Here is a 57525-nt window from a genome sequence, read left to right as displayed (position 1 = left end):
GACCTGGCCTTTTGACTCGACCGGGTCGTTGACACCGGCAAGTGGTGGAATGCTGATAACCCGGTCCACCATCGACGGCCGACCGGCGAGGAATTCCTTTACCCAGGGTTTGGCGAGCAGGATGAGTTCTGCAGGGGGATATGTCCGTTTAATCGCCTCCAGGGCGGGCAGGATGACGATAAAGTCACCCAGCGCCTTGGCGTGGAGAACCGCGATTTTGCGGGGTGAGAACGGGAGAGCCGGAGGAAAATTACCTGCTGCCAACGTCAGTCAGAATCATTTCTTGTTCTTTTTTTCCTGGCATTGTCCTCGCTGCCTCCACACGTTTCACCCTTCGGATGTCTTCCGTTTATCTGTTCTCCTGCCGGCAGGCTTTATCCTGCCCCATTCTGCCCCATCCCTGTCCCATGCCGATGCCAGGAATTATTTGATATGCCCGATCGCCTTGCTCACATCCGCCGGCGTCTCATAGTCCTCGTCCGGCAACTGTTCGAGCGTCTGCATTATATTCTCGTCAGCGCCCTTGGATTTGGCATGATCCACGAGCTCCTCCTTGTTCGCAGGGTAATCCATGCCGGACAGAAATTTCTGTACCTGAATCGGGTTTGCTTTTGCCATGATTCCTCCTTATCGCGATCGTTATCTCGGTTGCCTCACATTCAGAACTCAGTGTAGTTTATTTCCTGGCTGATTTCCGTGTAACTTTGATTGCCCCTTCATGAAGTGAATGACGAAGAAGCGAAGCATGGTGCAAGGCAATCCTCAGGCCAGGTAAAACTGCAAATCCCGATATGTGTGATGGCGAACTGAAATAAAACCCGATCAGAGGAAGAATAAAGTCACAAGCAACTACATGAATGATGGGCGAATGATGGACGAAACACTCCCAATCATTTGAATATGAACCAGTTTAAGGAGGCAGGCATGAACAACATAATCTGGTGGGTGGGGTTTATTGTTATCCTTCTCGCTGTCTTGAGCTTCCTCGGATTGCGTTAAGAAGTAGGGGCGCCAGCGGTTACTCCTGGTAACGTGAGTAGCAGGCTGTTTTTCGTCAACGACATTGCGTAAACAGCAGTTTTCCAACGGGAGTAACCCTGGCTTACTATGCTTTCTTAACCCTGCGTGCTTGACATTCCATTAGGATTTGGGATACGTTCCTTCTGACCAGGTCAGAGTTTTGGTGAAATTTCCTTCCTGAATCAACCACTCGCGTGATGGGTAATCGATGATGACGACTGCTGATCAGATTATTAACACCGCAGTTGAGCTCGGCGAACAGAAATCGTGGGAGGTCGTACGCCTGCATGACGTAGCGGCTGCGCTGGGCATAACTCTGAACGACGTGCATGCGCATTTTCGTGAGAAAGAGGATATCGTTGAAGCCTGGTTCGAGCGGGCGGACAGTGCGATGCTCAGGATGGCGCAGGTGCCGGACTTTTCCTTCCTGACGCCGCATCAACGTCTGCATTGGCTGATCATGACCTGGCTGGAGTCTCTTTACCCTTACCGCAAGGCTACAAGGCAAATGATCTATGGCAAACTGGAGCCGGGTCATCTGCACGTTCAGATTCCCGGATTGATGCGCGTCAGCCGTACCGTGCAATGGATGCGGGAGGCTGCGGGGCGGGATGCTACGTACCTCCGGCGTGCGTTGGAAGAAAGTGCGCTCACTTCCATTTATCTGGCGACATTTGTCCATTGGATGAACGACAGTTCGCCCGGTTCTTCCAGGACGAGCCGGTTTCTGGACGGATGCCTTTCCGTAGGTGAAAACCTGGATCGGATGATATTTTCCCGTCGGCACGGCGGAGAAAGAACGGATAGCGGAGAAGCGCCTCAGGGTACATAAGGGTAGATAAGGGTACCAGAGTACTGAGAATCACTCCGGCAATGCGTCCCGCTGCTTTCCCCGTCCGCTGAGCGTCCAGCTGACTGTCCCGTTGAACTGCTTCATTGAACTGCTTCGTTGATCTGCCTCTTTGAGCTGTCTTTTTGGCTTCCATTATCAGCCTTCATTAAATTCCTTCATACCGCATGGATACCCTGACCCATGCTTTAAGCGGTGCATTGCTTGCGCGGGCAACCGTTCCACCTTTACATCATGCGCCTGACACCGAGCAGCTGACATTGCGCGCTCGCATGACTGCAGGCTTCATTGCAGCCGCGTTTCCCGATGCCGATTTCGTGTTGCGCGCGATCGATACGCTCACGTATGTCACATTTCATCGCGGCATTACCCATTCAATCATACTGTTGCCTTTCTGGGCCTGGCTCGTTGCGTGGATACTCTCGAGTTTGTCTCGCCTTTCACGCCGGCCGTATCCCTGGCAGGCATTCTATGGCATCGCTGCGCTCGGTATCGGTATTCATATCGCCGGTGATGTGATCACCTCTTACGGCACGATGCTGCTGGCTCCCTTTTCCAGGCATGCTTTCAGCATTCCCTTCACATTCATCATCGACCCCTATTTCACGGGAATAATCGTGCTAGGCCTTGTGGCCAGCATATTCAAGCCAAAAGGCCGATATCCGGCGGTTGCTGCCTTGCTGATCCTGGGGTGTTACGTTGGCTTCCAGGGGATTCTGCATTCACGCGCTGTCGAGATTGGCGAGGCATACGTCGAAAACCATCGATTAAAGGAGGCTCAGGTCCACGCCTTCCCTCAACCCCTCTCGCCCTTCAACTGGAAGATTATCGTCAGCCATGACGATGACTATGAAGTAGCTTCGGTCAATCTGTGGCGTACGCAAGAACTTGAGGCCTCCGCTGCCAAGAGCGGTTTGCTGGGCAGGTGGGAAGCGATTGCTGCGGGTTATCAGCCTGTTTCAACAGTAAAATGGACACGGCATAGTCGATTTGGTGAAACAGAGCGTCAGAGTGCTCTTGCCCGCGAAGCGTGGCGGCAGGAGATTTTCGCCGGGTTTCGCCATTTTGCGGCGTTTTCTGCCCTCGATCGGATCGAGTATTACCCGGGCGAAGTCTGCGTGTCTTTTCTTGATTTGCGTTTCATCGTTCCTTCCCTTCAGCCATCCCTGGTATTCGGCCTCTGCCGCGAAGGTCCGCACGGATCCTGGCAACTCGCGCGCGACCGCGGTCTCTTCGGAAGAGACTGACGCGGACACCCACGATTTCCCCGGAAATCGTTCTTAATAAACGATGGGTTACAGCTTGCGCCTCCACCCATCCTGCCGCCGAATCTGCCGCCAGATTCTGGATTATTCCAGGCTCGGATAAGGCACGAACCGGCGATATCTCCCGCGCTGGAATACCGCAAGAGTCTGTTTGTCCCCCTCTATCCCCTCTATCGCCCTTTATCCCCTCAGCTCACTCCCTTCTACCCAACCTCGATAAAAGTTGATATCGGTCAAGGTTTCATCTCGTACTGAGGCATACGATTCGATACCGGATAAGAGAATCCGATTATCTTTAATAACCCTACTCGTAGACCAAATATTCGGGAATCAATGAGGAAAACATGAAGATCAACGTACCCTCAGCCTTTGCAGGAGTCATGACGTACGTGATGCATCCCGGACTGGCGATGGCGGCAGCCGACCCCTACCAGTTAAATCTGCCCGAGCCGCAGACAGTCATTGCCCAGCAGATCTACGACCAGCACACGATGGTTCTGTGGATTTGCCTGGCGATATTCATCGGCGTGTTCGGCACGATGTTCTATTCCGTAGTCAAGCATCGCAAATCGAAGGACTATGAGGCCGCCAACTTCCATCACAGCACCACGGTCGAGATCATCTGGACGGCGATCCCGTTCCTGATCCTGATCGGCATGGCCTTTCCCGCAACCAAGACCGTGATTGCCATGAAGGATACGTCCAATCCGGACATCACGGTCAAGGCGACCGGCTATCAGTGGAAATGGGGCTACGACTACCTGACGGGTGAAGGCGAAGGCATCGGTTTCCTGAGTGCCCTCTCCACGCCCAAGCCACAGATCGACAACGCGGCACCCAAGGGCGAGAACTATCTCCTGGAAGTGGACAATCCGCTGGTCGTTCCCACAGGCAAGAAAGTGCGCGTGCTGATCACCGCCAATGACGTGCTGCATGCCTGGTGGGTGCCGGCGCTGGGCGTCAAGCAGGATGCCATCCCCGGCTTCATCCGTGATGTGTGGTTCAACATCGAGAAGCCCGGCACCTATCGCGGCCAGTGCGCCGAGTTGTGCGGCAAGGAGCATGGTTTCATGCCGATCGTGGTAGAGGCGGTGGAGCCTGAGAAATACGCCGCGTGGGTGGCGGAGCAGAAAACCAAGCTGGCGGCAGTAGCCGTGGACGTCAACAAGGAGTTCACGCCGGACGAGCTCAAGGCCAAGGGCGAAGCCGTGTATAACGCCAACTGTGCCGCCTGTCATCAGGCCAACGGGCAGGGTGTGCCAGGGACTTTCCCTGCAATCGCTGGATCGAAGGTTGCCACCGGACCCAAGGAAGGCCACATCAACATCGTCATGAATGGCAAGAGCGGCACGGCAATGGCGCCATTCAAGCACCTGTCGGACGTGGATATTGCCTCGGTGATCACCTACCAGCGCAATTCCTTCGGCAATTCGACAGGCGATGCTGTCCAGCCATCCGAAATCAACCAGCTCAGAAGATAGTCAAGGAGAAATCATGACCCTGCGTATTCGATGTTGCCCAACATGACATTGCAGCCGGATGGCAAGGCGACCGCTATCCTCCTTTGATGAGTTGGGATAACAGTCGGCAGAGATATCAAAAATATTCAAGAAACAGCACCCAGGAGAAACTCATGGCAGCAATACCCGATCACGATGTCGTGCATGGTGCCGATCACGCGCACGACCACCACCCCACCGGCCTGATGCGGTGGCTGACCACCACGAATCACAAGGATATCGGCACACTGTACCTCTGGTTCAGCTTCATCATGTTCCTGACAGGGGGTGTGATGGCGCTGACCATTCGGGCCGAACTTTTTCAGCCGGGCTTGCAGATCGTCAATCCCGAATTTTTCAACCAGCTCACAACCATGCACGGATTGGTGATGGTATTCGGCGCCATCATGCCGGCCTTCGTCGGTTTTGCCAACTGGCAGATACCGATGATGATCGGCGCTCCCGACATGGCCTTTGCGCGAATGAATAACTGGAGCTTCTGGCTGCTTCCTCCCGCGGCATTGTTGCTCATCACTTCTTTCTTCGCGCCCGGCGGCGCTGCTGCCGGGGGCTGGACTTTTTATCCTCCGCTGTCGGTGCAAATGGGCATGGGAATGGACATGATGATTTTTGCTATCCATATACTCGGTGCTTCCTCCATCCTGGGCTCGATCAACATCATCACCACTATTCTCAACATGCGCGCGCCGGGCATGACTCTGATGAAGATGCCCATGTTCGTGTGGACCTGGCTGATTACCGCTTATCTGCTGGTGCTGGTCATGCCGGTGCTGGCGGGTGTGGTAACCATGCTGTTGACTGACCGCAACTTCGGCACCAATTTCTTCAATGCGGCGGGTGGGGGTGATCCAGTGCTGTTCCAGCATGTTTTCTGGTTTTTCGGGCACCCGGAAGTCTACATCATGATCCTGCCGTCATTCGGCATTATCTCCGAGGTGATTCCCACTTTTTCCCGCAAGCCGCTGTTCGGGTATCCCTCGATGGTGTATGCAACTGCTTCCATCGCCATTCTTTCCTGCATCGTCTGGGCGCATCATATGTTCACCGCGGGCATGCCAGTGGTAGGACAGCTGTTTTTCATGTATGGCACCATGCTGATCGCGGTCCCGACCGGTGTGAAGGTGTTCAACTGGACGGCCACAATGTGGCGTGGCTCCATGACTTTCGAGACGCCCATGCTGTTTTCCATCGGCTTCATTTTCCTGTTCGTCATCGGGGGTTTCAGCGGCGTGGTCTGCGCCATTGTCCCGATCGATGTCCAGGTGCAGGATACCTACTATGTGATCGCGCACTTCCACTACGTGCTGGTATCCGGCTCGCTCTTCGCCATCTTCGCCGGTGCGTACTACTGGCTGCCGAAGTGGACGGGCCACATGTATGACGAGACACTGGGCAAATGGCACTTCTGGCTGTCCATGTTCTTCTTCAATCTCACTTTCTTTGTCCAGCACTTCCTGGGGCTTGCCGGCATGCCCCGCCGTATTCCCGACTATGCACTGCAATTTGCGGACTTCAACATGATTTCCAGTATTGGAGCATTCGGATTCGGTATGACCCAGTTGTTGTTCCTCTATGTGGTGCTGAAGTGCATTCGCGGGGGAGCAAAGGCGCCGCAAAGACCATGGGAGGGTGCAAAAACACTGGAGTGGACCTTACCCTCGCCGGCGCCCTATCACACCTTTGAAACGCCGCCAATCGTGAAGTAATCCGTGAAGTAATCCGCTAATCGATAAACAGGAGATCGTCATGTCGAAAAATATGGATATGTCGCAACCCGTGAATCTGTCGGAAGACGAGGAGATCGAGAGGAAGCTTGCAGCAATCAGAACGGCTCTTTATGCCCTGGCTTTCTCTCTGGTGGTGCCCCTTATGCAATATTTTTGGCAATAGCTGCTGTCGAAACCAGCCGGCATCCTATCGATCAACCATAAAGAGAGAAAAAAGTGAGTCAAGAAGCGAGTCAGGAAGCGAGTCATTACTACGTTCCGGCGCCATCCCCCTGGCCCATTACGGGGTCGCTAGCGCTGTTATTCATGGGATTCGGTGCGGCCTTGTCGGTCAACCGGCTTCCCCTGGGTTACGGATTACTGGCGACGGGCTTTGCCATACTCGTCTACATGATGTTTGGATGGTTTGGCACCGTGGCCGGTGAAAGCGAGAGCGGCAAATTCAACAAGCAGGTCGATAAATCTTTCCGCTGGGGGATGAGCTGGTTCATCTTCTCGGAAGTCATGTTTTTCGGGGCTTTTTTTGGTGCGCTGTACTACATGCGCATGCATTCGGTGCCCGATCTGGCGGATCTGGAGCAGAAGGCACTGTGGCCGGATTTTACGGGCGAGTGGCCCACAGCCGGCCCCGGTATTAAGGAAAAATTCATGCCTATGGGTCCGTGGGGTCTCCCGGCACTCAATACCCTGATCCTGCTGACCTCGGGCGTGACCGTCACCTGGGCGCACTGGGCACTGAAGCTGAACAAGCGCGGGCAGCTTAAACTGGGATTGTTCCTCACGTTCGCCCTGGGGTTTCTGTTCGTGGGCCTGCAGGCTTACGAATACGGCCACGCCTATTCGGAAATGAACCTCAAGCTCTCCACCGGAGCCTATGGCGCCTCGTTTTTCATGCTGACCGGTTTCCACGGTTTTCATGTAACGCTGGGTTCCATCATGCTGTTCGTCATCTGGTGCCGTGTGCTGAAGGGCCATTTTTCACCCGAGAATCACTTCGGCTTCGAAGGGGTCGCCTGGTACTGGCACTTCGTGGACGTGGTCTGGCTGGGCCTGTTCATCTTCGTATACTGGCTGATATAGGAATTATCCTTAAAAAAGAGAGTTCTAAATATTCACCTTATTTTCTCCGGTTCCCGATGATTCTTTCGCGTACGACCCAATATGCCATTCAGGCGCTTATCTACATGGCAACCCAGCCTCCCGGGGTGGCTGTGCTGAATCGCACGATAGCGGAATGCCTGAGGTTGCCGCCTACTTATCTCGCAAAGATTCTGCAGGAGTTATGCAAGGGCAATCTTTTGTATTCTTTTCGCGGAAAGCAGGGAGGGTTCTGCTTGCGGGAAAGCAGTGACAAGATTAACCTGATGCAGATCGTCAGGATCACCGAGGGACCGGGGTTTACCGAGGATTGTGTTCTGGGGCTGAAAGTTTGCAGCGACACCACTGCCTGCCCCATGCACGCGAAATGGTGGCCGATCAAGCAGGAGATCGTGAAACTTCTGCAAGGCCAGACCCTGGATACGCTGGCTGCGATGGTGGTAAGCGGCAAGTATCAGTTAACGGATTTTCCCGGAGCGGTTCTTGGTAACATCGAGCTGCCGGCATAACCATCCAATTTATTGCCTACAGGTTCTCACATGTCAAAACACGCACTCAAGCTGATACCTTCCTCCACGGAGCACGCGGATGTGCCCAATGATTGCAAGAATTGCGGGGCATATCACCTTTGTATGTCCCTCTGGCTCAAAACCGGCTATTCATCCCTGCTCGAGCGCGTGGTAAAAAAGAAGCAGGTATTCAAGCGTGGAGAAGTGCTTTACCGTATGGGCCAGCCGCTGGAGTATATCTATATCATCCGCGGCGGATCCGTCAAAACCTGCGTGAGCACCGAGGATGGACAGGTTCAGGTGATGGGCTTTCATACAGCCGGGGAACTGCTGGGACTGAATGCCATCAGTAATCGGGAGCATAAATGCGAAGCGAGGGCAATGGGGGTGACCTCCGTATGTGAAGTTTCTGTCGAGCGTTTCGAAGAACTGGCCAAGAAGGACCCGGCCATCCAGTATGAAATTCTCAAGATCATGAGTGCCGAAATCCATCACGGTCAGGAATTGCTGCTCCTGCTCGGTAAACACAATGCCGAGGAGCGGATTGCCATTTTCCTGCTCAACTTGTCCAGGCAATTTGAAAAGCGGCATTGTTCGGCCACCGAATTCACCTTGTGCATGTCCCGCAGCGATATCGGTAATTATCTCGGCATTGCGGAGGAGACGGTCTGCCGAATATTTGCCCGGTTTCAGGACGACGGCCTCATCAGCAGTGAATACCGTAACGTCAAGCTCAAGGATATCAAGCGGCTTGAGCAGATTGCCAACCAGAAATCCTTGAGGCAAACCAACGTCGCCTCTTTTTACTCCTGAAGTTTTACCCCTGGAATGAAGTCACCCCAGGCAGGGTCGCTCGGGTTTCGCAGAGCTGACCCTGCCAGTCCCCCTCTTCGCGGAGATCATCTTCTTTCCGCTTTTTCCTGATTCGCCGACAATACTGCCGAGCAATTCCACCGTCTGTTTAAGCTGATTCCGGGTTGATTGCCTGGGTGAGGCTGTTTCCGGGGTCATCCCGTCTCCGGCCCGAAAGCTCTTGCGCTTCTCCTGCCTCCGTTTCTGATTCCCGTTTTTGATTTCCATTTGCGAGCCTCATTTCGAGGCAGGGCATTTTTCTGCCTGATTCAGTCCGCTTCGGTTCCGGATATCTTTTTGTCATGATGGTGGCGGCATGATTGGGTTTTGCGACGGCAGAGCTTCAAGAGTGCCTGATCCGGTCACCCAAAGGTGGCGGGAAAGAAAGCTGATGACATGGAGATTCCGGGAAAAGCAACCAGAACATGACATTTGTCAGATTTTTTTTGGAGGGCAGGACATATCATGCTTTCGCGATATGGTTTCCGGCAAGCGGACCAGCAAAATTCAACAGCAACCACGGAGGAAATCAGATGAAACATTTTTCTGGCAAGAGGCGAACGGCTGCCGCTGTTTCTGCTGCTTCTCTTGCTATTGTCATATCTACGGCTGCGCCTCCGGCTTCTGCCCAGGATGCGAGAACGCAAGCATTGGAGCAGCAACTCAGGCAGCTGGAGACAAGCCTGCAAGCTGTCCGGAATGAGCTGGAGCAGGTGAAAACGGAATCTGCGCGGGATGCGCAGAGGCTGATGCAGATCGAGCAGAAATCGACGTCGATAGAAAAACGCCAAGTGGTGGAAGCGCAGAAGGTTGCGAAAATCGAAGAGACTGCGGTATCGGCGAGAAGAATTCTTGACAGCAGTCCGCACATGCTGTTTTTCCGGGGTGGGTATGCGCGCAGCAATGATCTTCGGAACGGCGTATCCATATAGAGCGGCGGGATTGGTGGCGCCGGAGGACAGGCGGACCGTGATGCGTGGTATATCGGTGCCGGTTTTGATTTCAATCTGACAAATGATGTATGGGGCTTGATACCCAGTACGAGCTTAGTGTCGGAACTGATGTTCGAATACAAGGAATTCGGCACCAAGGTAGCCGGTAATGCGCTTCCTCCCCCGGTTTGTTTATTTCCTGCCTGCTTTTCATACCTGGACGCAAGGTATAAAAATTTTCCAGGAATAGCGACGTCCTGGAACTTCATGGGCACTCCAGTGTCAGCATGCATGTCACTCATCGACCTGTTATAATTCCGCCCTTTTTGCCATTGTAGGCCTACGATCCTTTATGTCTCGCTCCCTGCGCAATATCGCCATAATTGCCCACGTCGATCATGGAAAGACGACACTAGTGGATAAACTGCTGCATCAGGCCGGTTCCTTCGCCGCGCATCAGCACATCGCCGAACGTGTGATGGACTCCAATGATATCGAGCGCGAGCGCGGCATCACCATCCTTGCAAAGAACTGCGCAGCCGATTATGAAGGCGTGCATATCAATATCGTGGATACGCCGGGTCATGCCGATTTCGGGGGTGAAGTGGAGCGTGTCTTATCCATGGTGAATGGAGTGCTGTTGCTGGTGGATGCGGTGGAAGGTCCGATGCCGCAGACACGCTTTGTCACCAGAAAAGCGCTTTCGCTGGGACTGCGTCCAATCGTCGTGATCAACAAGGTCGACCGACCGGGCGCGCGTCCGGATTGGGTGGTAAACCAGACTTTCGATCTGTTCGACAAGCTGGGCGCCAGCGAAGAGCAACTGGATTTTCCGGTTGTTTATGCCTCGGCGCTCAATGGTTACGCCACGCTCGACCTGAAACAGCCGGGCATCAACATGCGCCCGCTTTTCGACACGATCCTCAGGCATGTGAAAGCACCGGTGGGAGATGTCGATGGCCCATTGCAACTGCAGATCAGCGCCCTGGACTATTCCAGTTTCGTGGGACGCATTGGTATTGGACGCATCAATCGTGGAAGACTTAAACCCGGCCAGGATGTCATGGTACTGGCGGGGAGCAATACGCCCAGGAAAGCCAGAGTCAACCAGGTTCTGGGCTTCCGGGGCATCGAACGGGTCCAGCTTGCCGAGGCGTTGGCGGGCGACATCGTTCTCATCAATGGCGTCGAAGAGCTGAGTATCGGCGCGACGCTTGCCGATATCGACGAGCCTGAGGCGTTGCCTATGCTTGCCGTGGACGAGCCTACGCTTACGATGAATTTTCAGGTGAATACTTCACCTTTTGCCGGAAAGGAAGGGAAATTTGTCACCAGCCGGCAACTGCGCGAACGCCTGGAAAAGGAGTTGCTGACCAATGTTGCCATGAGGTTGGAGGAAACCAAGGATACTGACTCTTTCCTGGTTTCGGGCCGGGGTGAGTTGCATCTCACCATTCTGCTGGAGAATATGCGGCGCGAAGGCTACGAACTGGCGGTGTCGCGGCCACATGTCGTGATTCGCGAGATCGATGGCGTCAAATGCGAGCCCTTTGAGATGCTTACGGTTGATGTTGAGGAGGCCCATCAGGGCGCGGTGATGGAGGCGCTGGGCGCGCGGCGCGGCGATCTGCAGGATATGGTTTCCGATGAGCGGGGGAGGGTGCGGCTCGACTATCGCATTCCTGCCCGGGGCCTGATCGGCTTTCAATCCGAATTCATGACCATGACGCGGGGCACGGGCCTCATGAGTCATGTATTCGATGAATACGCGCCCATGCGGCCCGAAATAACCGCGCGCCGCAACGGGGTTCTGATATCCGCCGAGCAGGGTGAAGCGGTGGCATACGCGCTGTGGAAATTGCAGGAACGTGGACGCATGTTCGTCAGCCCGGGCGAGCGTCTGTATGAAGGGATGGTGATCGGGATTCACAGCCGTGACAACGATCTGGTGGTCAACCCCATCAAGGGCAAGCAGCTCACCAATATACGGGCTTCGGGGACCGATGAAGCCGTCGTTCTGACGCCGCCCATCCAGCTCACCCTGGAATCGGCTATCGAATTCATCGCGGATGACGAACTCGTGGAGATTACGCCTAAAACCATTCGTATCCGCAAACGCCTGTTGCAGGAGCACGAACGCAGGAAAGCGGCTCGCGCGGCGTAAGCCGGCTTCTTTCCCCGGTTCCTTTCTGGCAAAGGGAAAGGGGCAAAGGGCGTTCAGCCGGAAAAATACCGTGGCGGTTCAGAGCGCGATTAGAATATTTCTTCCCTGAACTCGATCAGTCGAAGCGATCTCGCCTGTTACTCTCATGAACGAAAAGATCCTCTGGTATGTTGCCGACCCGATGTGTTCCTGGTGCTGGGGATTTTCGCCAGTGATCGAGAGAATCCGGCAGGAGTATGGCGATCGCCTGAGGATGGAGTTATTGCTGGGCGGACTGCGTGCCGGGACCAAAACTCCCCTGCCTCTTCAACAGCGTGAGGAAATTCTTCACCACTGGCACGCTGTGCAGCGTGTGACAGGACAGCCGTTCAGTTTCGAAGGCGCGATGCCGGAGGGCTTTATCTACGATACGGAGCCTGCAAGCCGTGCAGTTGTCGCCGCTTCCCGCATCAGCCCTGATGCCGTATTCCCATTTCTCAAGACCATTCAGTCTGCGTTTTATGTCGATCAACAGGATGTGACTCTGCAAGAGGTATTGGAGCGATTGGCTGTTGTTATGGGCTTGGATGCGCAGCTTTTCTCTCAAGTATTCGAATCCGAGGCCGTAAAGGAACTGACGCTTGCCCATTTTCAAAAGGTCCGCCAATGGGGCGTGCATGGGTTTCCCGCTGTGATAGGGCAGAAAGGAGCAGATTACGTTGTGCTGACAAGGGGCTATTGTTCATTCGAGGATTTCGGCTCTAGGCTCGACAGTTGGCTCGAAAATTGATCTTGTAAGCTTGTCATCCCTCAAAACTTATAATTTTCTCCGATAATTATGCAAAGGGTATTCCTGGCATTCCTGGCTCCGGCTTTTGCGCTCTCGATGCTTTTGATCTCCCCGCCTGTATCGGCTGATAAATGGAGAGATGACGGTCATCCTGGTCGGCACGGTCACGAAGGAAAAAAGTGGAACAAAGGCAAGGATGGGAAAAACCATAGAGGTGGCACCAGCCGCGGTCATTACTACTTTGATGACCGCCAGCGCGCCATTGCTCACAGCTATTATGCGCCACATTTTCAACGCGGCCACTGTCCCCCCGGCTTGGCAAAAAAATATAACGGCTGTATGCCTCCGGGACAAGCGAAGAAGTGGAGAATGGGTTATCCGTTACCCCGGGACGTGATTTTTTACGACTTGCCTCACGTTTTGCTACAGCAATTAGGGAATCCAGGACCGGGTTATCGTTACGTTCGAGTTGCGGCCGATATACTACTGATTGCGATGGGAACCGGAATGGTTATCGACGCAATTCAGGATTTGAATGGGATGCGGTAACGGGTAGACTTGCCATTTGAAGGAGTCGCGCTTGCAGGGTTCATCCGGTGATGGGACGTCGGCAGGCATGTTCTACATTCCTGTTCCGGTGGACCAGCCAAAGCGCTCCAGTAGTGCTCTAAACGCCTCGCTGGCAATGATGAATGCAATAAGATATGACGTCAAGCTTAGCAGGACGATTGTCCAGATTGCTCGCCAGGGACTCAGGGTCGAGTATTGCTTCCATTGCGAGAGAAAAGCGGCATCATCTTCCTTGCTTGCGCGCTTCAAGCTCAATTCGAAGAGAATGCTCTCCCGCGCTCGCCGCAGTGCATTCTCGACCCCTGCTCGATAAGTGGTATCGATAAGATCCAGCCGCTTTGCTTGCGCTTGCGAAGTTTCCGGGACTGCTTCCCCAGCCACCTGTGCATAAAACTCGCGCATGCGCGAGAGGTATCGTTCATCGGCCAGTAGGTCATTGATTGTCTCCTCCACAGACTTCGCTTCCCCAACCGCGCCCATGGAGTTCCCACCGGTCTTCTGTTTCGCAATCCTTATTTCCTGTATGAACTCCTGCTCCTTTCGCCCGATCAGCCTGAGCCAGATCGCCTCCGCAGCTTGAGGAGATGGGCCGCGCGAAGCCGCACCGGAGGAAGGTGTTGTTTCGAATAAGCTATCCAGTTCCGCTTTCGCTGCTCTTTCGCAATCCGCATCGATTGCTTTGAGCCTGCTGTTGAGATCGTCATTCATGATGTTCTGGAGAGTGGAGGGTTGAACTGCTGCCCCAAGTGCGGACAGGTAACGCAAGACCATATAACCTTAAACTACATTCGCACGATCTTTTCAAGAAACGATGCAGAAGCGCTTCTCTGGATGAACGGGGCGCGGTGCTAGGCTACGAAAAACGCAAAGGCCGCGATTGGCTAGAGAACTCAGGCGGATATAATTTCCGCCAGCCTCAAGCCAATGCGACCCTTGAGAAAGCCATTGTATATGACACCCATCCTATCCGCAATCCGCCGGAAATCCTGTTTTCCGGGAAAGAACCCGCTAAGCAGGATACTATAGAAGTCGATGGTACCGATAACGACACGGAACGGTATGTATTCAATTATGTCGACGTGCCTGAAGGCGTGGAAACTCTGAAGCGCACCAATTCGCCGTTTATCAGTTACACGTACAAGGCGCTGCCCATGCTGTTGCATACGACGACGATGCGCCCCGGCCGTTAAATTTTGAGTTCGCTATGCGAACCAAAGCGCACGAGTTCGAGAACATCATTACCTTGCTTGCGATAAATCAACACTACATCGGGTTTGATGTGGCAGTCGCGGTACCCTTTCAATTTTCCCTTCAAGGCATGGTCAACGTAGCTTGCTGGCAAGGGCATATCGTTTACCAATAAATCCATTGCAGCTTTCAGCAGAGAGTCAATATCCCGATGTAGTGACTGAGACTTCACGTGCCGGAAATCGCGTTTGAAGGCATGCGAAAACTTAATCCGGCGCATTTAACCGTTCCATTAATTCCTCAACCGTTTCACACGTCGTTACATTTTCCCCACGCTCCAACTCTTCTATGGCAGCAATGGTTTCCGTATTGGGTTCGAAGAAATCCATTGGGTGAAAAGGCAATTCCTTTTTGTTGGCGACGCTTGTTAAAAACATCCTTATCGCATCGGAAGGTGTGAGGCCCATTTTTTCTAATACGATGGTTGCCTCTTCTTTTACATGAACGTCGATCCGTGCGCGCACCACATCAGTTTTGGCCATGGCTATTTCCAGTGTGAAAAATAATGATTGTAGCTCAAATAGGCTACAGCTGAAAGGGGCGGGTGTCAGATTAGAGTATATCCAATCATGACGTGGCCACTTGACAAAAATACTGTCCGGTTAAAACTGAAAAATGTATTGATTGACATGCCTTCCAGATTGTCTAGGATTTTATCCTGACAGAATGGAAGGAAAAATGGAGGAATACGATCAGCTATTGAAGGAATGTCGGGTGCGCGCCGATGAAATTGCGGCCTCTAGGGGGAAAAGGACTCACATTGCGACAAATAGGCGACCACTACGGAATATCTAGTGAGCGCGTGCTGCCCGATATACCTGCCAGTCTTCAGGCATATTATATTCTAAGCTTGCTTGAAGGCCAGAAGTCTGCTTTTGCCTGATCTGAAATACAAATGGATTGGCCGCAAGCAGTTCCTGAAAAGCCTTCCTACAAAAGGAGGGCTTTTTTATTCCGGACAGCAGGGGATTATAGCGGGATTGCCGCAAAAGCATCGAGGTCGTTCACGGCGGTGGCAACGCGATGAATCAGTTCGCGATTGGTTTCCGGTTTTATCATTCCGCCGACAGCAAGCGACACAATCATTGCTTCGAACGGATAAACGAGATGAGCGCGGTATCTCTGCTTCAATGTCTCGCTGTCAATGTTTTCGATACCGTAGTTCGTGAGCTCCTCGGCATAGATAGCCAGCAGATTTGCTTCATGATTCTGCCGTATCTCGGGTGTAAGGGCGGTAGCCAGAAAATAAGCGACGTCACCGATGCCTTCGCCAAAACGCACGAGTTGCCAGTCGAGAAGACCCGGTTGAGATTGGCTCCAGAACAGGTTGCCGGGGTGACAATCATGATGAACGAGTGTTTGCGGCCGCCCCGCAAGAAAGCGCATGGCGCGCCGGCGCTGTCGGGCATAATTTATGGCGAGTGCATGAAGCGGCGAAGGTATGAGTTTTTCCGCCTGCCGGAGCCCCCGCTTCATGAGCGGAACGGCAAGCGCGGTACCCAGGTGATCCTCGAGTTGGCGTATGGGACCCGCCAGCCAGGCATATTTCTGCATGAGATCGAATTTGTTCCAGAAGCGGGCATGCAGTCGGGCCAGCTGCTTGATGACAAGTGCGGCGCGGTCAGCCGTCAGCGCATCGTCGGGGTTGCCGGCAGTAGCACCAGATTCTGTCACATCGTTCAAAACCAGCGTCGCACCCTTGCCAGGTTTGCTCTGACCCGCGAGAAAACCGGGTACGGCAATGGGCACTGCTTGCGCCGTTTCATTGTAGAAGCGGGTTTCAGTATGAAGCAACCCTGGCAACGCAGTAATCAGCCTTGCCCGCCAGGCCAGCGAGGGTAATTTTACAAACCACTTGCGCGAGAGCGTTGCCGGACCATCGTGTTCAACCGCAATACGAACCCGTGTCGTCGTTCCTATATCAACGGAAATCAGATCTACCCTGGATACCGTTACATGGGAACAATGGCAGTTCACTACCCGCTGCGCCCAGCCTGCATTCAAATCGCTGGGTCGGCGGGCGAGAATATCATGCTTCATTTGCCAGGCCAGAGCGGGGACTGAACCCGACGGAGTTGAGCTGGGTGAATATACCCGGATTTTCTTTTGGGAAGCTGCTGAGGCGCATCAGGAACGCTGCGTTGATCAGGAATTGCGGTATGTACATTCATTATTCCGAAATATATTGATTTCCATAGAAAAGGGAGCCGAAGCTCCCTTTTCTATGGAATGCCACTGCAGCAGGAACTATTGATAACGTTGATCCGCAGGCTGTTGCTGCTGCTCATAAGATCTGTCGGCTGGCTGGCGATAGGATTTCTCCTTGGGCTCATCCGTGCTCAATTTCCAGTCAGGATGATAGTGTGTCTCCCTATCCCAGTCTTTCCAGATATAGTCGGGATAGATAAGGGGCTTGGTCGGAATGACAAATGTGACCAGGTCTACCGCACCTGTCAATGTGCGGCCAATACCGTGCACGATACCTGTAAGCAATCCAGCGGTAAGTCCGTAGCCAAGTCCCTTCTCGTTGGTTCCTATCATGATGTTCTTCGGCACTTCGCCTATACCTGTGACCGTGTTGGCAAGGCCATGCGCAAGCTTGTCGCCCACACCCTCAGCATAGCTGTGCGCAAATGCTGCTTGTGGCGAAACGAATAATAATGCAGACAGTATCATTAGCGTTTTCAACATATTCTTCATCGATACCTCCCTTAAATAGATTAAATAAAAATTTAATTCCAACTTAATACTAGCATACCGCTAAGAAATATGGAAAAGGCATGCCAAAATTCGTGAACTCGGCGCCGTATCTGCCGCGGAGTCAAATTGGGGTGAAAGCGGGAATTTTTGTGGATATCAGGGCCCTACAGCGAATGTATCGGCGAATGTACCGGCTTCACACGGCGCAACAGCACGCTTCAAAGTGCGGCGGAATCAGCAAATGTGATTCTTATCGGTATTTGTGCTTCCCGGTCATCTTAATCATTCAGCATTCAGGCGTTCTTGCGCGAATTGTGCTACGCTTCCGCATGTTTCACAATTGTGAAACCATCATCTGACGGATTGCAAGCAGGAACTGTGGCACGCCCCCGTACAAGAAAAGCAGCTAAGTGAGTTCTTTACCTAAATCGCCGGAAGCATCCAGCTTCCTGTCTTTGCGTTCGTTTTCCTCGACATCACCCCATCCTTCAAGCTCCCGCCTGGCCGGTTCTATCCAGTTTTCAGTGATCGTTCCCACGCTCAACGAGGCCGGCAATATCGATCCGTTACTGACCAGACTATCCGCGCTTGGTTTGACGGAGGGAAGTTTCGAAGTCATCTTTGTAGATGACAGTTCACGCGATGGAACGCCGGAAAAAGTCCGTGAATGGGAAAATTGCGGCAACGTAAGACTGATCGAACGCCGGGAAAAACCGGATCTCACGTGTTCAATTCTGGCGGGCGCGGTATCGGCGCGAGGGGATGTTATTGTCGTGATGGATGCGGACTTGAGGCATCCGCCTGAGCGATTGGCCGCCCTGGTCGCGCCGATATTGGATGGAAGCCATGACGTCGCAGTCGGGAGTCGTTATGTGCCGGGTGGCAGTACAGAGGGCTCGCCGCTGCACCGACGGTGGCTGTCCTGGCTCGGCGGCTGGTTAGCCCGTCCCCTTTGTGACATCAACGATGCAACCTCCGGCTTTTTCGCATTCCGCCGTGAATTGTCGGGAACCATTGCGGAACGTGAGGGCGGATACAAGATATTGCTCGAACTGCTCATGGCAGGGCAGGGCAAGCTTCGAGTAGTGGAAGTGCCGATCTGCTTTCGCGATCGGGCCCAAGGTGCGTCGAAGCTGTCGTTTTCACAGCAATGGACATATTTGCAGCGCCTGATGACCCTGGGCGGCGGCACGGTTTCGACGGGCACAGCCAGCCGCTTTGCAGCAGCAGGATTATTTGGCGTTTTTGTCGATGCGCTGCTTTTCCAATGGGTGTTGAGCAGCGGGACAGGACTTGCGCTGGCGCATATCCTCAGCTTTTTCGTCGCCGCTTCGGTAAGTTTTTCGCTCAATTCCAAATGGTCTTTTCGTCCAGACCACGAAGGATATTTGCGGTGGCGGCAATTCGGGCGTTTTCTGACGGTCGGGCTGTTCGCATTGCTGACCCGTGGAGGTGTGCTGGCTTTCCTGGTCCATGGATGGCATATGCCGCCACTGCTGGCGATATTTCCTGCTATTGCGGCCACGGCTGCCATTATTTATATCGGTTCGGCATTCTACGCATTTCCGGTAAAACAGAATCCGCCCTCCCTGGATGTCCGGTGGCGCGTCTCCTCGTTCGGAATCGTCGCGTTTGCGGTACTGCTGCGCCTGATCTATATCGGTATAGCGCAGCTGATTCCGGATGAAGCGTACTACTGGAATTACGCGCAGCACATGGACCTGAGCTTTTTCGATCATCCGCCCATGGTGGCCTGGCTGATCTGGTTCGGGACCTCGATCTTCGGTGACAACGAATTTGGAGTACGAATAGGCGCCTTTATCTGCGGCCTGGTTACAATGGGGTATCTGTACGCCCTCTCGCGCAATCTCTACGACAAATCGACCGGTATCCGGGCTGTCCTCTTGCTGGCCGTGCTGCCCCTCGGTTTTGTTACCGCAACGCTCATGACGCCGGATGCTCCGTTAATGGCTGCGTGGGCCGCCACCTTATACTACATGGAACGGGCATTGATAGCGGACCAGCGGTGGGCCTGGCTGGGCATGGGCATTGCCTTCGGACTGGGTATTCTGTCCAAATACACGCTGGGGCTGCTGGGTCTTGCAGCACTGCTGTTTGTGGTGATCGACCCGGGTTTGCGCCGCTGGTTGCGCCGGCCGGAACCCTATCTTGCGGCAGCGCTTGCGCTATTGCTGTTTTCACCCGTTATTGTCTGGAATATGGAGAACGACTGGGCATCCATTATGTACCAGTCCCAGCGCGCAACGGGAATAGGCAACAAGTTTTCGTTGCACCTGCTTTTCTTTCATATGCTGCTTGTCCTGACGCCGATTGGCTTCGTTGCAGCATTCATGGCGCTGGCTGCGCGCCATGACCGAACCGTCAACCCCCTGATACGCAGACGCCGCCTGTTCATGCAGGTATTCACGATTGCGCCGCTCGCGGTGTTTTTCTGGCTCAGCCTGTTCGGCTGGCCGAAATTCCACTGGACTGCGCCCATCTGGCTGGCTATTCTGCCGGCAATGGGGTGGATGTTGGGCCAGACAGATAACTGGAGCAAGGCAGCAAGCCGTTTGCGGGCAGCGTGGAAACCAACCATAGCAGTCTGTATGTTTCTCTATGCATTGGCACTCCATTACGTCGTGCTGGGCATTCCCGGCATTCCTTACGTGGGTTTCAGCGAACACTACTTCTGGCGCGAAACCACGCGTGAAGTCGAACGACTTGCGGCAGAAGTGGAGCAGCAGACGGGAAAAAAACCGCTTATAGTGGGGATGAGCAAATGGTCAGTCGCGAGTTCCCTGTCGTTTTATAACGATAAAAGCGAACCGCTGGATATTCGCGGACGCAACATGTTCCTGCAGAGCGCGGCCATGTATGATTTCTGGTACCCCTCGGTACCCCCGACGGATCGTCCCATTATTCTGTTCGGAATGAAAACGCATCAGCTCGAGCATGACATCGATGGCAACGATAACATTACTCCGCTGCTGGTGCAGCTTGGCCCGATCAGGGAACTGAAGATCGAGCGGGAAGGGAAGCCGCTGCGCAGGATATATTACCGGGTTGCACAGGGTTATCGCGGTCTCCCGGCAGCCGATTCCCAGTTCGTTAGCCTCTCGCCTTCCATTTCCCCTGGCGTTGCGCCTTAACAGGCCCTGGCCAACAGGCTATGCAGGAGTGCCTCCGTTCTCCATTTTCTATCATGACAACTTATGCGAAAACCATAATGCGGAAAATATTGATGGATCATATGATGTCGCTTGCATGCGGGTTGATCTTCATCCTGCTTTCCACGTCCAGCATCGCGGGATTGTCTGCCGGGAAAGATGAAAGAATTGCTGATACTTCGCAGCAGAAAGAGGTTGCCATCACGATTTATGGCAATAACCTGGGTTTGATAAAAGATACGCGTCGCGTTGGTCTTGCGCGCGATTTCAATCAACTCATCTGGCTCGATGTTGCAAAGCAGATACGTCCGGAAACGGCACGATTGCGTAATCCGGCTCATTTCCATGGATTTCGCGTACAGGAACTGAGTTTCGATCTCGATCTGTTAACCCCCGGAAAACTGCTGGAGCGATACATCGGCAGGGAAGTAACGGTCATTCGCGCGAATCCCGTGACAGGGGAGGAAAGGCGGGAAACCGCAGTGGTGCTTTCCGCACATAACGGCGGAGTGTTCAAGTATGCGGATCGCGTTGAAATCGGCAACCCTCATCTGGGCCGACTGGCTTTCCCCGCTGTTCCTGAGAGATTACATGACAAGCCCAGTCTGGCTATTTCCTTCGTCAACCCGGTTGCCGGCGAGCAGGACCTGGAACTTTCCTATTTGACAACGGGGTTATCCTGGCGAGCGGATTATGCAGTGGAATTGAATGAGCGCGAGGACCATGCGGATATTCATGGCTGGGCGACCGTGACCAATCAAAGTGGAACAGGCTACCCCAACGCTGCCTTGCAACTGGTTGCAGGGGATGTCAACCAGGTGCGTCAAAGCGCGGCTGTGCCGCGTCATGCCATGGCCATGGCAAAAATGGCGGAGGCGACCGACCTGAAACAGGAGTCGCTGCTTGAATATCACCTCTATACCCTGGATCGCCCCATAACGCTGGCGGAGAACCAGATCAGGCAGGTGGGGCTGATGTCTGCAACCCGCATACCGGTGAAAAAGGAACTGGTCCTGACGGGTTCCGATTATTATTACTCGGGGAAATTTGCCGACATAGGGCAGAAGCTGAAGCCGGCGGTATTGCTCGAATTCAGGAACAAGGGAGAAGGACTGGGAATTCCCCTGCCTGCCGGAATAGCACGAATGTATAAAAAAGATTCACGCGGCCATATCCAGTTTGTGGGCGAGGATCAGGTGGATCATTCGGCTGCAGGGGAAATTGTCCGGCTGAAACCGGGAAATGCATTCGATGTAACAGTGGAAAGAAAACAGACGGACTTTCGGAGGCTGGCGGGAGAAGGACTGAAGGACTCGCGGGAGGGGAGCACGTTCGAAAGCGCATTTGAGATTCTTTTGCGCAATGCCCGTAAAGAAGCTGTCACAGTGACGGTGCGGGAACCGATACCAGGAGATTGGCAGATGGCAGCGGAATCGCAAGCACATAGCAGGGTTTCTTCGAATATGGCGGAATGGAAAGTGATTGTTCCTGCCGGCGGCCATAATGTCCTGAACTACCGGGTTCGTGTAAAAAACTTCTGAAAAAGCCTCCGTACTCTTTATCCTCTGCTCTTATCCCTTTCCCCTTTCCTTTTGGCAACCGGAAACAGGCTGAGGTTGAGAGGAGTGAGGGGATGGGGGCGAAGTGGAAAGAACGCCGATCCCAAAAAAGGAAACCCGGTGAAACCTTGCTTCCACCGGGCTCTGTCAGCGGGTTTAGTACTCTTATTGAACGGTCACGTTGATCTTTTTCGGCTGGACCGGTTCGCGTTTGGGGATGACGATTTCCAGAACTCCCAGGTTGGATTTGGCTGATATCGCATCCGCGTTGGCAGTGTCCGGCAGGCTGAAACGGCGATGGAAAGAGCCGTAAGTGCGCTCGACACGCTTGTAGCCTTCCTTCTCGGTAGTTGCCTCGGTTTTCTTTTCGCCCTTGATCGTGAGCACGCTTTCTTCCATGCTGATATTGATATCTTCGGGTTTTACCCCGGGAAGATCAGCCTGAAGAACGAACTTGTCCGCTTCTTCCTTGATATCCACTGCCGGCGTCCATTCGGCGGTCGCGGCGGAACCGTCGCCGGCAACGTTTTCCCGCGCACGATCCAGTTCCCGATGTAATTGGTGCAGCAAGCTCCACGGTTCATACCGACTAATAGCCATAATATCTCCTTTGAAATAAATGTCTGACATCAAGCTGATGCTGTGAATCAGCACTTATTAATCAATATAGGTTCGTTTGGCTATTTTTCAACCGATCCCCTCGATTTTTTTGTCACACCCACCGCGGAACTCGGGCGCGTATAGTGAAAAGTGGGCAGGGAGCGATGCAGCTGCTGCTGAGGATGAGAGTGGCAAAACAGAGGAAACCCGTCGCGGGCAGAATGAGCGGGGATTGAAAGGCGAGTTCGGTTTTGCTATACCAGCGGCAACTCGCCGTTGCGAACGCCAATACTGGCAATTTTTTCCACAGCGCTGACGAAGTTCGGGTTTTCGTGCAGTTTCACCAGCGAATCCGGGTTTGGCCGCCCGCGCATGCGGGCGAGACGAATCACCCCGAGGGCGGGCAGGTCCCAATGTAGCTCCGCGAGCAGCATTTCGGCCGCTTCCGGATTATTGCACAGCAGCACCATGTCGCATCCCGCATGCAATGCTTTCTGGGCCCGTTCCAGCGGACTGCCTGCAAAAGCCGCTCCCGCCATATTCAGATCATCGCTGAAGATACACCCTTCGAAACCGAGCTCACCCCGCAAAACTTTTTTGAGCCATACTTCGGAAAAGCCAGCCGGCAATGCATCCACCTTCGGATAAATGACGTGGGCAGGCATTATGCCGGTAAGGCCGAAACCGATCATTTTACGAAATGGAATGAGGTCATCCATTTCGATCTGCGCGTAAGTTCGTTCATCCACTGGGATTTCGAAATGGGAATCGGCTTCGATATACCCATGACCGGGGAAATGTTTGCCCACCGCTGCCATCCCGGCAGATTTCAACCCGGCCATCAGGCTATGGGCCAGATCGGCAATGGCTTGCGGGTCACGGTGAAAAGCACGGTCGCGGATGACGCTGCTTTGGCCATAATCCATATCCAGAACGGGTGTAAAACTGAAATCCACGCCCGCAGCCCGTAGTTCCGCCGCCAGCACATACCCCGCCTGATGCGCCAGATGCCGCGCCTGGGCAGGATACTCATCCCAGATCCTGCCCAGTTCGCGCATGGGAGGCAGGCGTGTAAAATCCTCCCGGAAACGTTGAACCCTGCCTCCTTCGTGATCGACTGCGACCAGGAGCGGCGGCGTTCGCAGCGCATGGATTTCAGCGGTCAGATGCATGAGTTGCGCAAGCGAGGAATAATTGCGCGTGAACAGGATCACCCCCCCGACCAGCGGATGCCGGAGTTTGTTTTTATCATTGGCGGTGAGTTGCGTGCCTTCGATATCGAGCATGACGGGACCGAGCGACATTTATTTTTCCAATATGACAAAAGCGCAAGCGAGGTTCAATTCGTCGCTGATTGAGAGATGGTGGCGGGTAATGCCTTCGTTTTGGGCCAGGGTATGCAATTCAGGGTGGAACTTGAAATAGGGTTTTCCCAAGGGGTCATGGGTTACTCCGATATGGCTCAGGCTGACCGGATGACGGATACCCGTGCCAAAGGCTTTGGCAAGCGCTTCCTTGGCGGCAAAACGCTTCGCCAGGAACATGGCCGGCTGCATGGTTTTTGCATATTCCGGCCATTCCTCTTCTGTCAGCAGGCGCCGGGCGAAACGCTCTCCGTATTTTTCCAGCAGGCGCGCAATACGCGAGGTTTCAACCAGATCGGTTCCGATTCCATAAATCATTTACATGCTTCCAGCATCAGGTTTTTCATTTCCCGGACTGCCTGCTCGAAGCCCACGAACAATGCCCGAGCCACGATCGCGTGTCCGATATTGAGCTCCGACACGCCGGGGATTGCCGCGATTGCCTGGACATTCTGGTAATGCAGGCCGTGCCCGGCGTTAACCCTGAACCCTTGTCCGACTCCCCTGTTTACTGCTGATCGCACTCGCTCCAGTTCACCTTGCTGTTCATCCGCTGCTTGCGCATCGGCGTAATGTCCAGTGTGAATTTCGATGACTGGCGCGCCGGCCTCAACGGACGCATCGATCTGCACCGGCTCGGCATCGATGAATAACGAAACCCGGATGCCGGCTTCAGCCAGCCTGCGGCAGGCGCGTTGCACTTGCTCGAAATGCCGTACCACATCGAGTCCGCCTTCGGTCGTCAATTCTTCGCGCCGTTCCGGCACAAGGCAGATATCGTGGGGTTTGATGCGCAGCGCAAATTCAATCATTTCATCCGTGACCGCGCTCTCCAGATTCATGCGGGTCTTGAGCGCGCGGCGCAGGATTTCCACGTCTCTGTCCTGTATGTGGCGCCGATCTTCGCGCAAATGCAAGGTGATGGCATCTGCCCCGGCCGATTCAGCAATGAGTGCCGCCTCTATCGGATCGGGATAGGTTGTGCGGCGCGCCTGGCGCAAGGTAGCAACGTGATCGATATTAACGCCGAGTTTGATCATAATAGTATGGAGGTTCTCCTGATTCGGCTTTTTTCAATGATTGCCTGAATGATATTTGCTCTCCCGCACATCTGGAAGAGGCAAGAGGGGCCGGGCAAAAAAATGACTATATTATAATAGCGTGTGCGGCGAAGACAGTATGTACATAAAAGTGGATCGCCAGGTTGATTGCTCTGGAACGTCTGGGAACGTTACTCTTTGGGCCGTTACTCCTGGCTGTTCCGTATTTGATTGAAGAGGGCGCTATAAATCCCGCATCTGAAAACCTGCGAGAGGGAAAGAGTGATCCGGAGAAAATGTCGGACCCGCGCGTTTACTTCGCGGCGGAGCGGACGCTTCTGGCGTGGGTGCGCACGGGATTAACCATCATTGCACTCGGCTTTGTCGTTGCCCGCTTCGGTCTGTTTCTGAATCTTCTTGCGGCTTCCGGGGAAATTTCCAAAAATGGAGGCGCTGCCAGCGCTCATGGAATCTCCGGTGTCTTCGGCATTATTCTTGTGCTCTCAGGCACCGCGACCATTCTCGGCGCCTTGCTCAATCACAGGCATTATGTAAGCTCATTGCCACTTGAGGATCTGCCCAGGCTGTCCCTGCCCTGGCTCTCATCGTTCCTGTCTTTATCGGTTGCTACCGTAGGAATTCTGCTGGCGGTATACCTCTTGTTTACCTGAACTAAATAAGGAATCGATCATGTCAAAAAGGAGAGGTGAGAACTCGCAATGCGGTTTTTTTAAGTTGATTGATCCTTCAAGTGAGAGGTGGAAGTAATGATGTGCCCGATAACGAGAATAGTGGTTGCTACGGACATTTCCGATTTTGCGAGGCGTGCCGAATCTCGCGCGGCGCTTTTGGCGCAGGAATTGAGCAGTGAGTCTCTGGATCTGATACACGTACTTGATAGTCTCGCGCTGGAATCCTTGCGTAATCTGACCTCCCCCCTGGATATCGAGCAACGGTTGATGCAGGGGTCTCGCGAGCAAATGGCGGAGATCAAGCGCAGGCTCACCGCCCGTTATGGGATAAGGGTTACGACAACGACGGTAAATGTCGGACGGGCAGATACAGAGATCGCACATTATGCCAGTCTCCTCAAGGCAGGGTTAGTCGTGTTGGGCGCTTTCGGCGGTGGCGCGGTTCGGGAATTCATCATCGGCTCGACTGCGGATAAGGTTCTGCGAACGCTCTCTTGTCCGTTGCTGATCGTCAAACAGGAACCTGAGGCAAGCTATCGGCGTGTGCTGGTCCCCGTCGATTTTTCAGAATCCTCGCACTGGGCAGTGGAAATGGCCCTGACCATCGCTCCTCATGCAAGTATCATTATCCTGCATGCATTTGAAGTGCCGTTCGAAGGCAGGCTGGATTTCAATGACGAGAGAATACAGGCGTTTCGTGCCGAAGTGAAAACCCGCATAAGTGTGGAGATGCAAAAACTTCTCTCGGATTTCGAGGCTTCGGGTCGTTCGCTCGCCGCAGTTATCGAACTGGGTCCCGCAGCTGATACAGTGATAAAAAAAGCAGGAGAGATCGGTGCCGATCTGATTGTCGTCGGGAAACACGGCAAATCGGGATGGGAGAGCATGCTGCTTGGCGGCGTTGCCAGACGTGTAATTCAGGAGGCAGCTTGCGATGTGCTGGTGGTGGAGCAGGCCGACGCTGGCGCAGGTTAGGTGTTTAGCTCCTGAACCGGCTGCCGCCATTTCTGCCGTCTCTGACAGGTGGGTAAATGGACAGGTGTAGCGGCTCAGATGAGGTTCAACGGTATTTTGAGATACGAAATACCGTTATTCTCGGGTGGCGGCATGATGCCCGCGCGCACATTCACCTGGATCGACGGCAGCAGCAGCGTGGGCATTTCGAGCGTCCGATCGCGCGCTTCGCGCATCGCGACGAACCGGTCTTCGTCAATGCCGTCGCGCACATGTATATTATTTGCGCGCTGTTCCCCCACACTCGTTTCCCATCGAGGGGACCGACCTTGCGGCGGATAATCATGACACATGAACAGGCGGGTATCCGCAGGATAATCCAGTATTTTCCTTATTGACCGGAATAGTCTGCGTGCATTCCCTCCCGGAAAATCGGCGCGCGCCGTACCGAGGTCCGGCATGAACAGGGTATCGCCGACAAAGATCGCCTTCTCTACCTGATAGGACAAGTCCGCCGGCGTATGACCCGGTGTCGAGAGCGCTTTCACGTTCAGTTTGCCCACGCTGAAAACCTCGTTATCGGCGAATAAATGGTCAAACTGTTTGCCGTCCGGCGTGAAGTCTGTTTCAAGGTTGAATATTTTCCTGAAGGTTTCCTGCACGATGGGGATCTCCTTCCCGATCGCCGTCTTGCTCCCCAATCTTCCCTTAAGATAGTGCGCCGCTGTGAGATGGTCGGCGTGCACATGGGTCTCCAGAATCCATTCTGTCCTCAGATTCTTTTCCTCGATAAAGGCGATCAGTTTATTGGCGGATGTAGTGCGCGTTCTGCCTGATTTGGGATCGTAATCCAGTACTGGATCGATGATTGCGCAATATCCATTCGGCTCATCGAAAACCACGTAGCTTACTGTCCAGGTCGCGTCGTCAAAAAAAGCTTCGATATTCGGTTTCATTTTCTCTCTTCAAAGACTTGATTGGAGCGCATATTACAATTGCTGAAACTCCTTCAGTAACTGGCGTGTATGCAATGGCTTATCTCCCAGATAGTGGTTGAGCAGTGAGCGCATCAGCGTCCTGCTCTGCAGACGCGTCAGGGAGGCTGAATAGTCTCCCTGGCTCATATCAAGCAGCGTTTTTCCACTTAACTGGAGGTTAAAAAGGCAGTTGCCGTTGCTCGATGCAACGGGTCCCCGCTCGATTTCGTAGCAGTACGTCTGGTTTGGTTTAATCGGTCTTCCTGATGAAACATCGTGATCGAGCGTCAAGGCATAACCCATCTCCTGCAGGAGGCGCTGCTCGAAGCGGCGCAGTATGGGAATGTAATCGCTTGCCATACTCAGGTCGGACAAGGCCTCCTGATAGCAGGCAAATAACCGTTCGTGCGGATCATTGCGGTGCAATAGCCGTATCAAAAGTTCATTGAGATAAAATCCGCAGATCAGGGCGGTTCCCTGTAAGGGTAACTGCCCACCCTGCCATTCCGCCTTATGCAAGGTGCGTAATTCGGACTTTCCTCCCCAGCTCAACAGGAGAGGCTGGAAGGCGCGCAGCAAGCCTCGCAGGGCAGATGTCGGGCGCTTGGCGCCTTTCGCAACCACGGCAATACGCCCGGAATTTTGCGTGAAAACTTCCACGATAAGGCTGGTTTCAAGATAAGGATAGCTGTGCAACACAAAAGCGGGTTGTGCTTCTTGACGCTGTTTATCTACGCTCATGTCTAGGGAACATCAGCGGTTATCACCAGGCTTGATCACGCCCACCGGAAAGATACCTCAGAAGATTGTGTATGGGAGTCCGGAAGCGCGATCGGGCAGGGCCAGATGGAATGCTTGTGGCGCCGGTTACTCATATCCCAGGCTTTTCAAGGTTCGGGCATCTTCGGCCCAGCCGCTTTTGACCTTTACCCAGACCTTGAGATAAACCTTGCCACCGAAGCTTTCTTCCATGTCCTTGCGCGCCTGGGTGGCGATCAGCTTCAATTTTTCTCCGTCCTTACCGATGACAATCGCTTTCTGGCTGGATTTTTCTACCACAATGGAAGCGTGAATCCTGCGCAGTTCGCCTTCCATCACAAACTGGTCAATGACGACGCTGGTAGAATAAGGAATCTCTTCTCCCAACAGTCGGAACAATTTTTCGCGAACCAGTTCCGCGGCTATGAAGCGTTCATCCCGATCGGTTACTTCATCTTCCTGGAATAATGGCGGATTTTGCGGCAGGTGCGGCCGTATCGCAGCTATCAATTCGGGTAGCCGCCCTCCATTCTCGGCGCTTACCGGCACCATGGCTGCGAAATCAAATTCCTTTGACATTTTTTCGAGGAAGGGAAGCAATTGGGATTTATCGGGCAGGCGATCTATTTTGTTGAGGGCAAGAACCACAGGCTTGTTTTTTGGCAGGAGTTTCACCACCAGCTTGTCGCGATCGTCGAAGCGCATCGCTTCAATCACCAGTATCACGACATCCACGTCCCGCAACGTCTGGGTAACCAGACGATTCATCCCGCTGTTCAAACGGCTTGTATGCTGTGTCTGGAAGCCCGGGGTGTCGACAAAAACAAACTGGGAGTGTGGATCAGTGAAAATCCCGTGGATGCGATGCCGCGTCGTCTGGGATTTTTTTGATGTAATACTGATCTTTTGCCCGACCAACCTGTTCAGCAGGGTGGATTTTCCTACGTTGGGACGGCCAACGATAGCAATATAACCGCTGCGATGGGCTGGGTCTGCAAGGGGAGTTTCAGTGCTTATCAAAAAGGTTTTACGCCGATAAGGTTTTGTGCCATATACACTCGCGGAAATTCCTCACAGCCTTGCTGTCGGAATATTCTGGCTGGCAGGGAGCGCTTCACAGTTCAGGAAAGCAGGAAAGGTGTTTCTAATGGGGGTTTAGGGCGCAATGGAACGTTTATGGGAAACTTTCCATAAACGTTCCATTGCGCCCTAAACCCTTGCTTCAAGACGATTTGGGTGGCGCTTTTCAGTTACTTGAGCTGCGGACCATGCGTTAGTAATTCGCAGCTCCCCATTTGCTTGTACAAAACCCTCAAGCTCCATTGGCGCGATTCCTATCCGCCCTATTGTTTGTATTAAGAATTTGGCGTGATCCGCAGCGTCAAAGTGGCCAGCCCAGCCTATTTTTCCAGTGATTCGGCTTATGAGAATGTCTGCTTTGGTCTCGCTTGGATTGGGTGCAGTGAGAATTAGATATGATGCCGAATAATGCCCGTCTTCGCTGTGCTTGGCCGCAATGATTCCCAGAAGGGTCTTACGTTGTTGGAGTAAGTCAAGAGTTTTGTCCCCAACTATATCGCGGTTAAAGCCCATCATCCAGACCCCGGCAGAACAGCTTACTTGTAGCAATCCATTTTCCGAAAATGCGATACCGTAGGGTTCTTCTGCTAAGTTGCTAATAAAAAGCTCCTTTTCTGCCTTCAGGGGGGGCAGAAAATCAAGTTTCTGCTTTTCGGCCTGCGGCATTTCCACGTTCTGTCTTGGAATAGGCAAATCGTTCCCCGCCAAACCAAGGCGGTACGAAATTAGCGCGGCGGCAAACGATGCTTGGGATCCAAGGTCTCCTTGGGCGGTTCGTCTTATTTGTAATATTTGCTCCAACTCCCCCTCGTCGCCGATGCGGCCAAGGCATTTCACCACTGCCGTGAGTGCGACCGGATCCTTAACCGTCTCGACGGCATTGCGCAAGTGATGCCGTGCCTCTGGGGTGTTCAATCGCCACAGAGTAACGGCTGCAAGCCTTCGAAAACCAGCCTCCTCCGCGTCATTTTCAAGCACTTCTTTCAAAAGGTCCGCAGAATCCGGTAACTGGAACCTCGTCAACATCTTGATTGCAATGCTGCGCGAGAAAGATTTATCTTTCCCAAGGACTACATCGGCGTGCAACCTGTCTTCGAGCGGAAATTGCAGCGAAAGACTCATGATTTTGCTCCAATATTAGTTATCAACGAAACAATGGTTCTTCATACGACTAACCTGGGTAACGTAAAGATCTCCGCCATTTGGGACACTGCTGAGCATTAGGTTACTGGTTTCACTGTCAGGAACATGGCGGAGTCCAAGGTAATGGCACATTTCATGAGCCATTACCAGGCCTGTGAGGGATCCTCCCTCAAGAGCCACAACGCTTCCAGTCATGCCTTTGGCGTTCTTATCGCAGGGACCGTCCCTTCGTGAGAGACCGACTGTGGCTCCGGCGTAAGTTTTTACGAAAAATACGTCAAGCGCGTGGTTTGGTATGGTCCAATCGTTTGTCAGTCCCTCGGCTTCCCCGTCGCTATCGATGTTTTCGTATCCATCGGCCTCAGCTGTTGGTATTCCCCACACTTCGACTTTATCGATAAATAATCCTTCGGATTCGAATATTTGGCGTGTAGTCTGAACTGCTGCGGTAACTTCCCCTCTTTCCGCCGGGGAGAAATTTTCTTCACCGACTAAAATTACGTTGACGTTTACTGAACTGGTGGCGGCAGATAGGACATGCACCTCAGTAGTACCGCTGCCCGTTTCTCTCTTCTTGATCACGACCAGATCGCGGTTGGCTGCGACCCCGAAAGCGAAGCGGTCGTCAGTCTCTTCAAGCGCCGTTCGCGTATGTAAGGCCCACTCCTGATAATTGCTGGCGGCAGATAGGACATGCACCTCAGTAGTACCGCTGCCCGTTTCTCTCTTCTTGATCACGACCAGATCGCGGTTGGCTGCGACCCCGAAAGCGAAGCGGTCGTCAGTCTCTTCAAGCGCCGTTCGCGTATGTAAGGCCCACTCCTGATAATTGCTGGCGGCAGATAGGACATGCACCTCAGTAGTACCGCTGCCCGTTTCTCTCTTCTTGATCACGACCAGATCGCGGTTGGCTGCGACCCCGAAAGCGAAGCGGTCGTCAGTCTCTTCAAGCGCCGTTCGCGTATGTAAGGCCCACTCCTGATAATTGCTGGCGGCAGATAGGACATGCACCTCAGTAGTACCGCTGCCCGTTTCTCTCTTCTTGATCACGACCAGATCGCGGTTGGCTGCGACCCCGAAAGCGAAGCGGTCGTCAGTCTCTTCAAGCGCCGTTCGCGTATGTAAGGCCCACTCCTGATAATTGCTGGCGGCAGATAGGACATGCACCTCAGTAGTACCGCTGCCCGTTTCTCTCTTCTTGATCACGACCAGATCGCGGTTGGCTGCGACCCCGAAAGCGAAGCGGTCGTCAGTCTCTTCAAGAGGCGTGGCTTCGTGGAGTGAGAAAAGTTGATAGCTTGCCATTTGTGTCCTCCTTGTTCTTGTAAGTTGCACGCAACAACTTAATGTTGTTCTCAGACGTATAGCAATTCGATAAAGGGGAAGTTTCTTTGCTCCTCTTCCTGCGAAGATATCGTTCGATCCTCCGGGGATTTCTACCTCGGCTGACCTGCTCCCCGTAGTTTGTTTATAGATGAGAAAAGGGAGAAAATAAAGTTGAATAAGGGGGTTTAGGGCGTAATGGAACGTTTATGGGAAGCTTCCCATAAACGTTCCATTACGCCCTAAACCCCTAATGCGCCTGGAGTTGTTCATAAGCTTGCCTGGCCGCGTGCTGTTCGGCACTGCGACGGCTCGCGCCTTCGCCCAGAGTGCGGATTTCAGGCCGGGAAATCACGCATTCCACCTGAAACTGCTGCTGGTGAGCCTCGCCTCGGGTAGCAACGACAGCATACCGGGGCAGCGCCAGCTTGCGGCTCTGGAGATATTCCTGCAAAAGGGTTTTGGGATCCTTGCCGAGGGTATGGGTGTTCAGCTCTCCCAGGGAGGGAGTGAAAAGAATTTCAATTGTCTTCTCGGCCTGCTCAAAACCCGCGTCGAGATATATGGCGCCAATCACAGCTTCCAGCGCATCCGCAAGAATCGAAGGCCGTTTGTCTCCTCCGCTTTTGAGTTCACCTTCGCCAAATCGGATAAGCTTTCCCAGCTCGAGCGTTTGCGCCAGTTCAGCCAGCACCTTCTGGTTTACGAGGTTCGCCCGTATCCGGGACAGACTGCCTTCGCTGAAATCAGGAAAATGGTGGAATATCAATCCGGCGACGGCGCAGTTGAGGACGGCGTCGCCAAGAAATTCAAGCCGTTCATTGTGAGGTATGCTGTGGCTGCGGTGCGTCAGCGCTTGTCGCAGCAGTTCGGCCCGATGGAAGGTATGACCGAGTTTCCGGCACAGCGCCGCACTCTCCATATTCCGGTAAGCTGTCCCCAATTTTTGCGTGTCCTCCCCGACCAACTGTGCGAGCTGATCTGCCACATGCTCAAGGTCCCGATTGCCGCTCGAATTACTTGATCGATAATCCGATGCGTTTCAGGTCGCTGAAATTCCACCAGATCATGAAAGCCTTGCCGACAATGTTCTGGTCGGGTACGAATCCCCAATAACGACTGTCGCTGCTGCTGTCCCGGTTGTCTCCCATTGCAAAGTAGTTGCCGGGAGGAACCTTGCAGGTAAATCCACGATCGTTATAGCTGCAATTTTCATGATGGGGGAAGGGGAGGACACCCCCTAGCTGGATACTATCCTTCTCCTGCGGATTGATGAGGACATTATAGCGGTGATTTCCGAGCGACTCCGTGTAGCTGCGGCTGTAAACGAATTTCAGGCCCGATTCCACATAGGTATATTCGCCGTTCAGTTCCATCCTCACCGGTACGTTGTTGACGCTCAACTGCTTGTCACGGTAGGTGATGATATCTCCGGGTACCCCCACGATGCGCTTGATGTAATCCATGGATGGATCCACCGGGTAGCGGAAAACCATGACCTCGCCACGCTGAGGAGTGTTTATATCCATCAGCTTGACGTTGGCGACCGGCAGCCGGATGCCGTAGGTATATTTATTGACGAGAATGAAGTCTCCTACCAGCAGAGTCGGAATCATCGAGCCCGAGGGGATCTTGAAAGGCTCAACCAGGAAGGAACGCAGGCAGAACACGACAAGAATCACCGGGAAAAAGCTTTTTGGATACTCCACCCACCATGGCCCCTGGTCTCCCGGCGCGCGGCGTGGTTGCAGCACGATACGATCGAGCAGGGCGATACTGCCGGTGATCAGCAGCAATATCAGCATAATGAGCGGAAAGTTCATCTTGTTCCTCTTATTCCCTTCGGGTGGACAGTCCATTGCCCGACCGGAAACGGGATTTTTCCGGTGAACATGTGCCGCTTGTTGAAGGCCTCGTATTGTTTGAACTACTTTTCTCCAACCTGCAGAATCGCGAGAAACGCTTCCTGTGGAATCTCGACATTACCGACTTGCTTCATGCGCTTTTTACCGGCTTTCTGCTTTTCCAGAAGCTTGCGTTTACGCGTGATATCGCCGCCATAGCATTTGGCCAGCACATTCTTGCGCAACGCCTTGATACTTTCCCTGGCGATAATGTGCGAGCCTATGGCGGCTTGAACAGCGATATCGAACATCTGCCGGGGAATCAGTTCGCGCATTTTCTGCGCGAGTTCCCGTCCGCGGTACTGGCTGCTCGCGCGATGCACAATCAGCGACAAGGCGTCCACGCGTTCGCCATTGATGAGGATATCCAGCTTGACGAGATCGGAAGCCCTGAACTCCTTGAATTCATAATCAAGTGAAGCGTAGCCGCGGCTAGTCGATTTTAACCTGTCGAAGAAATCCATGACGACTTCATTGAGCGGAATTTCATAGGTCAGCATGACCTGCCTGCCCATATATTGCATATTCTTCTGGATTCCCCGCTTGCTGATGCAAAGCGTAATGACCGATCCGACATATTCCTGCGGGACGAGGATGGTTGCCGTAATGATCGGTTCCCGAATCTGCTCTATTTTTGAGAGATCAGGCAGTCTGGACGGGTTTTCGATTTCAATGACCGTTCCATCGCGCAGCACGACCTGATACACCACCGTTGGCGCGGTGGTGATGAGGTTCATGTCGTATTCCCGCTCCAGTCTTTCCTGTACGATATCGAGATGAAGGAGTCCGAGAAAGCCGCAGCGAAAACCAAACCCCAACGCCTGAGACGTTTCCGGCTCGTATTGCAATGAGGAATCATTGAGTTTCAGCTTCTCCAGCGCATCGCGCAGGGCATCGTACTGGTTGGATTCCACGGGGTAGAGTCCGGCGAACACCTGCGGTTTGATCTCCTTGAAGCCGAGCAGCGGTTGGGGAGCGGGGCGGTCAGCGAGTGTTACCGTATCGCCGACCTTGGCAGACTTCAGCTCCTTGATTCCGGAAATGATGAAGCCCACTTCACCGGCGCTGAGAGATTCCCGGTTTCTGGATTTGGGCGTAAATACGCCCACCTGTTCACACAGGTGGACAGTTTTACTCGCCATCAGCAATATTCTGTCCTTAGGTCTCAATACCCCATCCATTACCCGCACCAGCATTACCACGCCCACATAGTTGTCGAACCAGGAATCGATGATAAGGGCCTTCAGGGGTGCTTCCGGATTCCCTTTCGGCGGGGGGATACGCAAAATGACCGTTTCCAGGATATCCTCCACACCGAAACCGGTTTTTGCGCTTGCCCGCACGGCATCCTGGGCTTCTATGCCGATGATATCTTCAATTTCCTTGATGACGCGTTCCGGTTCGGCGGCGGGCAGATCGATCTTGTTCAGCACTGGTATGACTTCCACGCCCTGTTCGATTGCGGTGTAGCAATTCGCAACGGTTTGGGCTTCCACGCCCTGGGAAGCATCAACCACCAGGAGGGCTCCCTCGCAGGCTGCGAGCGAGCGCGATACTTCATAGGAGAAGTCGACGTGGCCGGGTGTATCGATCAGATTCAGGAGATAGCTGCTGCCATCACGGGATTTGTATTCCAGAGCCGCCGTCTGCGCCTTGATGGTGATTCCGCGCTCGCGCTCCAGTTCCATCGAGTCCAGCACCTGTTCTTCCATTTCCCGGTCGGACAGCCCTCCGCATAAATGGATGATACGGTCCGCGAGCGTGGACTTGCCGTGATCGATATGGGCGATGATGGAAAAGTTGCGGATGTGCTGCATCAGGGATCGGGATGGCAAGGGAAGAGGGTAATAACAGGACGACGCCGGAATTCACCGGCAATCAAAAAAGGGCACATGGTGTGCCCTCTCATGGCGTGGCCCTCTGGTCGCACGTGTATCCGGTCCCTGCAAATTCTTGTTCAAGACGGACATTTTAGCGAATTTTGAGGAAATAAGCACCTGCCGGATCGTCTTCTTCCCCTTTATCGTCGGGGAAGAAGGCGACCATCGCTTCCACAAAAGAACGGGGTGCTATTTTTCGATTCGCTGAAATATCCGGGCAAACGCATTCAGGTCGAGGTGATAGTGGCAAATTTCCCTGTTTCCGGCCATCAACACCGGAACGCGTTGCCCGTAGCGTGATTGCAGATCGCTGTCGCTATCCACATCCACGACTTCGAGCTGAAAAGGATAGCCTGGCTTCAATTCCTGCAGGGCTGCGAGCATGTCCTGGCAGAGGTGACAGTGCTCCCGGCCATACACTGTCAGCAAGACAGGGAAATCAGGATCGGGAGCAGCCATTTATTTGCTTTCACCATTCATCTTCATGGTGATGAAGGTGGCGGTATCGCCGCGTTTGACCAGCAGGGCAATATTGCGTCCTTTCTCGACCTTGTTGAGCAACTGGTTGAATTGATCAACCGTTTTGACATCCTGATTATTGATGCTCAGAATGACATCGCCGGGTCTGACCCCCGCGCGGCTTGCGATACCGGGCACCATATCTTCGACCAGAAGCCCGCTTTCAGTTTCCAGTTCCTTCTTCTGATCCGAAGTCAGCTCGATCAGGCTCAAGCCGATGCGATTCGCTGCACTCGGCATCTTGCCTCCCTTTCCAGAACGCGCGGCTGGTTTTTCATCCTCTGGAAGCTCATCCACTGTGATCGTGAGCTCCTTGGTCGATCCATTCCGCCACACCTGCATCTGCACTTTCGTGCCCGGCTTGGTCGAGCCAACTATGCGCGGCAGATCGCCCGAGGAATTCACGGTCTTGCCGTCGAACTTGAGAATGACATCCCGTGCTTGAATGCCTGCCTTGTCTGCCGGGCCGCCTTTCTGGACAGAAGCTACCAGCGCGCCGGCTGGCTTGGGTAAACCGAACGATTCCGCAAGCTCCTTTGTGATTTCCTGAATCAGCACGCCGATTCTGCCCCGGCTCACCCTGCCGCTTGCAATCAGCTGATTTGATATATCCCGGGCAACATCGATGGGAATGGCGAATGACAAACCCATGAATCCGCCGGTGCGGCTGTAAATTTGGGAATTGACGCCGACCACCTCACCGTTCATATTGAACAGCGGTCCGCCGGAATTCCCGGGGTTGATCGCGACATCGGTCTGGATGAAGGGCACGAAATTTTCCTGCGCCAGAGAGCGTCCTTTGGCGCTGACAATCCCGGCAGTAACGCTGTTTTCAAAGCCGAAGGGTGATCCGATCGCTACCACCCATTCTCCCACCTTCATTTTGTTGGGATCACCCTGGGTGACTTTCGGCAGCCCGGTAGCATCGATCTTGAGGAGAGCAATGTCCGTTTTCCGGTCCGCGCCAATCAGCTTTGCCCGGAACTCCCGCTTGTCCGTAAGTTTCACATTGATTTCATCGGCTCCATCCACCAGATGGGTATTTGTCAGAATGTAGCCGTCCGAACTGATAATGAAGCCGGAACCCACCGATTTGGATTCGAAATCTCGTGGCATTCCTCCATGAGGCTGCATGTGTCTCCGGAAAAACTCGAAAAACGGATCATCCTCGGGTATGTTCGGCATTCCCGGGAAAGCACGTTCCGTGGCTGCGTTGCCTGATTGAACGGTGCTGATATTTACGACCGAAGGCCCTTCTCTTTCGACCAACCCGGTAAAATCCGGCAATTCGCGCGCTGGCGCCTCCGCAAACGCACTCGTGGATAATCCAAGCAGCACCACCAGTAAAAATTTAGCAATCATACTTTTTCTTCCATGGAGTAGAAACGGGTGAACATTCATCCATCTGTCCAAGATAATGGGATAGTAGTACCAGGACCGCATTCAGTCCAGGCCGCAGCCGGCGTGTCTTGATGACCTAACGACTGGTAACAGAATTGCCGATTTGCATTACGGTGGCTGGCGGTACTTCGCCTATGGCAGTTACCCTGTTATCGCCGAGAGTACGTGTATAGATATTGATCGCGCCGCGGCTGTGGTAGAGACCCTCGTCCGGAGAAGAAGCTTCCCCCAAATGGGGCTCGATAAATACCGACACGGCAGCAAGACCATCCGAGAGAGCAATATGCGCAACAGGACGTGATTTACCGGAGAGATTACGTTTCATTTCCACAATCTTTTTGAATCCCGGAGGCGGGTCTTTGACATGCCAGCCAAGTTTCCCGCTACCCTGTGTTGAGGAGACAAGATTTGTCTTGCGCCATTCGGCAGCTTGACCCGAATATTTGGATTTCAACAGATCCTTGTCTATTTCACCGCCAATTTTCAGGTCGGTGAATACAAATTGTTCCACCACCCGGCCTTTATCCATTACGGCGGCTTTCAGCAACAGGCCGGTATTGGGATCCATCCACAATTTCTGGCCATAACGCTTGTCATCCCTGGGCTCCAGCTCGATGACCTGGCTGGCATAATCGCTGACCCGCTCCTGCTTGCCCTTTTTGACGATATAGTTGTCGTCGAGATTGATCAGCGGCTGAGGCAGCAGCGCGGGAAAAACTTTTCGCAACCAGCGTTTTTCCGTCACCACGGTCTTGCTTTCCGGCAGATAACATCTCATTTCATCGTTGTTGCGGATAATCTCACGTGGAGGACCATCCAGCACCACGCTTTTTTCCTGCTCACCTTCCTCATTCACCAGATGGATGATGCGCGATGTTTCTATCTGATCGTCAGACGAATAGACGAATGTCCCGACATAATTGTAATGGCGCGGCGCGGTGGCAATCTTTTGCAGCCAGTTAAGCGCCTCGGGAGATGAGGGGGATGAACTGGAGGGATTTTGCGCGAATGCGGATTGGACGAGGACTGTCAGCAACAGGGAAGACAGTGAAACCTGTGTCATCTGTGGACGTTATCGCGCGCTTTCCGCCGATGTACGCATGAAAGGAACTGCCCCCTGTATTGTGGTGCTAGGCGAGAATTGCCGATGCGCCAGGAGATAGTCGTTGATTTGCGCAGACTCAGACGCGGCGATGGAAGCTTTGGCGGGAATTACAGGATAAGTGGCAACGGGCGCTACAGTGGCCGCAGAAGTCGAGGGCGACGTCCGGTTATCGGCCAGATTCTGCCTCAGAAGATCCGACTCTTGCGTCGTTTGCAGAATTATCCACCCACCCACCATTGCTGCTGCGATGGAGGCCGCAGCGGCATAAGCTCCCGGCCTGCGCTTCGGGGTCGGATGAAGCAACGTTGCGCTTGATACCGTGGATACCGTAGGTTCTGCTATCAGTCTTGCGTTAACTCGCCGCGTAATATCGAGTGGCTTGATCTCCGATTGACCCAACGCATCGCTGATCAGGTGGTAAGCAACCCAGCGCTCCCGTAACTCCTCCGCGCTCCTGAATTGCTCAATCACTACCGACGCATCGTCTGCATCCAGTTCACCATCCATCAATGCCGATATTTTCTCTTGCATATTACCACCTCTTATCTTTACCAGTCCCCAGCAAGGGACGCAGTTTTTCTGCTATTGCTTCCCGTGCACGAAATATTCGCGAACGGACCGTGCCGATAGGGCAACTCATGATCGCTGCGATTTCCTCATAGCTCAGTCCCTCGATTTCTCTCAACGTAATTGCCGTACGCAGTTCTTCAGGCAATTCTTCCAGTGTTTGGTTCACCGTTTGAGCGATCTGTTTGCTTGTCAGTTCGCTCTCGGGCGTATTCATCTCGCGCAGTTGGCTGGCTTCTTCAAAGCCTTCGGCCTCTTCGTTGTCAAATCCTGTCGTGGTGGTAGGCGCCCGCCGTCCTTGAGCCACCAGAAAATTCTTGGCAGTATTGATGCCTATCCTGTACAACCAGGTATAAAACGCACTGTCTCCACGGAATGACGGCAGTGCGCGGTAAGCCTTGATAAAGGCTTCCTGGGTCACATCCTCTACTTCCGACGCATCCCGGATGAATTGCGAAAGGAGACGGGCAAGCTTGCGCTGGTACTTGATCACCAGAAGATCGAAGGCCTGCTTGTCGCCGTGTTGCGCGCGTTCCACCAGTTGCTGATCGATTTCCCGGTCACCCATGCCGCCCAATTCCTGAATTAACGAATCTCTTAGCTATAACTGCTTCATTATAAGGCAGCTCAGCCAAGTATACCCGTTCAGGAGCCCATCGGGAATTACGCACCGGTCCATCGTCCGCGGTCTGTGTGAACAGACAACGCGTAGTATAAATTAGTTCAGTTGAAAATGTGGTTATTCCAACAGATAGAATACATGCCAGATTCAAGGCCTGTCGGCACTTGTTTCGCTCCCGCGAAACAAGTGCCGACAGGCCTTGATCATGCCTTTATGCTGCCATCTTGCGGCAGTGCTCTGCGCACTGGCGGCAGGCTTGCACACACTCTTCCATCCCATCCAGCTGTTCGCAACTTTTAGCACAGGCGTCACAAATTTCGGCACAGGCGCCACAGACTTTGGGGCTGAATCGGGAGCCGCTGAGCATGAAATTCAGTGACGTCTGGCAGATTTCCGCACAATTCATCATCAGCCGGAGGTGGTCGGCCTCGACATGTTTGCCACCTGACTCCAGGCAATGGTTCATGGCCATTTGCAGGCAGGTGCGATGACAATGGTCGCATGCATCGATACAGGCTTTCAGATTCTGATCGGTTTCCGTGTATAAAAACATGGTCGTCTCCTCTTCCGTTTTGGAAAATTTTTCGGGATCGATAAAGCCTCGTCAAACCCGCTAGCGCATAATGTGCGCCAGCCACCGCTTCACATTCTGTACGCTAGCAGACATAAAATTCAGGGCCGGGAAGGAGACGGGGGATGGCGGAGCAGGAATAGGGATGGATTGTTGCTATCATTGTCGGATTACGCGTCTTTCATCCAGATTGAGGCAGATGGGGAGTCATCACAGTCGCGGACACGGTTTTTCCAGCATGCCATCTCATATCGGGCACTCCGGATACCACAATCATTCTCCCGCACGCAATCATGGACGTGCGTTCGTTATTGCCATCGCCTTGAACGCCGGCTTTGTCGTAGTTGAGTTCGGTTACGGTTTTGCCGCCAACTCGACGGCACTCATGGCAGATGCAGGGCATAATTTATCGGATGTGCTCGGGCTTGCGTTAGCCTGGGGCGCGGCGATTTTGAGCCGCAAGGCCCCCAGCGAACGTTATACCTATGGTTTGCGCAGCACTTCGATACTCGCCGCGCTGGCAAATGCTGTTCTTCTCCTGGTGGCATGCGGTGCAATTGCCTGGGAAGCTTTTCAGCGGTTTTCGCAACCTCCGCTGGTAGCGGGCCTCACCGTTGCAGTCGTCGCGACCGCCGGTCTTCTGATCAACGGCCTGTCTGCCTGGCTGTTTTTGAAGGGGAGCAAGGAGGACCTGAATATTCGCGGCGCCTTCCTGCACATGGCGGCAGATGCCGCGGTTTCGGCCGGCGTTCTGGTATCTGGGGTGGCGATCCTTTTCACGCAATGGTATTGGTTCGACCCGGTGATCAGTCTGATGGTCGTTGCCGTCATTATCTTCAATACATGGGGTCTTCTGCGCGACTCGGTTCAGCTTGCGCTAAGCGCCGTACCTCCGCATATCGACATTGCCGCGATCGAAGCTTTTCTGCGCGACCAGCCGGGTGTGGCGGATGTACATGACCTGCATATATGGGGCCTGAGTACGACCGAGAGCGCGCTCACTGTCCACCTCGTCATGCCAGATGGATACCCTGGCGATCTTTTCATGGACAGCATCAGGACGACCCTGGAGGCGCGCTACGCCATTCATCACAGTACACTGGAGATCGAACAAGGAACCATCAATCATTATTGCCCGGTAATCAGAGTCGATTGATCTTCGTTGATTGGAGTTAAAATCGCCCAGCGTCTATGGGAAGAATGAAGTGAGGCGGAAGATCGAAGATCAATCGACTCTGAAATCGACTTTGACCTATTGACTTTGCCGCCATAAAAGCATTCGTCAGGTCTGTTATCATTCCCTGCTCACAAGAACAAAATAACGACGATCAGTGCCACAGCTTAATTTCGATACCCTGATAATTGGCAGCGGCCTGGCCGGGCTCACCCTTGCGCTCAATCTGGCACAAAACAGGAAAGTAGGCCTCATCACCAAGCGTGCGCTGCTTGATGGAGCAAGCGGATGGGCGCAGGGAGGAATCGCCGCGACGTTATCGGAAGAAGATTCGCCCGAAGCTCACCTCCACGATACTCTCGTCGCAGGCGCAGGTCTCTGCAACGAAGAGGTGACGCGATATGTAGTGGAAAATGGTCCCCAGGCGGTCCAATGGCTGATCGATCAGGGAGTGCCTTTCACGCGCGATGGCGGCAACGGGACCGGCTATCACCTGACCCGTGAAGGCGGGCATAGCGTGCGCCGCATCATTCATGCGGCGGATGCGACCGGGAGGGCAGTGCAATTGACCCTGATCGAAAGAGCGCATGCCCACCCGAATATCACCGTGCTGGAGTACCATGTCGCGATCGATCTGATCACCAGCGCCAAACTGGCCGGCCGTGGTGAGTGCTCCGGCAGGAATGGCAATCGCTGCCTTGGCGCTTACGTGCTGGACAGCAGGGAAGGGAGGGTGCGCACCATAGCGGCGAGCAACACCGTGCTGGCAACGGGCGGAGCGGGCAAAGTCTATCTCTACACCACCAATCCGGATACCTCGACCGGCGATGGCATCGCCATGGGCTGGCGTGCAGGCTGTCGCATAGCGAATATGGAGTTCATCCAGTTTCATCCCACTTGCCTTTATCATCCTCACGCCAAATCGTTCCTCATCAGCGAAGCGGTGCGAGGCGAGGGAGGACTGCTGAAACTGCCCGATGGCACCCGTTTCATGCCCGCGCACGATGAGCGCGCGGAACTTGCGCCGCGTGACATCGTGGCGCGCGCCATCGACTTCGAAATGAAGAAGCGCGGGCTCGACTGTGTGTACCTGGATATTTCACACAAGCCGGCAGACTTCCTGAAGGAGCATTTTCCGACCATTTACCAGCGCTGCCTGGAATTCGGCATCGATATCACCAGAGAGCCGATTCCCGTCGTGCCTGCGGCTCACTATACGTGTGGCGGTGTTGTCACCGGCTGGAACGGGAAGACTGATCTGGACAATCTTTATGCAATTGGCGAAACCGCGCACACCGGTCTGCACGGAGCCAATCGCCTGGCGAGCAATTCACTGCTGGAGTGCCTGGTATTCGGACAGGCCGCGGCGCGGGACATCATGCAGCAGACACCTGAGCCCATCACCGCATTGCCGCCATGGGATGAAAGCCGCGTGACCAATGCCGATGAGGAAATTGTCATTTCCCATAACTGGGACGAATTGCGGCGCTTCATGTGGAGTTATGTCGGTATCGTCCGCACCACTAAACGTTTACAACGCGCGCAGCACCGCATCCATCTTTTACGTGAAGAGATCAGCGAATACTACGCGAATTTCCACGTCACCAACGATCTGCTGGAATTGCGCAACCTGGTGGATACCGCGGATCTGATCGTGCAAAGCGCCATGCTGCGCCATGAAAGCCGCGGCCTGCACTACAGCAAGGATTATCCGGAGTTGCTGCCGGAAGCGAGGGATACGGTGTTGAAACGTTCACAATTCCCCACCTGAGGTTCCCCTTTATCAAATGAAATTTCTAGATTCTATTGAGATTTCTGGTAAAAAACGTATCGAGTTGTACCAAGGTGATCTTACAACCCTTGAGGTACATCAAGGATTTGACCTTCTCATTGTTTCGGCATTTCCGGATGACTATACTCCGACACCCGGTTCTTTGATTAGCGTATTGGATCGCAAAGGCCTCTCAGTAGCCGCCTTGGCCGAGGATAAAGATGTTGATCTTAGAGCTAGCTTTTCCTGCTGGTTATCCAAGGAGTTCACGTCACAAAATTCAGGATTAAAATTTAAACGAATCTTGTGTTTTGAACCCCTTAGTCGTGGAAGTCCATCAGAAGTCGTGGGAGACATATTTCGCGCGCTGATTCCTATTATTGCCGAGAAGCCAGACATCAAAACTGTGGCGTTACCCCTCGTCGCAGCGGGGGATCAAAACTATTCTATTGCAGAGATATTAACTCCGTTGTTTGATGCTGCTTTTCATTGGCTAAAAAGAGGTCTGCCATTAGAACAGATCAAGATTATTGTTAAATCAAGGGCTCAATCACTAGATGCAAGTGAGGTGTTTTCTAACAAGAAAGATCAATATGAAAGCTCTTTTTCCCCGGTATTATTTAGCCGAAGTACTCAGAAAAAGAATCATTTGCAAAACTATAGCGAAGACGAGTTCAAGCAGTTACTCGAATATCTACATAACTTTTCCACAAGGGCAGGACGAGTAGCCTCGGCAAGGATCCCCGGACAGAGAAAAGTTCCTGAAGATGGTAATGGTTACGATGTTTTCATAAGTTATTCAAGAGCGAATGCAGCCGAAACTGATGCTTTGGAATTTGCGCTTCGCAAGTCTCGACCGAATATTCGCATATTTGTGGACCGTAAGGAGATTAATGTCGGTGCAGCATGGCAGCCTGCGATATTCGAAAATTTGGATAAATGCCGCAAGATGGTCGCTCTGCTATCTCCAGACTACCTGTGTTCCAAGATGTGCAAGGAGGAATACAACATTGCGTGGATAAGAAGCCGTGAAACTGGCGAGGACATCATTTTTCCTATTTACCTCTATACAGCCGGCCTTCCGACGTATATGAAATACAGGAATTACTTTGATTGTCGCGAAGGTGATTTATCAAAAATAACGGATGCAGCCAGGAAACTACTTGCCGCTCTAGCTAGCAAGTCCTGAACGCTAATTGGTTAAATTTTTCGTACAGACCTCTTTCGTATCGATCGAAAACTCGCATGGCTGCTTTCCCATCCAGCGATGACGATCCATGCGTCCGGAACATCCTGCGTCTTCGAGAAGGGCGTGCTGCCCGGAGGCATCGCAAACCAGCACGACCGAGTGCTTGTCCTGGCGCAGCACTCTCACCTTATAGCCTTTAAAGTTTTGTAACAGCGCCGGGTCATGTTGTGTTGCCCGCATGAGCAATTCCTTTTCATCGAGCCCGGGCGGGGGATTCTTGTAGCGGACAGTAGATTCTACCGCGGTGGCAAGCTTGGTCAACGCGGAGGCTTTGATAAACATTTCTTCGCTGTTGGGGGGCTTTGAGGTAGGAGCGCAGCCTGCAACGAGCGATAGCACAAGCACAATAGTTACGCTGACACGGATACCGGTAGGACGTCTGCTCATGAGACAACCTTTTTCCAATGGATATGGTTGCCCTGATCGTCTTTTCCTGTATCCAGATTGCAATTCACCACGGCCGTCACGTAGCTATTGTCGTTTTCAAAGACGGCCTTGGCAATGAGCGACCAGGTGGCAAGAACGTTCTCCAGGGCACGATCAAATATCGCATCATAGCTCATCCGTTCAAGCGGGGTCGCAAGGTTTTCCAGATATTGGGGGTCGAGATCGTCAACCGCAGGGTAGGTCAAACCGATGTTGGCGGCGACATGCCGCGCAAAAGGAGGAAGCACATGGCCTTCTTCCGCTTTGTCGACAATGAACTTGAATGCGCCGTGCCAGTTGTCGATGATGGGAGGGTCGGTTTGGTAGGCGCCGGCATAACAGGTTTCAAGCATGCTCTGCCACGTGCGTGTGATGACGGAATCGAGTTTTCCGCTGCCAGGTTTATCGCAGCAGCCCCAGATTCCGGAATCCAGATGTTCCGCCAGGCCTATCTCACCGAGATTCAATCGCTGGAAGATATAGGCATCCTGATGCATTTCGCATATCCGGTGCTTGTCCTTGTTCTTCCGGTATTCACCCACCTTGAGTTCGATGACAGGATGAATCGTCGTATCAGTAACGACATGGCTGGTGTATCCCAGGAGCCATGAAAATGCTTTTTGCCGGGGTGCTCCATCGAGTCTTTTGATCCACTCGACCCCCGCTTTGATCATGTCGCCGGTTCTCTGGTAGTGCATCCGATCCGCCCACTCGCCAGCACTGGAGTGAGCAATGTCCAGGTAGGGATAATCAGGGCTGACCGCGCCAAGCTCACAGAAACGGAAGTAATCCAATACCGAAATAATTGCTTCCGGAGGAAATTCCTGCTTTTCAAGCCGGTCCGGTTCCTTGGCCAGGTTTACCATGGTGAGGTGTGCATAAGCGCCAGGCATGGATAGTCGCAGATAGTGATTGATCGAGAGTGCGGTGGAGAACAATGTTATTGTATATCTTGCCTCGATTTCGGGAAGTGTTCAGACAGCAGGCGGAATATCTCCTTCCCATGGTGGTCACACGGTCCAGCAAAGATCGAATCTGGTCACACCAGATTTGGCATGATTCGCTATAGATTGCCTACAGTGGTTTAAATGCTCAGCTATTTCGAGAAACTGATTTACCCTTATCCCGATCCCATCGACAGGATTCCCCCAAAAGGTTTTTTTACCTTTATCTGGGAAGCAACCGAGGGCGTAAGGCGATACCTGGTGGCGATGACACTGCTTACCGCATCAATCGGTGCGTTTGAAGCCTTATTGTTCGCGATGCTGGGAAAAGTAGTCGACTGGCTCAACCAGATACCGCCCTCTCTTCTATGGGAACAGGAGCGGAACATGCTTCTTCTGTTCGCTGGACTGCTGGTTGCAAGTCCCCTGTTGGTCGGTATACAGAACCTCGTCAAGCATCAGGTGTTGGGCGGGAATTTTCCGATGCGCCTGCGCTGGAATTTTCACCGGCTGATGCTGAACCAGAGCATGCATTTCTATCAGGACGAATTTGCCGGGCGGGTGGCGGCCAAGGTGATGCAAACCGCTCTCGCGCTGCGCGATGTCTGCTTTATTCTCGGCGATATACTTGTCTATGTAACGATTTACTTTTTTACCCTGGTTGCCGTGGTGGGCACGTTCAATCTCTGGATATTGATACCTTTTGGGGGGTGGTTCGCTCTCTATATCTGCGCACTGCGCTATTTTGTGCCCAAGCTCAGTCGGGTATCCCAATCTCAGGCGGATGCGCGCGCCTTGATGACGGGACGCATCAGTGATGCTTATACCAATATCGCCACCGTAAAACTCTTCTCTCACGCCGGCAGGGAGGCCGGTTATGCCAAACTGGCGATGCAGGAGTTTCTGGGGACGGTACATGGCCAGATGAGGTTGATCACTCAATTTGAGACTGTGAACCAGGTGATGGGGGCAAGCCTTATTATCAGCGTGGTTGCGGTTGCTTTGCTCCTGTGGGTGGATGGGCAGATCGGCGTAGGTGCGGTGGCGGCCGTCGGCGCCATGTCGTTGCGGCTTAACGGGATGTCGCATTGGGTCATGTGGGAAATGACTTCATTGTTCGAACAGGTAGGTACCGTACGCGATGGAATCACCACCTTGTCACGTCCCCACCTGGTGACCGACCATCCCGATGCAAAACGTCTTCAGATTAAAAACGCCGATATCCGGTTTGAGGATGTGGTTTTCTGTTACGGGAGTGACGTCCCCGTAATAGATCATCTTTCGCTGCATATCAGGCCGGGCGAAAAGATCGGTCTGGTCGGACGCTCGGGCGCGGGCAAATCCACTCTCGTCAACTTGCTGCTTCGCTTTTATGATGTGGAGGAGGGGCGCATACTGATCGACGGGCAGGACATCCGGTATGTTACGCAGGACAGTTTGCGCGCCAATATCGGCATGGTTACACAGGATACGTCCCTCATGCATCGTTCGGTAAGGGACAACATCGCGTATGGACGACCTGACGCAACCGATGCGGAAACGATCGCCGCTGCAAAAAAGGCGGAGGCGCATGATTTCATCATGGGCCTGACAGACCCTGCGGGACGCTACGCCTATGATGCACATGTAGGGGAGCGCGGGATAAAGCTTTCGGGCGGCCAGCGCCAGCGGATCGCCATAGCGAGGGTAATGCTGAAAAACGCACCGATTCTTCTGCTTGACGAAGCTACCAGCGCGCTGGACTCTGAAGTGGAGTCAGTCATCCAGTCGAGCCTCTACCGATTGATGGAGGGGAAGACGGTGATCGCAATAGCGCATCGCCTGTCGACCATTGCGGCCATGGATCGGTTGATCGTGATCGACAAGGGCGGGATCGTAGAGGAAGGAACGCATCAAAGCCTGATCGCACTGAAGGGTCTCTATGCCGGGCTCTGGGAGCATCAGAGCGGCGGGTTTCTGGGGGAAGATGTATAGGAGTATTCCACTTGAGAAAGCCGTATCTCCTGCGGGTTCAAATGGTTTTCCAGATCATTCCAGCAGTCAGTCGCCGAGTTCCACTCCCGCTCGCGGCCTCACGCCCGCCCGAATAGCAGCTTCCGTCAGGGAAGGAAGGCAAAGCTCGATGAATCGATAGGCGTATCCCCGCAGGTAATGGCCACGGCGGATCGAGATATTTGTGGTGTTTTGCTCGAACAGGTGTGAACTGTCCAGCAGAGTCAGCCGGGTGTCCCGCACGGGATTGAAGGCCATTGACGCAACAAGACCTACCCCCAGCCCCAGTTCCACGTACGTTTTAATGACGTCTGCATCGAGTGCGGACATGGCGATGTCCAGCACTAATCCTGCCCTGGCAAACGTCTGATCAATTCCCGCCCGGCCGGTAAAGCCTTCGTGATAAGTGATGACCGGGAACTCTGCAATGGCTTCAAGCGTGAGCGGCTGTATTGCTTCCAACGGGTGTCCGTGCGGCACAATGACAGCGTGGTGCCACGAGTAATAAGGAAAAGAGGCCAGTTCTGCAACACTCTCCAATGCTTCGGTGGCAATGCCGATATCGGCCACTCCATCCAGCAGCATCGATACGATCTCGCCGGGGCTGGCCTGGTGCAGGACGAGATGCACCTGGGGAAAGGTTTTCTTGAATTGCGTGACCACCGTGGGGAGTGCATACTGTGCCTGCGTGTGCGTAGTGGCGATGGTCAGCCGTCCTTTATCTCGCTTGCTGAACTGCTCAGCCAGGCGCTTGACATTCTTTGCATCCAGAAGGATGCGCTCGACAATCTCTATCAGCTCCTTGCCCGGATTGGTCAAGCCGAGCAGCCGCTTGCCTTTGCGCACGAACAACTCGACGCCCAATTCATCTTCCAGGTCCTTGATGTGTTTGCTGACGCCGGACTGGGAGGTAAACAAGGCGTTGGCCGCTTCGGTCAGATTATAATTCTGGCGAACCGTCTCATGGATGATGCGCAATTGTTGAAAGTTCATATTTATAAGCCTGTAGCCTGTTATTGTCGTGATCGGTTCGAGCGGTGATGGGGTGCGGAACTTTGATTGAAAAATCATTATGGCTTTTCCCAGGGGTGCGATAAAGAAAAGGCGCGAGCCGATGGCCAGCGCCTTGAAAATCACAACAACAACGGAGAATAACCACACCTGAAAGTTATCAGTTCTGTTTTTCCCAGTGAACCAATATTAATTCATTTGTTTATACATTTTTATGCATAACCAATCGAGGGAAAGGGCGTCTGTCACCCACGGGCAGGAAGGACAGGAGACGTAAACGAGCGGGATGCACCGATGACGCTCCCCGTTGATAAGCTATTCATTTTTTCTTGGTTTGAGCAGGGTGACGCCGATGCTAAATTTCATTCCTTGATCCTTTGCATTGGAGGAATAAAAAATGCCTTTCAATAACTCTCCCCGTCTTGCTGTCAGCCTGTTCATCTCACTGATCAGCCTCGGGGGCGCCTACGCGACACTGAACAAGTCCTCTCACTCCGCTTATGAGCCTTCGCCCCCCGCGGCGGAAGTGTACGCCGATTTAAACCATTCATTTGCTGAGCACTGGAAAGCACGTACAGGTGTAGATGTGAGCGTCGGACAGGCACTGAGCAAATCAGGAAAGCCGGTGCATGTAACGCTAGACGGTCTGGATGTTACAACTCTCGCGTTATCTTATGACGCTGCAAAGCTGGGCGAAAAAAACCGGTTCATTGCGCCTTCGATGAGCAAGTTTCTCTCACATGATACCACCGGCAATTTGTCCCGTGCATCGCCCTATACCTCCACGATTGTCTTCCTCGTGCGCAAGGGTAATCCCAAAGAGGTGAACGACTGGGATGACCTTTTACACCTGGAAATAGAAGTTGTCATGCCCGACCCCAGAATTTCCGTAAGTGGTCGATGGGGTTATCTGGCCGCATGGGGATATGCGCTCAGGCAACCGGGCGGCAACGAAGCAAGGGCACTGGACTTTGTGCGGAGACTGCTTGCCAACGTAATACAGCCGGATACTGAAGCAGGGCGGATGGAAGCAGCCATCACTGCTTTTGTGGAGCGCGGGGTGGGTGACGTATTGCTGGTATGGGAAAATGAAGCTCATCTGGCAATGCAAGGAAGGGCAGATGGAAAGGCAGATGGGTTTGAAATAATTACGCCATCGACCTCCATAATGGTTGAGCCGGCTGTGAGCATAGTGGACTCAGCGGCGGTCGGGGACGGCAAAGGCGGGCGCGAGGTGGCGGCTGCCTATGTCGACTACCTTTATACGCCCCAGGCGCAGGATATCGTAGGGGGCCACTATTTGCGCCCGCGGGATAAACAGGTAAGCGCTAAATATGCTAAGCAGTTTCCCGCGCTGGAATTATTTACCGTCGATGAAGCCTTCGGCGGCTGGCAGAAAGCCGAGAGAACGCATTTTGCCAGGGGTGCAATCCTTGAACAAATTCGCAGTAATTGATACGGATTATTACAGAAGCAGCCGGCTATTCAGGCCGGCTCAATTCACCTCTCCGGTTTCTCCACTTCCACCGCAATAGCACCCGTAACTGCCTGAACTCCTCCGGGTTTATTCCATCGGGAAGGATTACAATACTGCGCGAAAAGTATCGGCTCAACTGTCGCGGGGACGCGTCTGTTTTATCGATTTTCAGGGGGTTCAAGTCGAGCACGGTCAGATAGGGTGCGACGAAACTGCTGCCAAGCAAGGCACAAGCGATCCGTCCGCCATCGCGGGTATTCAGGATGCATACCATTTCATCAGTTACTCCGAGACTGGAAACGGAGTCCGGCGAGCGCAACAATGCGTAGCGCCTCAGGTAGAAAACAAGGCTGATGACGAGCAAAGCGGAGCCCGTCAATTTGACTGAATGGGGTATCATCAAGGGCCACAACAGTACAATAGCCACAAAGTGCGTGAAGCCGAGCACTACTCCTAACGTTCGGGATGATTTCAGGTGGACGACGAGGAAAGGCGCAGGGGGTTGCATAACGGCTTGCAGTTGCATAACGGGTTGCATGTTTTAAAATATTGATGAACTATTGTCTCAGCGCGGGCAGTTTGCCACCCGGCTGGAGTGTATGCTTTATAATTAACCCTTTTTCGGGCATTCTTCGAGCATCTGCCTTTATATGAATCCTGTCTGGCACTCCTACCTGCAAAGCCATGGTGCGATTTTTCGGGCAGACTGCATTGTCAGCTACGGCAATGCTGCTGCCGAACTTGAGAGTACCCGATCTGCCAACGTGCTGAGTGATCTTTCTCATTTTGGTCTGATTCACTTTTGGGGAGAGGATGCGGAAACTTTTCTGCAAGGACAATTGAGTTGCGATATAAGACGTGTCACTGCCTCAGCAGCCTCCTATGGAAGTTATTGCAATCCAAAAGGCAGAATTCTCGCGACTTTTCTTATTTTGCGCGCGATTGATGACGGTTATCTCATGCAGTTGCCTGCAATGTTGCTCGCGGGGATCCAGAAGCGCCTTGCCATGTATGTGCTGCGGGCCAGGGTCAAATTGGCGGACAGCAGCGGAGCCTGGGTCCGCGTAGGTGTTGCGGGCTGCCACAGCGCGGCTTTGTTAAGGGAGATCCTGGGGGAAATTCCTGCCGCGCCGCTGGGAGTGAGGCATGGCGAAAGAGGAAGCATCATTCGTCTTGCAGAGGATCGCTTTCAACTCCTCATTCTTCCGGAGCAGGCGTCCACGATATGGGAAGATTTGAGCAGGAATGCGACGCCGGTAGGGAAGCCCTGTTGGGACTGGCTGGAAATCCGGGCAGGTATTCCCCACATCCTACCCGCGACCCAGGAACAATTCGTGCCACAGATGGTGAACCTGGATGCCCTCGGCGGGATAAGCTTTCAGAAAGGCTGTTATCCCGGTCAGGAAATCGTTGCCCGCACACAGTATCTCGGCAAAATAAAGCGGCGCATGTATCTTGCAAATGTTCGTCCGGAAACGTGTGACTTGCCAATCGAAGCGGGGGATGAGTTATTCAGCGCCGATTTGGGGGAACAATCCGCAGGTATGGTAGTCAACCCGGCATCGTCCTCCGACGGAGGAACTGATCTGTTGGCTGTCATTCAGGCCAGCAGTGTCGAGGCGGGTGAAATTCACTGGAAATCGCTGGATGGTCCCGCGCTGGGAATTATGCCGCTGCCCTATTCCGCAATCCAGTAAAGAGTATAAAGAGTAAAACGGTATGCGCTCGATTTTGTCATTATCAAATAGCAGCATACCTCTCGATGAGATCTGCCCTGACGGTCAAATTTCCCACTAGGAAACCCGACAGAAAGAACATTCCCTGTTACCTTGCGAAGCACCTTGATACAAAATGCATTCCGGTACGCCTCACTGGCCTCGGGAGCAGAAAGGATATCTAAACAAGTTTTGCAAACTGCTACACGCAACCCCATTATTCCGGGCATTGACATCGGAGACGGAGGTGTCCTGCATATCTGTAAAGACCGCAAAGACCATAGCGGCACCTATGACAACCTGCTTCAACTATCAGGATTCCGCTTCCTGTTCTATTTTTCCGGTGCGATCTGGAGCAAAGTATCATCGCTCTGTTCAGGCATCGGGTGGCTGCTCCTGTCATTGATGCTGGTGACATCCTCGGCCCACGCAGATGGACTGGAGTTGGAGAAACGCGATATTGTTTTCTACTATGGCAGCAGGCCGCCCATCGAAGACCTGCGCCATTTCGACCAGATCGTCATTCAGCCAAGCCAGATTCTGCCACATGAGAAAACAGCACTGTTGAATCTGGATTCTTCACTCGTCTTCGCCTATGTCTCGTTTGGTGAAATTGCCCGCAACAGCGAAGATATGGCGCGTATCGATACGGATTGGTCGATAGGCGTCAATCCTGCCTGGAACAGCCTGGTAATGGACATGACCGATCCTGCCTGGCGCGAATATCTGCTGAAGCAGCACTTCGAACGCTTGTGGCGGGACGGCTATCGCGCCTTTTTTCTCGATACGGTCGACAGTTACCTGATCGTGACGAGGGAGGGCAAGCAACGCGAAGAGCAGGAAAAAGGACTGGTTTCACTGCTCGCGGAAGTCAAGCAGCGTTTTCCAGGATGCAAGCTCATTCTCAACCGTGGCTTTGAAGTGCTGGATCGGGCCAGCCAGTATGCTGACGGTATGGTGGCGGAATCACTTTTTCATGGTTTTGACCCGGTTAGCGGTAAACACGCCCCAACCAAGGAAGAAAACAGAAAGTGGCTGCTCGACCAGTTGGCGCGGGCGCAAAACGAGTTCAAGGTGCCTATTACGGTGCTCGACTATGTCGATCCGGGAAATTGGGCGGAGGCGGAAAAAACGGCGCGCGATATCCTCAAGCTGGGATTCATGCCCTGGGTCGCCAATGGAGACCTGACATGGCTGGGGCACGGGCGGATGCGCCTTGCTCCCCGCAAGCTGCTGGCTATCGTAAACGGAACGCCCGCGCAGCAGATGGAGCATGATCTGTTCCGGCGTGCGGCCATGCCGCTCGAATATCTTGGCCTGGCGCTCGACTATTGGTACATCGATCAGCTTCCCCTGCCGATTGAACCGCTCGTCGGGCGATATGTCGGGGTTATCGCGTGGCTGGGGGAGGACAGTGCGAACGGTACCGAACGGTATGAGAGTGTCTGCGCACGGCTGCAGTCAGAAGCGAATGCGGGACTGCCGATAGTGCTCATGGGTTATCTGCCCGCGGGTGTTGCGTGCCGGAATCTGCTGGATTATCAGGGGGAATTACAGCCGACGACCGGCATCCTGAAACTCGATGCCATGAACGAGCGCCTGGGACGCCCCGAATCCGCTCCGGTGATCGGCAGCGGCACGCCCGATGTGCGTGTTCGGGATCGCAATAACGCATGGCTCACTCTGCGCAGTGCTGACAAAATATTTCATCCGGTCGCGGTGACGAGCTGGGGCGGTTACGCGTTACACCCTCACATCCTGAACGAGAGTGCATCCGGACGCCACGAATGGCTGCTCGATCCTTTTGTTTTTTTCCAGGCGGCGTTGCGCCTGCCGGTGCAGCCGGTATTTGACATGACAACGGAAAACGGGCGGCGCCTGGGGATTATCGAGGTGAGGGGAGATCGCCTGTTTGCAAAGGATGAGCAGGGTGTGGAGGGGATCGATCGGCTCAGGGAGTGGATGGAAAAAAACCCGCTGCCAATAACATTGGGTGTCATCGAAGCGGAAGTGGCGACCGAAGAGCAGCGGAGCAAGCTGCGCGAGGTAGCCAGTTTGCCCCAGGTTCGCCTGGCCAGCCATACTTACAGCCATCCTTTTTATTGGGGGGTATTCGAAGGCAAGACAGACGCGGATCAGCAACCCTACCGTTACAGCGTATTCATGAAGGATTACGCGGCGGAAATGACGCGTGAAACGGGCGGCACTCTTCCATTCCTGCACACGATGGCACCGGATTCTCCCTCGCTGTTGATCTGGTCGGGGGATGGCAAGCCAGGACCCGCTGTACTGGCAGCTGCGCAGAAAGCCGGGCTGCCGCATTATGGCGGAGGGGGGCTGCATTGGCAGAGCGGACAGATGTCGCTTGCAGACCTTGATCCGGCACTTCGTCCCACCGAATGGGGGATTCAGGTGATGACGCCGCTGGTTGCCGAGCCTCTGTTCGCGCAACTCTGGTACGGCGAAGCCCTGAATTTTGGCAAGGTTGGCGAGTGGAACCGCGAGCTCGACCTTGCACGCCGGTTGCGTATTTCGTCGATATCGATTCATGCCGATGCATTCCTGAACGAACGGGGGAGGGAGCTTCTGGAGCAGATGGCGGAGGCGCAGCGCAAGGAAAATGTGCTCGGCATCTGGGTCGATGAATATGCCACCCGTGCGCGCGCGTTCCAGACCGCGAGCATCGCACGCGATCTCGATGGCAATTGGTTTCTTTTCGGGGATGCGCTTAGAACAGTGCGGTTGCCCCAGACTGAAATGACGCCGGAAATCTCTAGCGATGTAGTTGGATATAATGACCGCAATGACAACCGCTACATCTACCTTGCCCGGAATCATGCAATCCTAAAAGCCGCCCAGGGTAAACGGAACGGAAATCCGGGCCTGAGATTGATCGACGCCAGTGCGCCCCTGAAATCCTGGCATATCAACAATGATGGTTCCGCCACGCTTTTATTCGAATCGCGGGGGCGTCTGGCTCCCCTGACTGTCACGGCTCCCGCTTCCTGCGCCTTGAGCATAAATGACACCAGATTGACGCCGCAGATGAAGGGTACACATTCCGTTTATACAGTTTCAGGAAACCTGGCAGCGGGAAAATTCCGGCTTGAGTGTTGAAACGCAACGCGAATCATTGCTAAACGCACCCGCGTTGCTGTTCATGAGCGCGGTGGTTCTCATTGCTTTCTGGGTATTGTTTCCGCGTCAGCCCGCTTTCAGGGATCCAGCCAACCTGTCGGCAAAAGATGCTTTGTCAGTCGCTTATCTTCGTGTTCTCGTGCAGTCCGATCCGCGTAACGCTCCGCTACGCCTGTCGTTCGTGCAGGTACTGACGGAAGCGGGCATGACCGATGAGGCCATCCTTGCCATGGAACCCCTGCAGAATGCTCCCGAGTCAGGGTTGACTTACGAGATTCGCCTAGCGGAACTGAAGCTGGCACTGCAGCAGCTTTACCGACATCCTCCCCGGGATGCCGAAGTATCACTGCGAAGGCGTATCGGGGAGTTGGTCCCTTCATTGCTGCGCCTGGCAGAGAATGACAAAGAGTCGAATCAGGTGGTGTTGCTGGCAGAGCAGTTTGGCGAACCCTTGGTCATAGCGGAAACCTTCGAGCAGTTGGTTCGCATGCAGAATGAAACCCGGCAGACAAAATCGCGCTGGCTTGCTTTTGCTGCCAAACAGCGGCTTGCGGCTGCACAACCCAGAGTTGCAGCACGAGATTTCTGCCAGGCCTTCACTTTCGAACGAGTCGTCAGGAAGAAAACAGAATTGGCGAAAGCATGTTTAGGCGCCTATCTTCAGGCGGGTGTCGATCGGGAGGCGTTGAAAGCTGCGATAAAGATACTCTCCGCTTATAGCGGACCGGCTGATGTCGCGGGTCCTGATAATTCCAGCCCGGTTGCCCCCTCCAGCGCGGACGCGCAGCTACTGATGCTGGCGGCCGACGTTGCCCAGCCGATGGGTGATCGTGACCATGCATTGGTTTGGCTGGAGCAGGCGAGCGTGCAGATGCCCGCGGATCAGAAGCTGGCAGAACGTATTGTCCGGTTGCAGGTTTCGATGGGTCTCCTCGGCGAAGGTCTTGCACGGGCAGCCGCGCTGCGCGCTTCCCTGATTCCTGGAAGTGAACGTCATCGACTGCTGGCCCATTTGTATGACTGGAACGGTCAAGCTGATGAAGCGCTCGCCTTGTGGTTGTCTTTTGCGCGCCACAAGGCTGATGAGGAGGCTGAAACCCGAGCCTTCGCACTGGCTCAGGCAAAGCCGGATAACGAGGCGATTGTGCAGCTTCTTGAGGCAGTCATGTCCCGCCGCAAGCTGACGGCTGCCGAAGCGGAAGCTTATGTCAGGGCAGGTCTCGCTGTTGCCCAGCCGTCTCGTGTGGAAAAGCAGTTGCGACGTCACGCGGAGCGATTCGACAACCCTCCACCCATACTTAAAGCACTAGTGGAAGTTCTTGTTCTTCAGGGCAAACCGGATGCGGCGCTCACGTTGTATGAAGATATGCCGGAAATGCAGGATGGGCGGCAGAGGCTTGCCTTGGCAAGGCTATATGAGGAAGCCGGCAATACGCAAAAGAGCTTTCAGTTACTGCTCCGGGACATCGACTCGCCGGATCCTGCTTCTGCGGAAGAATACTGGCTGCTGCTGGCGAAAGTTTCCACGCAACTGGGGCAGGATGCGTACGCCAGCAAAGCCTACGAAAAAGCGTTGGTCCTTCGGCCGAACGATGTGGAAATTCTGGAAAACCTGCAACGTCTGGCCCTGCGTCATCACGATGATAAAAAAAGCGAGCGGCTTGCGCGCTATGGATGGGAAAAATTGAAGCGCATCGAGGATTTGCAGCGCCTGATGCGTTTTTCCTGGAAGCGGGGAAATTGGGATGAGCTGGATCACTGGCTCAGGGTTGCGGAAAAACTTCCTTCAGCAGCGCAGGCGCCGGATTACTGGTATTTCCAGTCGATGCGCAAAATGGCGCATGGGGAGAAAAACGCTGCACGTGATGCACTGCATGAGATCTTGAGATTGCAGGTTGCAGATCCGGAAGTAACCGAAGCCATGATCTGGCTATTGCTGTCCTATGAGAAAATTGATCATGCGCTGCTTGAATCCGTCGTTGCGCCCTATCATGCCCAGTCAGCCAATCAGTCCACGGTCAATCCGGCTTTAGCCGAAGCCCTCGCGGCAGCGGAGCAAGGTTTGGGCAGGCCGGTTCAGGCAGCGGCGTGGTTTTTGCGATCACTTTCTACCCGGCCCGGAGATTTTCTCTGGATATTGACGCTGGCGGACAATATGGAATGGGCGGGGTGTC

55 protein-coding genes (2 of these 55 cut by a window edge) are annotated in these 57525 nt (G+C 53.7%); 25 read left to right on the top strand and 30 right to left on the bottom strand.

What is annotated here, in order from left to right:
• Both ACZ5BW_RS09290 and ACZ5BW_RS09285 read right to left on the bottom strand, forming a co-directional pair.
• Positions 1–264, bottom strand: the start of a protein-coding gene (locus tag ACZ5BW_RS09290; protein ID WP_464539209.1) for a glycosyltransferase family 9 protein. 885 nt of this gene lie to the left of the window's left edge; only the first 264 of its 1149 coding nucleotides appear in the window; its start codon is at positions 262–264; its stop codon lies beyond the left edge, outside the window.
• Positions 265–423: 159 nt separating this feature from the next.
• A complete protein-coding gene (locus ACZ5BW_RS09285) occupies positions 424–618 on the bottom strand; it encodes a DUF2795 domain-containing protein (RefSeq protein WP_464539207.1) in 195 nt (64 codons plus the stop codon).
• A 610-nt stretch (positions 619–1228) separates the two neighbouring features.
• On the opposite strand from ACZ5BW_RS09285, the gene ACZ5BW_RS09280 reads away from it, so the two are divergent.
• From ACZ5BW_RS09280 to ACZ5BW_RS09245, 8 genes are all read left to right on the top strand, one after another.
• Complete coding sequence (locus ACZ5BW_RS09280) at positions 1229–1852, top strand: TetR/AcrR family transcriptional regulator (RefSeq protein ID WP_464539205.1); 624 nt, start codon at positions 1229–1231, stop codon at positions 1850–1852.
• 185 nt (positions 1853–2037) lie between these two features.
• On the top strand, positions 2038–3117 hold the full coding sequence (locus tag ACZ5BW_RS09275; RefSeq protein ID WP_464539203.1) for a metal-dependent hydrolase: 1080 nt from the start codon (positions 2038–2040) through the stop codon (positions 3115–3117).
• Between the two features lie 362 nt (positions 3118–3479).
• Positions 3480–4616: a cytochrome c oxidase subunit II gene (gene coxB, locus ACZ5BW_RS09270; protein ID WP_464539201.1), complete on the top strand. Its 1137-nt coding sequence runs from the start codon at positions 3480–3482 to the stop codon at positions 4614–4616.
• A 152-nt stretch (positions 4617–4768) separates the two neighbouring features.
• A complete protein-coding gene (ctaD, locus tag ACZ5BW_RS09265; RefSeq protein ID WP_464539199.1) occupies positions 4769–6361 on the top strand; it encodes a cytochrome c oxidase subunit I in 1593 nt (530 codons plus the stop codon).
• 40 nt (positions 6362–6401) lie between these two features.
• The gene (locus ACZ5BW_RS09260) at positions 6402–6545 is read left to right on the top strand and encodes a hypothetical protein (protein WP_166637073.1); all 144 of its coding nucleotides are present in this window, start codon (positions 6402–6404) and stop codon (positions 6543–6545) included.
• A gap of 53 nt (positions 6546–6598) precedes the next feature.
• A complete protein-coding gene (locus ACZ5BW_RS09255; protein ID WP_464539196.1) occupies positions 6599–7462 on the top strand; it encodes a cytochrome c oxidase subunit 3 in 864 nt (287 codons plus the stop codon).
• Between the two features lie 56 nt (positions 7463–7518).
• A complete protein-coding gene (locus ACZ5BW_RS09250; protein WP_464539194.1) occupies positions 7519–7989 on the top strand; it encodes an RrF2 family transcriptional regulator in 471 nt (156 codons plus the stop codon).
• A gap of 30 nt (positions 7990–8019) precedes the next feature.
• A complete protein-coding gene (locus ACZ5BW_RS09245) occupies positions 8020–8802 on the top strand; it encodes a cyclic nucleotide-binding domain-containing protein (protein ID WP_464539192.1) in 783 nt (260 codons plus the stop codon).
• A 21-nt stretch (positions 8803–8823) separates the two neighbouring features.
• Here the strand turns inward: ACZ5BW_RS09245 and ACZ5BW_RS09240 are convergent, their stop codons facing one another.
• Positions 8824–9069 carry a hypothetical protein gene (locus ACZ5BW_RS09240; RefSeq protein WP_464539190.1) on the bottom strand — a complete coding sequence of 82 codons (246 nt, stop codon included), beginning with the start codon at positions 9067–9069 and terminating at the stop codon, positions 8824–8826.
• A gap of 305 nt (positions 9070–9374) precedes the next feature.
• Between ACZ5BW_RS09240 and ACZ5BW_RS09235 the strand changes: the two genes are divergently transcribed.
• The 4 genes from ACZ5BW_RS09235 to ACZ5BW_RS09220 all read left to right on the top strand — a co-directional run bounded on the left by ACZ5BW_RS09235 (position 9375) and on the right by ACZ5BW_RS09220 (position 13255).
• Entirely contained in the window at positions 9375–9773 is a 399-nt protein-coding gene (locus ACZ5BW_RS09235) for a hypothetical protein (RefSeq protein ID WP_464539188.1), read from the top strand.
• A gap of 352 nt (positions 9774–10125) precedes the next feature.
• Entirely contained in the window at positions 10126–11937 is a 1812-nt protein-coding gene (typA, locus tag ACZ5BW_RS09230) for a translational GTPase TypA (protein ID WP_464539186.1), read from the top strand.
• Between the two features lie 145 nt (positions 11938–12082).
• Positions 12083–12706 (top strand): DsbA family protein, encoded by a 624-nt coding sequence (locus ACZ5BW_RS09225; protein ID WP_464539184.1) that lies wholly within the window; start codon positions 12083–12085, stop codon positions 12704–12706.
• A 48-nt stretch (positions 12707–12754) separates the two neighbouring features.
• Positions 12755–13255, top strand: a complete 501-nt coding sequence (locus ACZ5BW_RS09220; RefSeq protein ID WP_464539182.1) for a hypothetical protein — start codon at positions 12755–12757, stop codon at positions 13253–13255.
• A 72-nt stretch (positions 13256–13327) separates the two neighbouring features.
• On the opposite strand, the gene ACZ5BW_RS09215 is transcribed toward ACZ5BW_RS09220, so the two are convergent.
• Positions 13328–14041 carry a hypothetical protein gene (locus ACZ5BW_RS09215; protein ID WP_464539180.1) on the bottom strand — a complete coding sequence of 238 codons (714 nt, stop codon included), beginning with the start codon at positions 14039–14041 and terminating at the stop codon, positions 13328–13330.
• Between the two features lie 80 nt (positions 14042–14121).
• Between ACZ5BW_RS09215 and ACZ5BW_RS09210 the strand changes: the two genes are divergently transcribed.
• Positions 14122–14466, top strand: a complete 345-nt coding sequence (locus ACZ5BW_RS09210; protein ID WP_464539178.1) for a hypothetical protein — start codon at positions 14122–14124, stop codon at positions 14464–14466.
• Here ACZ5BW_RS09210 and ACZ5BW_RS09205 read toward each other — a convergent pair.
• From ACZ5BW_RS09205 to ACZ5BW_RS09190, 4 genes are all read right to left on the bottom strand, one after another.
• The gene (locus tag ACZ5BW_RS09205; RefSeq protein WP_464539176.1) at positions 14463–14744 is read right to left on the bottom strand and encodes a type II toxin-antitoxin system RelE/ParE family toxin; all 282 of its coding nucleotides are present in this window, start codon (positions 14742–14744) and stop codon (positions 14463–14465) included. The two genes, ACZ5BW_RS09210 and ACZ5BW_RS09205, sit on opposite strands and share 4 nt — an antisense overlap.
• Positions 14731–15006 carry a type II toxin-antitoxin system RelB/DinJ family antitoxin gene (locus ACZ5BW_RS09200; protein ID WP_464539174.1) on the bottom strand — a complete coding sequence of 92 codons (276 nt, stop codon included), beginning with the start codon at positions 15004–15006 and terminating at the stop codon, positions 14731–14733. The genes ACZ5BW_RS09205 and ACZ5BW_RS09200 overlap by 14 nt, the downstream gene beginning before the upstream one ends.
• A gap of 487 nt (positions 15007–15493) precedes the next feature.
• Entirely contained in the window at positions 15494–16564 is a 1071-nt protein-coding gene (locus tag ACZ5BW_RS09195; protein ID WP_464539172.1) for a phosphotransferase, read from the bottom strand.
• A 207-nt stretch (positions 16565–16771) separates the two neighbouring features.
• Positions 16772–17224: an exosortase system-associated protein, TIGR04073 family gene (locus tag ACZ5BW_RS09190; protein WP_464539170.1), complete on the bottom strand. Its 453-nt coding sequence runs from the start codon at positions 17222–17224 to the stop codon at positions 16772–16774.
• A 524-nt stretch (positions 17225–17748) separates the two neighbouring features.
• Between ACZ5BW_RS09190 and ACZ5BW_RS09185 the strand changes: the two genes are divergently transcribed.
• Both ACZ5BW_RS09185 and ACZ5BW_RS09180 read left to right on the top strand, forming a co-directional pair.
• Entirely contained in the window at positions 17749–20376 is a 2628-nt protein-coding gene (locus ACZ5BW_RS09185) for a glycosyltransferase family 39 protein (RefSeq protein ID WP_464543681.1), read from the top strand.
• 92 nt (positions 20377–20468) lie between these two features.
• Positions 20469–21935: a DUF4139 domain-containing protein gene (locus ACZ5BW_RS09180; RefSeq protein WP_464539168.1), complete on the top strand. Its 1467-nt coding sequence runs from the start codon at positions 20469–20471 to the stop codon at positions 21933–21935.
• A 183-nt stretch (positions 21936–22118) separates the two neighbouring features.
• Here ACZ5BW_RS09180 and ACZ5BW_RS09175 read toward each other — a convergent pair whose 3' ends face one another.
• The 4 genes from ACZ5BW_RS09175 to pdxJ form a co-directional block, all read right to left on the bottom strand.
• Complete coding sequence (locus ACZ5BW_RS09175; protein WP_464539166.1) at positions 22119–22553, bottom strand: Hsp20/alpha crystallin family protein; 435 nt, start codon at positions 22551–22553, stop codon at positions 22119–22121.
• A 254-nt stretch (positions 22554–22807) separates the two neighbouring features.
• Positions 22808–23857, bottom strand: coding sequence for a beta-N-acetylhexosaminidase (gene nagZ / locus ACZ5BW_RS09170; RefSeq protein WP_464539164.1), 1050 nt, complete (start codon positions 23855–23857; stop codon positions 22808–22810).
• Positions 23858–24235: a holo-ACP synthase gene (acpS, locus tag ACZ5BW_RS09165; protein WP_107762776.1), complete on the bottom strand. Its 378-nt coding sequence runs from the start codon at positions 24233–24235 to the stop codon at positions 23858–23860.
• On the bottom strand, positions 24232–24957 hold the full coding sequence (gene pdxJ / locus ACZ5BW_RS09160) for a pyridoxine 5'-phosphate synthase (RefSeq protein WP_464539161.1): 726 nt from the start codon (positions 24955–24957) through the stop codon (positions 24232–24234). Before pdxJ ends, acpS begins: the two co-directional genes overlap by 4 nt.
• 296 nt (positions 24958–25253) lie before the next feature.
• Here pdxJ and ACZ5BW_RS09155 point away from each other — a divergent pair, with 296 nt between their 5' ends.
• Together ACZ5BW_RS09155 and ACZ5BW_RS09150 are read left to right on the top strand one after the other, a co-directional pair.
• Positions 25254–25628 (top strand): YidH family protein, encoded by a 375-nt coding sequence (locus ACZ5BW_RS09155; RefSeq protein ID WP_464539159.1) that lies wholly within the window; start codon positions 25254–25256, stop codon positions 25626–25628.
• A gap of 96 nt (positions 25629–25724) precedes the next feature.
• Entirely contained in the window at positions 25725–26624 is a 900-nt protein-coding gene (locus ACZ5BW_RS09150) for a universal stress protein (protein WP_464539156.1), read from the top strand.
• A 74-nt stretch (positions 26625–26698) separates the two neighbouring features.
• Here the strand turns inward: ACZ5BW_RS09150 and ACZ5BW_RS09145 are convergent, their stop codons facing one another.
• The 14 genes from ACZ5BW_RS09145 to ACZ5BW_RS09080 form a co-directional block, all read right to left on the bottom strand.
• Positions 26699–27559 (bottom strand): MBL fold metallo-hydrolase, encoded by an 861-nt coding sequence (locus tag ACZ5BW_RS09145; protein ID WP_464539154.1) that lies wholly within the window; start codon positions 27557–27559, stop codon positions 26699–26701.
• Between the two features lie 33 nt (positions 27560–27592).
• Complete coding sequence (recO, locus tag ACZ5BW_RS09140; RefSeq protein ID WP_464539152.1) at positions 27593–28321, bottom strand: DNA repair protein RecO; 729 nt, start codon at positions 28319–28321, stop codon at positions 27593–27595.
• Positions 28322–28447: 126 nt separating this feature from the next.
• Entirely contained in the window at positions 28448–29356 is a 909-nt protein-coding gene (gene era, locus ACZ5BW_RS09135; protein ID WP_464543680.1) for a GTPase Era, read from the bottom strand.
• A 192-nt stretch (positions 29357–29548) separates the two neighbouring features.
• Positions 29549–30541 (bottom strand): HEAT repeat domain-containing protein, encoded by a 993-nt coding sequence (locus ACZ5BW_RS09130; protein WP_464539150.1) that lies wholly within the window; start codon positions 30539–30541, stop codon positions 29549–29551.
• A 15-nt stretch (positions 30542–30556) separates the two neighbouring features.
• A complete protein-coding gene (locus ACZ5BW_RS09125; RefSeq protein ID WP_464539148.1) occupies positions 30557–31867 on the bottom strand; it encodes a hypothetical protein in 1311 nt (436 codons plus the stop codon).
• A gap of 268 nt (positions 31868–32135) precedes the next feature.
• Complete coding sequence (rnc, locus tag ACZ5BW_RS09120) at positions 32136–32807, bottom strand: ribonuclease III (RefSeq protein ID WP_464543679.1); 672 nt, start codon at positions 32805–32807, stop codon at positions 32136–32138.
• A 94-nt stretch (positions 32808–32901) separates the two neighbouring features.
• Positions 32902–33708: a signal peptidase I gene (lepB, locus tag ACZ5BW_RS09115; RefSeq protein ID WP_464539146.1), complete on the bottom strand. Its 807-nt coding sequence runs from the start codon at positions 33706–33708 to the stop codon at positions 32902–32904.
• 104 nt (positions 33709–33812) lie between these two features.
• The gene (lepA, locus tag ACZ5BW_RS09110; protein WP_464543678.1) at positions 33813–35609 is read right to left on the bottom strand and encodes a translation elongation factor 4; all 1797 of its coding nucleotides are present in this window, start codon (positions 35607–35609) and stop codon (positions 33813–33815) included.
• 249 nt (positions 35610–35858) lie between these two features.
• Positions 35859–36128, bottom strand: coding sequence for a glutaredoxin family protein (locus ACZ5BW_RS09105; RefSeq protein WP_464539144.1), 270 nt, complete (start codon positions 36126–36128; stop codon positions 35859–35861).
• Positions 36129–37550 (bottom strand): DegQ family serine endoprotease, encoded by a 1422-nt coding sequence (locus tag ACZ5BW_RS09100; protein WP_464539142.1) that lies wholly within the window; start codon positions 37548–37550, stop codon positions 36129–36131.
• 115 nt (positions 37551–37665) lie between these two features.
• Positions 37666–38652, bottom strand: a complete 987-nt coding sequence (locus ACZ5BW_RS09095; RefSeq protein WP_464539140.1) for a MucB/RseB C-terminal domain-containing protein — start codon at positions 38650–38652, stop codon at positions 37666–37668.
• A 9-nt stretch (positions 38653–38661) separates the two neighbouring features.
• Positions 38662–39225, bottom strand: coding sequence for a sigma-E factor negative regulatory protein (locus tag ACZ5BW_RS09090; protein ID WP_464539138.1), 564 nt, complete (start codon positions 39223–39225; stop codon positions 38662–38664).
• A gap of 1 nt (position 39226) precedes the next feature.
• Positions 39227–39829, bottom strand: a complete 603-nt coding sequence (gene rpoE / locus ACZ5BW_RS09085) for an RNA polymerase sigma factor RpoE (RefSeq protein ID WP_464539136.1) — start codon at positions 39827–39829, stop codon at positions 39227–39229.
• Between the two features lie 265 nt (positions 39830–40094).
• Complete coding sequence (locus ACZ5BW_RS09080; RefSeq protein WP_464539134.1) at positions 40095–40436, bottom strand: four-helix bundle copper-binding protein; 342 nt, start codon at positions 40434–40436, stop codon at positions 40095–40097.
• A gap of 256 nt (positions 40437–40692) precedes the next feature.
• On the opposite strand from ACZ5BW_RS09080, the gene ACZ5BW_RS09075 reads away from it, so the two are divergent.
• The 3 genes from ACZ5BW_RS09075 (at position 40693) to ACZ5BW_RS09065 (ending at position 44588) form a co-directional block, all read left to right on the top strand.
• Positions 40693–41610 (top strand): cation diffusion facilitator family transporter, encoded by a 918-nt coding sequence (locus ACZ5BW_RS09075; RefSeq protein ID WP_464539131.1) that lies wholly within the window; start codon positions 40693–40695, stop codon positions 41608–41610.
• A gap of 175 nt (positions 41611–41785) precedes the next feature.
• Positions 41786–43399: an L-aspartate oxidase gene (gene nadB, locus ACZ5BW_RS09070; RefSeq protein WP_464539129.1), complete on the top strand. Its 1614-nt coding sequence runs from the start codon at positions 41786–41788 to the stop codon at positions 43397–43399.
• 16 nt (positions 43400–43415) lie between these two features.
• The gene (locus ACZ5BW_RS09065) at positions 43416–44588 is read left to right on the top strand and encodes a toll/interleukin-1 receptor domain-containing protein (protein WP_464539127.1); all 1173 of its coding nucleotides are present in this window, start codon (positions 43416–43418) and stop codon (positions 44586–44588) included.
• A gap of 3 nt (positions 44589–44591) precedes the next feature.
• On the opposite strand, the gene ACZ5BW_RS09060 is transcribed toward ACZ5BW_RS09065, so the two are convergent.
• Positions 44592–45035 carry a hypothetical protein gene (locus ACZ5BW_RS09060; protein WP_464539125.1) on the bottom strand — a complete coding sequence of 148 codons (444 nt, stop codon included), beginning with the start codon at positions 45033–45035 and terminating at the stop codon, positions 44592–44594.
• Positions 45032–46012 carry a zinc dependent phospholipase C family protein gene (locus tag ACZ5BW_RS09055; RefSeq protein ID WP_464539123.1) on the bottom strand — a complete coding sequence of 327 codons (981 nt, stop codon included), beginning with the start codon at positions 46010–46012 and terminating at the stop codon, positions 45032–45034. The genes ACZ5BW_RS09060 and ACZ5BW_RS09055 overlap by 4 nt, the downstream gene beginning before the upstream one ends.
• 150 nt (positions 46013–46162) lie before the next feature.
• Here ACZ5BW_RS09055 and ACZ5BW_RS09050 point away from each other — a divergent pair, with 150 nt between their 5' ends.
• The gene (locus ACZ5BW_RS09050; protein ID WP_464539121.1) at positions 46163–47992 is read left to right on the top strand and encodes an ABC transporter ATP-binding protein; all 1830 of its coding nucleotides are present in this window, start codon (positions 46163–46165) and stop codon (positions 47990–47992) included.
• 66 nt (positions 47993–48058) lie between these two features.
• Here ACZ5BW_RS09050 and ACZ5BW_RS09045 read toward each other — a convergent pair whose 3' ends face one another.
• Positions 48059–49003, bottom strand: coding sequence for a CysB family HTH-type transcriptional regulator (locus tag ACZ5BW_RS09045; protein ID WP_464539119.1), 945 nt, complete (start codon positions 49001–49003; stop codon positions 48059–48061).
• 415 nt (positions 49004–49418) lie between these two features.
• On the opposite strand from ACZ5BW_RS09045, the gene ACZ5BW_RS09040 reads away from it, so the two are divergent.
• Positions 49419–50477, top strand: coding sequence for a sulfate ABC transporter substrate-binding protein (locus tag ACZ5BW_RS09040; protein ID WP_464539117.1), 1059 nt, complete (start codon positions 49419–49421; stop codon positions 50475–50477).
• A 25-nt stretch (positions 50478–50502) separates the two neighbouring features.
• On the opposite strand, the gene ACZ5BW_RS09035 is transcribed toward ACZ5BW_RS09040, so the two are convergent.
• A complete protein-coding gene (locus tag ACZ5BW_RS09035; RefSeq protein ID WP_464539115.1) occupies positions 50503–51024 on the bottom strand; it encodes a protein YgfX in 522 nt (173 codons plus the stop codon).
• 124 nt (positions 51025–51148) lie between these two features.
• Between ACZ5BW_RS09035 and ygfZ the strand changes: the two genes are divergently transcribed.
• The 3 genes from ygfZ to ACZ5BW_RS09020 form a co-directional block, all read left to right on the top strand.
• Complete coding sequence (gene ygfZ, locus ACZ5BW_RS09030; RefSeq protein WP_464539113.1) at positions 51149–52195, top strand: CAF17-like 4Fe-4S cluster assembly/insertion protein YgfZ; 1047 nt, start codon at positions 51149–51151, stop codon at positions 52193–52195.
• A gap of 210 nt (positions 52196–52405) precedes the next feature.
• Positions 52406–55330 (top strand): bifunctional glycoside hydrolase 114/ polysaccharide deacetylase family protein, encoded by a 2925-nt coding sequence (locus ACZ5BW_RS09025; RefSeq protein WP_464539111.1) that lies wholly within the window; start codon positions 52406–52408, stop codon positions 55328–55330.
• Positions 55320–57525 carry the 5' portion of a tetratricopeptide repeat protein gene (locus ACZ5BW_RS09020; protein ID WP_464539109.1) on the top strand. Its footprint extends 542 nt past the window's final position, so 2206 of the gene's 2748 nt are visible here — the first part of the coding sequence; the start codon lies at positions 55320–55322; the stop codon falls past the right edge of the window. The genes ACZ5BW_RS09025 and ACZ5BW_RS09020 overlap by 11 nt, the downstream gene beginning before the upstream one ends.

The sequence above is a fragment of the Nitrosospira sp. TNL300 genome (genome assembly GCF_055385915.1).
This window is presented reverse-complemented; position numbering and strand designations above follow the sequence as displayed.

Coding starts and splice junctions, on each gene's coding strand:
- ACZ5BW_RS09090 (WP_464539138.1), bottom strand. CDS start 39,225: ATGCAAGAGAAAATATCGGCATTGATGGATGGTGAACTGGATGCAGAC.
- ACZ5BW_RS09285 (WP_464539207.1), bottom strand. CDS start 618: ATGGCAAAAGCAAACCCGATTCAGGTACAGAAATTTCTGTCCGGCATG.
- ACZ5BW_RS09190 (WP_464539170.1), bottom strand. CDS start 17,224: ATGAAGAATATGTTGAAAACGCTAATGATACTGTCTGCATTATTATTC.
- ACZ5BW_RS09080 (WP_464539134.1), bottom strand. CDS start 40,436: ATGTTTTTATACACGGAAACCGATCAGAATCTGAAAGCCTGTATCGAT.
- ACZ5BW_RS09050 (WP_464539121.1), top strand. CDS start 46,163: ATGCTCAGCTATTTCGAGAAACTGATTTACCCTTATCCCGATCCCATC.
- ACZ5BW_RS09275 (WP_464539203.1), top strand. CDS start 2,038: ATGGATACCCTGACCCATGCTTTAAGCGGTGCATTGCTTGCGCGGGCA.
- pdxJ (WP_464539161.1), bottom strand. CDS start 24,957: ATGATCAAACTCGGCGTTAATATCGATCACGTTGCTACCTTGCGCCAG.
- coxB (WP_464539201.1), top strand. CDS start 3,480: ATGAAGATCAACGTACCCTCAGCCTTTGCAGGAGTCATGACGTACGTG.
- ACZ5BW_RS09040 (WP_464539117.1), top strand. CDS start 49,419: ATGCCTTTCAATAACTCTCCCCGTCTTGCTGTCAGCCTGTTCATCTCA.
- acpS (WP_107762776.1), bottom strand. CDS start 24,235: ATGATTTATGGAATCGGAACCGATCTGGTTGAAACCTCGCGTATTGCG.
- ACZ5BW_RS09205 (WP_464539176.1), bottom strand. CDS start 14,744: ATGCGCCGGATTAAGTTTTCGCATGCCTTCAAACGCGATTTCCGGCAC.
- ACZ5BW_RS09225 (WP_464539184.1), top strand. CDS start 12,083: ATGAACGAAAAGATCCTCTGGTATGTTGCCGACCCGATGTGTTCCTGG.
- ACZ5BW_RS09180 (WP_464539168.1), top strand. CDS start 20,469: ATGGATCATATGATGTCGCTTGCATGCGGGTTGATCTTCATCCTGCTT.
- nagZ (WP_464539164.1), bottom strand. CDS start 23,857: ATGTCGCTCGGTCCCGTCATGCTCGATATCGAAGGCACGCAACTCACC.
- ACZ5BW_RS09220 (WP_464539182.1), top strand. CDS start 12,755: ATGCAAAGGGTATTCCTGGCATTCCTGGCTCCGGCTTTTGCGCTCTCG.
- ACZ5BW_RS09045 (WP_464539119.1), bottom strand. CDS start 49,003: ATGAACTTTCAACAATTGCGCATCATCCATGAGACGGTTCGCCAGAAT.
- ACZ5BW_RS09130 (WP_464539150.1), bottom strand. CDS start 30,541: ATGAGTCTTTCGCTGCAATTTCCGCTCGAAGACAGGTTGCACGCCGAT.
- ACZ5BW_RS09175 (WP_464539166.1), bottom strand. CDS start 22,553: ATGGCTATTAGTCGGTATGAACCGTGGAGCTTGCTGCACCAATTACAT.
- ACZ5BW_RS09260 (WP_166637073.1), top strand. CDS start 6,402: ATGTCGAAAAATATGGATATGTCGCAACCCGTGAATCTGTCGGAAGAC.
- ygfZ (WP_464539113.1), top strand. CDS start 51,149: ATGAATCCTGTCTGGCACTCCTACCTGCAAAGCCATGGTGCGATTTTT.
- rnc (WP_464543679.1), bottom strand. CDS start 32,807: ATGGAGAGTGCGGCGCTGTGCCGGAAACTCGGTCATACCTTCCATCGG.
- ACZ5BW_RS09075 (WP_464539131.1), top strand. CDS start 40,693: ATGCCATCTCATATCGGGCACTCCGGATACCACAATCATTCTCCCGCA.
- ACZ5BW_RS09035 (WP_464539115.1), bottom strand. CDS start 51,024: ATGCAACTGCAAGCCGTTATGCAACCCCCTGCGCCTTTCCTCGTCGTC.
- ACZ5BW_RS09125 (WP_464539148.1), bottom strand. CDS start 31,867: ATGGCAAGCTATCAACTTTTCTCACTCCACGAAGCCACGCCTCTTGAA.
- ACZ5BW_RS09195 (WP_464539172.1), bottom strand. CDS start 16,564: ATGAAGCATGATATTCTCGCCCGCCGACCCAGCGATTTGAATGCAGGC.
- ACZ5BW_RS09155 (WP_464539159.1), top strand. CDS start 25,254: ATGTCGGACCCGCGCGTTTACTTCGCGGCGGAGCGGACGCTTCTGGCG.
- rpoE (WP_464539136.1), bottom strand. CDS start 39,829: ATGGGTGACCGGGAAATCGATCAGCAACTGGTGGAACGCGCGCAACAC.
- ACZ5BW_RS09250 (WP_464539194.1), top strand. CDS start 7,519: ATGATTCTTTCGCGTACGACCCAATATGCCATTCAGGCGCTTATCTAC.
- lepB (WP_464539146.1), bottom strand. CDS start 33,708: ATGAACTTTCCGCTCATTATGCTGATATTGCTGCTGATCACCGGCAGT.
- ctaD (WP_464539199.1), top strand. CDS start 4,769: ATGGCAGCAATACCCGATCACGATGTCGTGCATGGTGCCGATCACGCG.
- ACZ5BW_RS09280 (WP_464539205.1), top strand. CDS start 1,229: ATGATGACGACTGCTGATCAGATTATTAACACCGCAGTTGAGCTCGGC.
- ACZ5BW_RS09150 (WP_464539156.1), top strand. CDS start 25,725: ATGATGTGCCCGATAACGAGAATAGTGGTTGCTACGGACATTTCCGAT.
- ACZ5BW_RS09105 (WP_464539144.1), bottom strand. CDS start 36,128: ATGGCTGCTCCCGATCCTGATTTCCCTGTCTTGCTGACAGTGTATGGC.
- ACZ5BW_RS09065 (WP_464539127.1), top strand. CDS start 43,416: ATGAAATTTCTAGATTCTATTGAGATTTCTGGTAAAAAACGTATCGAG.
- ACZ5BW_RS09145 (WP_464539154.1), bottom strand. CDS start 27,559: ATGAAACCGAATATCGAAGCTTTTTTTGACGACGCGACCTGGACAGTA.
- ACZ5BW_RS09235 (WP_464539188.1), top strand. CDS start 9,375: ATGAAACATTTTTCTGGCAAGAGGCGAACGGCTGCCGCTGTTTCTGCT.
- ACZ5BW_RS09100 (WP_464539142.1), bottom strand. CDS start 37,550: ATGATTGCTAAATTTTTACTGGTGGTGCTGCTTGGATTATCCACGAGT.
- ACZ5BW_RS09095 (WP_464539140.1), bottom strand. CDS start 38,652: ATGACACAGGTTTCACTGTCTTCCCTGTTGCTGACAGTCCTCGTCCAA.
- ACZ5BW_RS09240 (WP_464539190.1), bottom strand. CDS start 9,069: ATGGAAATCAAAAACGGGAATCAGAAACGGAGGCAGGAGAAGCGCAAG.
- ACZ5BW_RS09060 (WP_464539125.1), bottom strand. CDS start 45,035: ATGAGCAGACGTCCTACCGGTATCCGTGTCAGCGTAACTATTGTGCTT.
- recO (WP_464539152.1), bottom strand. CDS start 28,321: ATGAGCGTAGATAAACAGCGTCAAGAAGCACAACCCGCTTTTGTGTTG.
- ACZ5BW_RS09200 (WP_464539174.1), bottom strand. CDS start 15,006: ATGGCCAAAACTGATGTGGTGCGCGCACGGATCGACGTTCATGTAAAA.
- ACZ5BW_RS09245 (WP_464539192.1), top strand. CDS start 8,020: ATGTCAAAACACGCACTCAAGCTGATACCTTCCTCCACGGAGCACGCG.
- typA (WP_464539186.1), top strand. CDS start 10,126: ATGTCTCGCTCCCTGCGCAATATCGCCATAATTGCCCACGTCGATCAT.